The sequence below is a fragment of the Burkholderia sp. FW306-1C-G01B genome (assembly GCF_058781685.1).
In genome coordinates this window covers 113,362-168,538 of sequence record NZ_JBYSWZ010000010.1, presented here as the reverse complement: position 1 = coordinate 168,538, position 55,177 = coordinate 113,362, and the positions used below count along the sequence as shown (strand labels likewise).

The window sequence follows — 55,177 nt, the reverse complement described above, 5'->3', positions numbered from 1 at the left end:
CGATGCGAACCTGTCGCTGCGCGAAGGCGAGATCGTCGGGCTGCTCGGCCGCTCCGGCTCGGGCAAGTCGACGCTGCTGCGAATCATCGCCGGGCTGATCGAGCCGACCGGCGGTGAAGTGACCTACCTCGGCCAGCCGCTGCGCGGCCCGGCCGAAGGCGTCGCGATGGTGTTCCAGACCTTTGCGCTGTTCCCGTGGCTCACCGTGCTGCAGAACGTCGAGGCCGGTCTCGAAGCGCTCGGCGTCGGCGCGCGCGAGCGGCGCGAGCGCGCGCTGGCCGCGATCGACCTGATCGGTCTCGACGGTTTCGAGAACGCGTACCCGCGCGAGCTGTCGGGCGGCATGCGCCAGCGCGTCGGCTTTGCGCGCGCGCTCGTCGTCGATCCGACGATCCTGCTGATGGACGAGCCGTTCTCGGCGCTCGACGTGCTGACGGCCGAGACGCTGCGTACCGACCTGCTCGACCTGTGGACGCAAGGGCGGATGCCGATCAAGTCGGTGTTGATCGTCACGCACAACATCGAGGAGGCCGTGTTCATGTGCGACCGGATTCTCGTGCTGTCGTCGAATCCGGGCCGCGTGATCGCCGAGATCAAGGTGCCGTTCAAGCACCCGCGCAACCGTCTCGATCCGGCGTTCCGCAAGCTCGTCGACGATATCTACGCGAAGATGACGGCCCGCCAGACCGGCGAGGCGACGAAGAAGGGGCTCGAGCTCGGCAGCTGGCTGCCGCAGGTGTCGACCAACCTGATGGCCGGCCTGATCGAAACGCTCGCGATGGCGCCGTACCACGGCCGCGCCGACATGCCGGAAATCGCGCGCACGCTGCATCTGGAAGTCGACGATCTGTTCCCGATCGCCGAAGTGCTGCAGTACCTCGGTTTCGCGGACGTGCGGGAAGGCGACGTGTTCCTGACGCCGCCGGGGCGCGTGTTCGCCGAGTTCGGCACGCAGGAGCGCAAGCTGATGTTCGCGGATCACCTGCTGAAGCACGTGCCGCTCGCCGCACGGATCAAGAAGGTGCTGAACGAGCGTCCGGGCCATCGTGCGCCGCGTGTGCGCTTCGAGCAGGAGCTCGAGGATTCCCTGTCGGACGGCGCGGCCGAGGAAACGCTCGACGCGGTGATCGACTGGGGCCGTTACGGCGAGATCTTCTCGTACAACGACCAGACCGAGATCTTCAGCCTCGAGGACGTCGAGTCCTGATCGATCGCGCCGGGCCGTGCGGCCCGGCAGCCGCGTGCGGCGCGCGTCATGCAGCGCATCGCCCCGTTACTGCAAATTGCCCCAGCGGTCGACGGCCGGTTCGGCCGACGCCCACTTCCAGTGCGCGCCTTGCTGGCACGCATTCGCGAAATACCAGTCGGCCTTGTCGCCGTCCTTCACCGAGAACGCGAATTCCTTGCACAGCGCGAGCGCCGACGAGTACGCGCGCGTGACGCGCACCTCGCCTTCGCCGTTTTCCAGCGGCAGCGTGTTCTTCACCTTCCACGGTTTCACTTCGCCGACGGCCAGGCTGCCGGCCGCCTTCGCGATCGCGTCCTGCTGGTTCTGATGGAGCTGCTTCATCGTGCGGTTGACGGCCTCGTCGGTCGCGGCCTGCACGGCAATCCCGACGCCGACGCCGACCGCCGGATTCGCGGTGACGAGGCCCGTCGCCGCGCCGGCGAGCGCGCCGCTCGCCGCGCCGACCGACCCGCAGCCCGATAGCGTGGCCGCCGCCGCGCAAAGCGCGCCGATCGCCGCGATACGGATCGCGACGCTCATTGCAGCGCGCCCCAGCGTTCGGTTGCCGGTTCGGCCGACGCCCATTTCCACACGGGACCGTCGCGGCAGATGGTGGCGACGTAGAACGCCGATTGCGCAGCCTTGTCGGGCTTCGCGGGCGTGTCGACCGCGAACACGATTTCCTTGCAGTCGAGCGGACCGACGCTGATCGTCCGGCTGACCGTCACGCGGCCCTGCTCGTCGTCCTCGATCGGGAACGAGTGGTGCGTCGACCACGGCGCGACGCCGCCCACGTCGAGCGGGCCGGCCGCCTTCGCGATCTGTTCCTGCGTGTAGCGGTGCGCGACGCGCTGCGAGTACTGGACGCCCGCACGCGCGCCGGCCACGGCGCCGAGGCCGATGCCCGTCGCGACGGCGGCGTTGTTGGTGACCTTGGAAGCGATCGCGGCGCCCGCGATACCGGCACCGGCTGTCGCGCCTTCGCTATATAGCGAGTTGCAGCCGGACAGCAGCGCGGCCGTGGCGAGTGCGGCCAGCACGACGCGCGCCGGCACGGTCCGGCGCGACGATTCGAAACGAATGTTCATCCCTGAATGCAAGTCCTGTCTGGGTGAGCGGCGACGCATGCGCGCCCCATGCCGCGTCATTGTTTCGCAATTGTCATAGGAAAAATGCAAAGCTTTGACAAATCGCCGGACGGCATGTCGCGCGTGCGCGCGGCGCTATTTTCGGACAGGTGGCTGACGAGGGGTCGAAACGTTACAAATTGAAGGTAATTGTTACCTTGGCGTGCGAGGAACCGACCTAGACTGTTTTGTTATGGAATGTTTCTACGACGGCTTCGAGCCGCACCGCATATGAGACACCCAGCCATGCGTCGTTCGAAACGGTTTTCGCACCGGCCATCCGACGCGGGGGCAGACCACCCGCGTCCGCAGACCGACGCACCACCCGCACCGCCTGCCGGCGCGCCCGGCGAGACGCCGTCCGACGGCGATCACAACCAGGGCGGCGCCCGCCCGGAAGGGCTCGACTATCAACGCGACCTCGGCCAGGAACAGGACGCTTGATCCCGTCGTCGCATTCCGCTGCCGCATTTCATTGCATTTCTCGGAACTGAATCGCCGCGCGGCCGCCTTCGGGCCGCCGCGTCCGCCTTGGCGCGCGCGCCGCGCCAGCCAATCGAATCGAGGAGGGGAAGCCGCATGAGCAGATTGATCGTGGTATCGAACCGTGTCGCCGCCGGCGAGGACACGCGCCCGAGCGCGGGTGGCCTCGCCGTCGGCGTGATGGACGCGCTGAAGGAAACGGGCGGCGTCTGGTTCGGCTGGAACGGCGAGATCGTCGGTGCGCCGGACGCCGAGCCCGCGATCCAGCGGGACGGCAACGTGACCTACGCGACGGTCGGGCTGACCCGGCGCGACTACGACCAGTACTACCGCGGTTTCTCGAACGCGACGCTGTGGCCGGTGTTCCATTACCGCGGCGATCTCGCGCGCTTCGACCGGCAGGAGTACGCAGGGTATCTGCGCGTGAACGCGATGCTCGCGAAGCAGCTCGCCGCGCTGCTGCGGCCCGACGACCTGATCTGGGTGCACGACTATCATCTGCTGCCGTTCGCGCATTTCCTGCGCGAGCTCGGCGTGAAGAACCCGATCGGCTTCTTCCTGCACATCCCGTTTCCGTCGCCCGACATGCTGCGCCTCGTGCCGCCGCACGAGGAGCTCGTGAAGTTCATGTGCGCGTACGACGTCGCGGGCTTCCAGACCGATGCCGACAAGCAGGCGTTCACCGACTACATCGAGCGGCGCGGGATCGGCGCGGCGAGCGAGGACGGGATGCTGCACGCGCACGGCCGCGTCGTGAAGGTCGCCGCCTATCCGATCGGCGTGCATCCGGACGCGATCGCGCAGGCGGCCGTCCAGTACGGCGCGCGCAAGCCGGTGAAGATGCTGCGCGAGGCGCTCGACGGCCGCAAGCTCGTGATGAGCGTCGACCGCCTCGATTATTCGAAGGGGCTCGTCGAGCGCTTCCAGTCGTTCGAGCGGATGCTCGCGAACGCTCCGGGCTGGCAGGGGCGCGTGTCGCTCGTGCAGATCGCTCCGCCGACGCGCTCCGACGTGCAGACCTACCAGGACATCCGCGAAACGCTCGAAGGCGAAGCCGGCCGAATCAATGGCCGTTTTTCGCAGCTCGACTGGACGCCGATCCAGTACCTGAACCGCAAGTACGAGCGCAACCTGCTGATGGCGTTCTTCCGGATGTCGCAGGTCGGCTACGTGACGCCGCTGCGCGACGGGATGAATCTCGTCGCGAAGGAATACGTCGCGTCGCAGGATCCGGCCGATCCGGGCGTGCTCGTGCTGTCGGAGTTCGCGGGGGCGGCGGCCGAGCTGACCGGCGCGCTTCTCGTCAATCCGTACGACCTGTCGCAGATGGCCGAGGCGCTCGAGCGCGCGCTGTCGATGCCGCTCGCGGAGCGGCAGGCGCGTCACGAGGAGAACCTCGCGCGGTTGCGCGAGAACGACCTGTCGGTCTGGCGCGATACGTTCGTCGCCGACTTGCGCAGTGTCGCGGCGGCCGTATCGGTCACGCAGCGCGCGGGCCGGCGGGTCGCGCATGCGTGAGTTCGTGCACGGAGCCGGGGCCGGGGGCGATGACGCGACCGGCGATGCCACCGGCCGTTTCTTCGTCGTGACGGGCGGCCCGGGCTCGGGCAAGAGCACGTTGCTCGACGCGCTCGAGCGCGCCGGTTTCGCGCGCTCGCAGGAGGCCGGACGAGGCGTGATCCGCGACCAGGTGGCCGTTGACGGCCACGCGCTGCCGTGGCGCGACCCGGCCGCGTTCGCCGAGCTGATGCTGAGCTGGGAGATGCGCTCGTACCATCTCGCGCGGCACGCACGCGGGCCCGTGTTCTTCGACCGCGGCGTGCCGGACGTGGTCGGCTACCTGCGGCTGACGGGGCTGGCCGTGCCCGCGCACGCGGAAGCCGCGGCGCGCCGTTTCCGTTATCACCGGCGCGTGTTCATCGCGCCGCCCTGGCCGGACATCTATGTGCAGGACACCGAGCGCCGGCAGGATTTTGCGGAAGCCGTGCGCACCTACGACGCGATGGTCGATTGCTATACGGCGTACGGGTACCGGCTGATCGAGTTGCCGCGCGTGAGCGTGAAGGCGCGCGTGCGCTTCGTGATGGACGCGCTCGACGCCGCATGACGCGCGTGTGCGTCCGTGTGTGCGGTGCGCGTTGGTGTCAGGCCGCCGCGTCCGGCCGCGGCGACGCGATACGCAGCATGCTCACGACCGCGGCCACCGCCGCGAAGGCCGTGGCGACATAGAGCGCGACCGTCGGCCCGCGATCGGGCGCGAGCCCGAAAATCAGCGCGACGAGTGCGGCGCCGAACGTCTGGCCGGTGAGCCGTGCGGTGCTCAGCATGCCGCCGGCGCCGCCGCTGCGCTCGCGCGGCGCCGACGACAGCATCGCGCGGTTGTTCGGCGACTGGAACAGCCCGAAGCCCGCGCCGCACAGCGCCATCCGCCATACGATGTCGACGGTGCCCGGGTGCGCGCCGATCGTCGCGAGCGACAGCAGCCCGGCCGCGAACAGTGCGAGCCCGATCCCGCCGAGGATGCCGGCCGAATAGCGGTCGGACAGCACGCCCGCGAGCGGCGCGGCGAACACGATCACGAGCGGCCACGGCGTCATGTACAGGCCGGTCTCGACCTGCGAGAAGCCGAGCGAATTCTGCAGCCAGAACGGCAGCGCGACGAACGCGAGCATCTGCGACGTGAACGACGCCGTCGACGTATAGACCGACAGCGCGAACATCGGGATGCGCATCAGGTCGACGGGCAAAAGCGGCGCCGGCTGCGACAGCTGGCGTTTCACGAAGAAGTAGCCGACGACGAACGCGACGATCAGCTCGGCCGCGACGTACGCATGGCGTTCGCCGTGGCCGAGCCCGTCGACGGCCGTGATCAGCAGGCCGAACACGCACGCGTTCATCAGCGCGCTCGGGAAATCGTACGGCGCATCGTGCAGCGGGTTGGCCGGCAGCGCGCGCAGGCTGCCGAGTACCGCGGCGATGCCGATCGGCACGTTGACCGCGAACAGCCACGGCCACGACGCGAACGACAGGATCGCGGACGCGACCGTCGGCCCGATCGCGGACGACAGCGCGACCACCATCGCATTGATCGACAGCCCGCGCCCAAGCATCGACGACGGGTAGATCATCCGCACGAGCGCCGCGTTGACGCTCATGATGCCGGCCGCGCCGAAACCCTGGATCACGCGCATCACGGCCAGCATCGGCAGCGAGCCGGCGAGTGCGCAGCCGAGCGACGCCGCGGTGAACAGCGCGAGCCCCGCGATGTAGATGCGGCGATAGCCGATGCGCTCGCCGAGCGACGCGAGCGGCAGCAGCGTGATCGTGACCGCGAGCTGGTACGCGTTGACGATCCAGATCGACGCGGCGTCGGATGCGTGCAGGTCGCGCGCGATCGTCGGCAGTGCGACGTTCGCGATCGCGCCGTCGAGCACGGCGAGCGTGATGCCCAGTGCGACGCAGACGATCGCCCAGTAGCGTTGCGGAAGCGGCAGGCCGGTATCGGCGTTCATGACGGGAGCGAAAGGGCGGTTGTCCGCGCGCCCGGTTGCCGGTTGCGTGCGCAACCATGCGAAAGGGCGGAGGCGGCGATGAACGGCCCGGCCCGCGCGGCTGCGCCGGACCGGGGCCGGTCGAGTGTATCACCGGGCCGCATTGCGCGACGCCGGCCTGCGCGGCTGCCGGCCGGCGCGGGCACTCAGCCTTCGAAGTCGAGGCCGCCGAGCCGCACGAGCGGGTCGGCCTGCGTGCGCGACGCGAGATCGATGTCGCGTGCGCCCTGCCACGCGCCCAGCTTTTTCGGCAGTGCGGCCAGGTAGTGTTCGAAGCGCTGCGGGCCGTCCGGCTCCATCAGCCGCTCGATTTCGTCGGTGTCCCAGGTCAGTTCGAGATTCAGCGGATGCACGAAGCCGCTCACATGCTCGTGCGGCGCGCTGCGGATCTGTACGCGCGTCGGGTGCCCGTGCCCGCCGTACGGGACGACGTCGGTCAGCACGTGATCGGCGAAGAAGGCGGCGATTGCCTGCGCGATGCGCGGCGCGAATTCGGTATCGAAACGGCGGGCGGTTTCGGGCTGCATGAAGGCGTCTCCTGTGTGCCGAAAATCGTAGCACGGCGGTGACGCGTTTCGGCGTGCGCGATACGCGTAATGGCGCGTTACCACTTGCTGCATCTATTACGGCCGCGTGCCGCCACAATGCATCGCATCCAGTACCACTTCGCGTGGGAGTCCATCATGAAAAAGATTGCCGCAGTGTGTGTCCTCGCCGGTTCGCTCGCCGTGGCGGGCCCGGCGTCAGCGCATGGCCGCGACGGCGGCGCCGTCATCGGCGCGTTGATCGGCGGCGCGGTGCTGGGCGCGATCGTGACGTCCGCGATGAATCCGCCCGTCGCGTACCAGGCGCCCGTGTACCAGGCACCGGCCTATCAGCCGCCGACGTACTATCAGGCGCCTGCGTACCAGCAGCCTGCCTATCCGACCTACCAGCAGGCGGAGTACCAGGACGACGGCCCGAACTATTGCTACGACCGCTACCAGCGCGCGTATGTGTGCGGTGCGCCGGTGTCGCGCGGCTACGCGCAACCGGCCGGCTGGTAGGCAGGCGGGGCAGGCGGATGTGCGACGCGTGATCGGGTTCGGTGCCGGCTGGCCGGCACCCACTGAAATTTGCTTTGCCGGACCGGACGACAAAAGGCCCTCGCTTTTACGCGAGGGCCTTGGTTTTTCCGCGCCCGTCCGTTCGTCCGCGTGACGTGCCGGCCGTCGGCGGGCCGTGCGCGGATACAAACGGTTGCAAATGTGCGTCAGTGGCGATGGCCGCCGCCGCCTTCGCCGCGCCCCCAGCCGTCGTTCCAGTCGCCGCGGCGTCCGCCGCCGCGCCCCCAGCCGTTGCCGCGATCGCCGCGATCGCCGTCCCAGCGATGGTAGTCGCGCCGGCCGCGATCCCAGTCGCGCCCGCCGCCACCGCCCCAGATGTTGACCGTGCCGTACACGGGGGAAGGGCCGTACGCGTAGCCGGGATCGGAATAGTAGGGCTGTCCGTAGCCGTATCCGTATCCGGCGTCGGGAGCGACGACGCAGCCGGCCAGCAGGGTCGCGACGCCGGCGGCAGCAATGAGCTTCAGCATGATGTTCTCCGTTGGTTGCTCTATAAGTACCGCGCGCGGGGATTGCCGGCTGTTCGGAATTGTGTCGTCAAATTACAGCGCCGTAAGGTCTCGCGACGAAAGTGTTAGCATCCGGGGCTCATTTGTTTTTCAGGAGCACATCGATGAAATTCGCGATCCGGGCCGCGCTGGCCGCTTTTTGCGTCACGACTGCCGCCGCGTGCGTGGCCGGCCCCGCATCGGCGCCCGCCGTGCCGGCCGAGTCGATCAAGATGTTTCCGCAAGCAGCGGCCGGCCAGCAGCGCGTCGTGATCGCGCTGCCCGCGCTCGAGAACGAGGGCGATGCGCGCGTCGAGCTGATGATCGGCAAGACGCTGCAGACCGACTGCAACCAGCAGTGGTTCGGCGGCGAGCTGACCGCCGAGGACGTGAAGGGCTGGGGTTATACGTACTACCGGCTTACCGACGTGAAGGGGCCGGCATCGACGCTGATGGCGTGCCCGGGCCAGGCGCCGCAGCAGCGGTTCGTGCAGGTGCGCGGCGACGGCCAGCTGCTGCGCTACAACAGCCGCCTGCCGCTCGTCGTGTATGTGCCGGACGGCTTCGAGGTGCGCTATCGCGTGTGGCATGCGTCGAAGGACGTGCAGCACGCGGCGAAGCAGTAACGTGCCGGCTCGCGCGGCTTCGGCGTCCTGCGGCTAGACGCCGCTCGCGCCGACGAGCGCCGGCCACGCGGCCAGCGCGGCCTGCGCGATCGCCTCCAGATCGCGACGGCTCGCGCCGTCGCGCGCCTGGATCGACATCCCCTGTTGAACCGTCACGTAGTACCGCGCGATTGCGTCGAGGTTCGCGTGCGCCGCGATCTCGCCGGTCGCGACACCTTGCCTGAGGCGCTCGCGCAGCGCTTCGACCGTGCTTTCGCGCATCGCGATCAGCGTTTGCCGGACGGTGTCGGAACGCTCGGCCGGGTGCAGCGCCGACAGCACGATCAGGCAGCCGGCCGGCTTCGACCGCCGCGTGAACACGCGCGCGGTATCCATCAGGTAGTTCCGCATGGCGTCGTGCGCGCTGCCGGCCTGTTCGACGCCGTCCCAGATTTCCCGTCCCTCCGTTGCGCGGTAATGCTCGAGCGCCTGCCGGAACAACGCTTCCTTGCTGCCGAACGCCGCATACAGGCTCGGTGACGCAATGCCCATCGCGGCCGTCAGGTCCGCCATCGACGCACCCTCGTAGCCGAGCCGCCAGAACACCTCCATTGCGCGATCCAGCGCCGCCTCCTTGTCGAAGCTTCTCGGTCGGCCCCGTTCAGCCATTGCATCCATCCCTTCGTCGATATCTGTATCGATCGATAAAATAATTCAATTGACAGCGCCGCGCAACTTGCCACATTCTGTATCGACCGTTACATAAATGAGGAAAGGAACGAACATGAATCGACTTCAGGGCAAGCGTGCACTTATCACGGGCGGCAGCCGCGGCATCGGCGCGGCCATCGCGAAACGGCTGGCGGCCGATGGCGCGGACGTCGCGATCACTTACGAAAAATCGGCCGAGCGGGCGCAGGCCGTCGTCGCCGGCATCGAGGCGCTGGGCCGTCGCGCCGTCGCGATCCAGGCCGACAGTGCCGATCCGGTCGCAGTCCGCAACGCGGTCGATCGTGCCGCGGAAGCGTTCGGCGGTCTCGACATCCTCGTGAACAACGCAGGGATCTTCCGTGCAGGCGCGCTGGACGACCTCACGCTCGACGATATCGACGCGACGCTGAACGTGAACGTGCGCGCGGTGATCGTCGCTTCGCAGGCGGCGGCGCGGCATCTCGGGGAGGGCGGGCGCATCGTGTCGACCGGCAGTTGCCTCGCGACGCGCGTGCCCGATGCGGGGATGAGCCTCTATGCGGCGAGCAAGGCCGCGCTGATCGGCTGGACGCAGGGGCTCGCGCGCGATCTCGGGCCGCGCGGCGTCACGGTCAACATCGTGCATCCGGGGTCGACGGATACCGACATGAATCCGGCCGACGGCGAACATGCCGGTGCGCAGCGTTCGCGGATGGCGATTCCGCAGTACGGCAAGGCCGATGACGTGGCGGCGCTCGTTGCGTTCGTCGTCGGGCCGGAAGGGCGGTCGATCAACGGAACCGGGTTGACGATCGATGGCGGCGCGAACGCGTAAATGCCGATGCCCGGCGTGATTTGGCCGGGCGGCGTTGCGTTCGTTATCGGCAGCCGAGCCGTCGATGCTCGGTTTCCAGGTCGGCCCGCTTGTCGTAAGCCAGCAGTTCGTTGCGCGGCTTGCCGTCCGGGCCGATTCTGCGCACGATTTTCTGGCCGCGGTCGGGTGCATGCGTTACAGCATCGATGCCGGCGGCCAGTTCCCTGCAGCGTGCGTCGGGGGAAGCGTTTTCCGGGCGCGGTGCTGCTGCGCCGGTGATGTTGGCGATGCCCGGGCTGACGTAGCGCTGCTTCGCGTGCGCGGTGCCGGATGTGGTGCCGGTATCGGCGGCGTTCGCCGTGCAGGTCAGGGTCGAAAGCGCGGCCAGTGCCGCGATCGTTCGAATCATGGTCCGGTCCTTGGGTCCGTTGTACATGCAAAGGTTCGGGATTCTACGCAATGCCCGGTGCGTGTCCGTGGCGATCGGGAAAAGTGCGATCGCATGTCGCATGTCATGGAGATGAATCGAAGAGGACCGCCAACGGTGTGCACGTGAGGCGCACAGCGCCGCCGGTCGGACGAAGGCGTTCATTTACAAAAACGCCGGGCGTACTTACGATGAGGGCACCTCGGGCTCGCAAGAAATCGTATGCGTACAGTCGATCGAGTGATGCTTGCCGCGCTTTGCCTTGGCGTCACCGCGTGCGGCGGCGACAACAACAGTGCCGCGCCGGCAACGCAGACGGTTGCGAGCACACCTGCATCCGCCGCCGAGCCTGCCAGCGCGGCATCCAGCACGACGCCCTCGTCGACGAATCCCGTCAGCCCGGCGCCGGCGGCCAGTCCGGCCGGCACGACGCCCGGCGCGACGCTTTCACCCACCCCCGGCGCAAATCCTGTTCTCGTCGCGGACGTAACGGTCTTTCCGGCCGCCGACAGCAGCGACCAGGCCGACGCGCTGCAAAAGGCATTCGACAGCCTGAAGGCGGGCCAGCGCCTGGTCATCGCGCCGGGCCGCTACGTCGTCGGGCATTCGCTCGCGGTGACCGTGCCCCGGGTGGTGATCTCCGGATACGGCGCGACGCTGGCCGCCACGAATCCGGCCGACCAGACCATCGTGATGAGCGGCACCGGTTCGACGCTCGTGGGCGTGACGCTGGCCGGCACCGGCACGACGCGGCTCACGACGCCGGCGTCGACCAAGGTCGAGGTGACGGGGGCGGGCGTCCAGGTGCTTCGCGTGACGATAGACGGCGGCGCCAGTGGCGGGATCTTCGTGTTCGGCGGCAGCGGCGTCGCGATCGTCGGCAATACGGTTCGTGCGACGCTTGCCGACGGCATCCATACGACCTACGGTTCGACCAACGTGCTCGTGCAGAACAATACGGTGACGGGCACCGGCGACGACCTGATCGCCGTCGTCAGCTATGTCGGCGACGGCCGCGTCAACAGCAATGTGCTGATCGACCATAACGCGGTGTCCGGCAACGCGTGGGGGCGCGGCATTTCGGTGGTCGGCGGCCAGGCCGTGACGATCTCGAACAACACGGTCGACGGCGTGCAGAAGGCGGCGGGCATCCTCGTTGCACAGGAGGACAGCTGGAAGACCTACGGCGTGTCGAACGTGGTGATCACCGGCAATGCCGTGACCAACATCCAGAATTCGAATGTGAACAACGGGTTGCAGCCGACGCAGCAGGCGGCGATCGAGCTCGACACGTGGACGGGAACGGTCGCGGACGTCGCGGTGACCGGCAACCGCGTGTCGGGTTCCGGTTATGCGGGTTTCCGGGCGTATGGAAACGTGTGCTCGTTCAGCGTGACGGGCAACACGTTCTCGTCGATCGCAGGCTTGCCGGTGTCGCTGTTGTCGCGCAGTTGTGCGGCGAGCCAGATCGTCGTCGACGCGAACCGGCTGGGCGACGGCAGCGTGCTGGCACGACCGTCAGGTGCGTCGGCGACGGGGGCGTTTACCGTGACGGGGGCGAATGCGAGTCTTATGCCGCAGGTGCGGACGGGAGTGATGTGAGGAGCGGGGCCGGGATTCGGCGTGGGGACGGGTACGGTCGCCTGATGGCGTTCTGCGTGCGCGGTTCCGGCAGATCTCTCGGCTGTAAAGGGTCTTGCGGCGATATCCGACCATGGATGCCAACACAAATGCCAACCGGCGACAGAGCATGGGCAGGGTAGGTCGAACGACAGCGACCGGTCCGTTCCCGTGGTCATGGATTCATCATCAAAGGTAGGCTTGTAGAGGTAACTACAACGAAGTAGCATTTAATACATGAATGCTATCTCTGCCTGGTCGATCCTCGTTCTGACCCTTCCCACCCAGAACGCTACGGCCCGCATGCGGGTCTGGCGCGCGCTCAAGGCGAAGGGTTGCGCCGTGCTGCGCGACGGCATCTACCTTCTGCCCTGCACGGAAGAGCATGAAGGGGCGTTGCGCGAACTCGCGGGCGTGATTGCCGAAAGCGGCGGCACCGCTCACCTGTTACGCGCGCCGAGTCTTGACGCGTCGCAGGAGCTGGAATTCCGAATGCTCTTCGATCGCGGAGAGGATTACGCCGCCTTCATCCAGACACTGACCGAAGCCCGCAAGACGCTCGCCGGACAGTCCGCCACGGAACTCACGCGCCTGCTTCGCCGCGTACGCAAGGATTTCGACGCTATCAGGGCGATCGACTACTTCCCGGACGACGCGGCCACACGTGCCGAAGTCGCGCTGCAGGATTTCGTCGCTCTTGTCGACACCGTGCTGTCGCCGGGCGAGCCGCACGCTGCAGAGCGCGCCATCCGCCTGCTCGCGATCGACGAATACCAGGGGCGCAAGTGGGCGACGCGACAGCGCGTGTGGGTCGATCGCGTCGCCAGCGCGTGGCTGATCCGCCGCTTCATCGACCCGCGTGCGCACTTCATCTGGCTCGCGTCGTCTTCCGATTGCCCGGCTGACGCGCTGGGCTTCGATTTCGATGGTGCTGCATTCACCCATGTCGGCGAACGCGTCACGTTCGAGGTTCTGCTCGCGAGTTTCGGGCTCGATCAGGATTCGGCACTGCTGCGGCTCGGGGAGATCGTGCATGCGCTCGATGTAGGCGGTCCCGCCGTGCCCGAGGCGATCGGCTTCGAGGCCGTGATGGCCGGCACGCGTCAACGCACGGAAAACGACGATCAGCTGCTGGAACAGATGAGTGCGGTGCTTGACTCGCTCCATGCGCACTTCGCGTCGAACGGAAAGAACGAAACCGGGGGACGGCCATGACCGCGACGGTGACGACAAACGCGCCGGGTTACTCGCTGGGCCAGCTGGTCGGATACATGTTGCGACTCGGTGCGCTGGGCTTCGGCGGCCCCGTCGCGCTCGCCGGATACATGCGCCGCGATCTCGTCGAGCGGCGAGGGTGGATCACGGAAGCGGACTACAAGGAAGGCATCACACTCGCGCAGCTCGCGCCCGGGCCGATGGCTGCCCAGCTCGCGATCTATCTGGGGTTCGTCCACTATCGCCTCCGTGGCGCGACGCTCGTCGGATTCGCGTTCGTGCTGCCGTCGTTCCTGATGGTGCTCGCGCTCGGGTTTGCCTACTCGCACTTCGGCGGGCTGTCGTGGATGCAGGCGGTTTTCTATGGCGTCGGGGCTGCGGTGGTCGGCATCATCGCGATGAGCGCGTACAAGCTCACGACGAAAACCGTCGGCAACGACAAGCTGCTTTGGGCGATCTTCATCACTCTGGCTGCCGTGACCTTCATCACGGAATCGGAAATCGCGTGGCTCTTCATCGCCGCCGGGTTGATCGGCTGGCTGTGGCGTGCTCCGCCCAAATGGCTGAACAAGAGCGGGTTGAATGCGCTCGCCGGCGCCAATCTACCGGCGGCCAGCGACATGCTGAGCGGCATCGATTTCCCGCAACTCGTACAGATCGGCGCGTTCTTCGCGAAAGCGGGTGCGTTCGTGTTCGGCTCCGGGCTCGCGATCGTGCCGTTCCTGTACGGCGGCGTCGTGACCGAGCATCACTGGCTCAACGACAAGCAGTTCGTCGACGCGGTCGCGGTCGCGATGATCACGCCCGGCCCGGTCGTGATCACGGTCGGCTTCATCGGATATCTGGTGGCGGGGCTGCCCGGCGCGATCGTCGCAGCGCTCGGTACGTTCCTGCCGTGCTATCTGTTCACGGTCATTCCCGCACCCTACGTGAAGAAGTACGGCCATCTGCCGAGCGTCAAGGCGTTCGTCGACGGCATCACGGCGGCTGCCGTCGGTGCGATTACGGGCTCCGTCCTCGTCATCGCGAAGCGCTCGATCGTCGACATTCCAACCGCTGTTCTCGCCATTGCAACCGTTCTGCTGTTGTGGCGTTTCAAGAAGCTGCAGGAACCGGTAATCGTCACTGCGGCGGCACTCTTCGGGCTGGTGGCCTACCCGTTGCTGCACCATTGATTTGCATGGTGCGGCGGCGATCAAGACGCACCGGACGACATGCGTTCGGTGGTGAGCGAGGAAGACGACGGCCGACCGTGCGGTGGTGTCGGCGTACCCACTTCGCTAGACAGGAGAAGCGCCATGAAGTGGATTACGCGTGAACGACCGAAGATCGATCGCATCGCATGCCCATGGTTGATCGCCCGGTTTATCGACGACGCTCCGGAATTTCTCTACGTCCCGGGCGCGGACGTACTGCGATTGGCGGACGAAACGGGCGCGGTTCCCTACGACGTGCCCGGCGTCGAGCTTGGCCACCACGGCGAGCGTTGCAGCTTCGATGCGTTTCTCGACAAGTATCGACTGAATGACCCGGCGCTGCTCGAACTCGCCGGGATCGTGCGCGGCGCGGATACCGGACGGCTCGATCTCGCGCCGGAAGCCACCGGCCTGTACGCGATCTCGATTGGCCTTTCCACGAACTTCGCAGACGATCACGAGCAACTGCGGCACGGCATGGTGATGTACGACGCGCTCTACGCGTGGTGCCAGCGTGAGGCACGTGCCTAGCAGCCGGTTCGCGTCGTCGCTTGCCGGTCGGATGCTGCCGGCGGGCGCGGACCGGGCCGCATCGCTCGTCCTCGCAAGCCGCGGCATGCGCGGTTTCTGCGATGGATTCATTGCCGTGCTGCTGCCTGCGTATCTGCTGTCGCTCGGGTTTTCGCAACTGGACGTCGGCTTGATCAGCACCACGACGCTGATGGGCTCCGCGATCGCGACGATCGCAGTCGGCATGCTGGCGAGCCGCTTCACGCAGCGGCGCATGTTGACGCTCGCGGCGGCGTTGATGGCCGCAACGGGCATCGGCTTCGTGAGCTTCGCCACGTTGTGGCCGCTGCTCGTCGTCGCCTTCGTCGGCACGCTCAATCCGAGTTCGGGCGATGTCAGCCTGTTTCTGCCGCTCGAACAGTCGCGTCTGGCGGAAGCCGCCGGCGGCGACGTTCGCACTGCACTGTTTGCACGATACAGCCTCGTCGGGGCCGTATCGGCGGCGGTCGGCTCCCTGACGGCAGGACTGCCGATCTGGGTTGCGTCGCATACCGCAATCACGGCGCTCGGCGCGATGCGCGGCATGTTTCTCGTCTACGCGGTGACGGGCGTCATCGTCTTCATGCTGTATCGGCGATTGCCGCGCGCCGATGCCCGCGCGTCGAAGGCGGTGCCCCCGCTCGGCCCGTCGCGCCCCATCGTCATGCGGCTTGCGATGCTGTTCAGCGTCGATGCGTTCGCGGGCGGTCTCGTCGTCAACTCGCTGTTGTCGCTGTGGTTGATGCAGCGCTTCGGACTCTCGATCGCCGCTGCTGGCCAATTCTTCTTCTGGGCAGGCCTGCTCTCGGCCGGCTCGCAGCTTGCGGCCGCGCCGCTATCGCGCAGGATCGGCCTGCTGAACACCATGGTGTTCACGCATATCCCGTCGAGCGTCTGCCTGATTGGCGCCGCTTTCGCGCCGTCGCTGCCGCTTGCGTTAGCGCTGCTGCTGATGCGCAGCGCACTTTCGCAAATGGATGTGCCGACGCGAACCGCCTACGTGATGGCGGTCGTCACGCCTTCGGAGCGCCCGGCAGCAGCCAGCTTTACGTCTGTTCCGCGTAGCCTCGCAGCCGCTGTCGCGCCGACGTTGGCCGGCGGCTTGTTCGGTCTTGGCTGGCTCGGTGCCCCGCTGGTCGTATGCGGCGCATTGAAGATCGCGTATGACCTGTCGCTGCTGGCAGCTTTTCGACAGGTCAAACCAGACGACGACCGGGCGCGGTAATGCTGCCACGGTCGAACGACAAAGAAACGAGGATCCATGCGAAGCGACGCATCGATGCGAAACCTGCGCGCTTCCGGTCAACTCATGTCGATGGAAGGCTCACGATGTTCGTGCTGCGGGCGACGACGTCTCGATACAAGCCGCAATCTGCTCTTTATCGTTCGCCTCGGCGACGGGGAAGTGATTGCTTTCGATACGTATGCGCTACGCGCGATCGCACGGATCGCAGACGTATCGTCGGTGCATGGCGTGCTTGCCGCTCCGGAACTATCGCGCATATGTGCATCTGCAACCGGTACCGACGAGATCGTCGCGATCGACGCCGCGATACCGAAAATCGGCGCGCGCATGTCGGGCGGGCAGTACCCGGACGGTATGCCTATGCGCCCGACGCGCGCAAGCTGTACGTACCAGCAAAAATTCCAACACTTTTTCCGGTTGCCGCTGAGCAACCTTGGGTAACGCTGGGAGCTAGCGCGCCGCCGGACAGGCCTGAGGGGGATTTCTCGTGAGTCTTGGGGATGGTCGGAAGCTTGACTGGTCCCCCCGACAGGAATCGAACCTGTATCTAGCGCTTAGGAGGCGCTTGTTCTATCCATTGAACTACGGGGAGAGCCATGTCCGGGCGATCGCGCGAAAAACGCGAACCGGACGGCGATGTGGACAGCGCGCAGAGTATAGCAAACGCGCGGCGCATCGGCGGGCGGATTGCACACCGACGCGCGTATCGTGCGGTCAGCCGCGATCAGAAATCGACGACGACGAAATCTTCCTTGCCCACGTCGCACAGCGGGCACCGCCAGTCGGCGGGAATGTCGGCAAAACGGGTGCCGGGCGCGATGCCCTCGTCGGGCAGCCCTTCCGCTTCGTTGTAGACCCACCCGCAAATCAGGCAGACCCAGCTCTGGTATTCGGTTATTTCGCTCATGTAGCGCTCGGGATAATGAAAGCTCGGTAATGCCGTCCGCAGCCTCGCCGGCGGACGAAAGGCGCAATGTTACCGGAATTTCGCCGAACGCCTGCGCAACGTCGTTTTAAACGTACGCATCGCGAACAATGGGTGTCATCACGTGCGGCGGGCTTGCAGTGTATGCTTCGTGGGCCTGTCAATCTGAAGGAGGTAACGATGCTCAACAGAAAGTGGATCGCGGGTGCGGTTTGTGTCGCGGCGCTGGCCGTGTCGACGCTCGCGCGCGCCGAAGCACGCGTGTTCTTTGTCGAGCCGCAGGACGGCGCGACGGTGCCCAGCCCCGTGCATGTGAAGTTCGGTCTCGAAGGCGTGGCGCTCAAGCCGGCCGGCGACATGACGCCGAATACGGGCCACCATCACCTGCTGATCGACGGCAAGCCGGTGCCGAAGGGCGACGTGATCCCGGCGTCCGACCATTCTCTGCATTTCGGCAAGGGCCAGACCGAAACCGATGTGAAGCTGCCGCCCGGCCCGCACACGCTGACGCTGCAGCTCGGCGACGGTGCGCACCGTTCGTACGGTCCCGAAATGAGTTCGACGACCACGGTCACCGTGAAGTAACCGCAGCATCCCGCGCGGGCGCCCGATGCGCCATGCGCGGGATGGCCGGTCGACCGGCCGCGGGCATCGGGCCGGCATTTGCCCGTTCACCCGGTCGCGCGCAATCCGCGGCCGGCATCCGGCACCGGAAACCGGCCGCAAGCCATACATGGCGACGCTCCATCGCACCGCGTCGACGCGGTTCGAGTGCCGCTTGCAGGGCTAGTCCGTCCGGCCATACCGGTGGCGGCGTCCGCGACCGGTACAATGGGCGCTTCCGATTCCTCTCTCTCCGCCGTCTCCCCATGTCGCTCTATTCCATTACCGGCGCGCAGCTCGCGTTCGGTCACGTCGCGTTGCTCGATCACGCGGATTTCTCGCTGGAAGCCGGCGAGCGCGTCGGCCTGATCGGCCGCAACGGCGCGGGCAAGTCGTCGCTGCTGAAGATCGTCGCCGGCCTCGCGAAGCCCGACGACGGGCTGGTCACGCGCCAGCAGGAACTGGTGACCGTCTACGTGCCGCAGGAGCCCGAATTCGAGCCGGGCGCGACGGTGTTCGATGCGGTCGCGTCGGGGCTCGCGCACACGCGCGAACTGCTCGAAGAATACGATTCGATCGCGCACCGCCTCGCGGATATACCGGAAGGCGCCGAGCACGATGCGCTGCTCGCGCGGATGAACGCGCTGCAATCGTCGCTCGACGCGCACGACGCATGGAGCTGGCGCACGCGCGTGTCGATGACGCTCGCGCAGATCGGCCTGCCGGACGGCGACGCGAGCGTCGACGCGCTGTCGGGCGGGATGCAGAAGCGCGTCGCGCTGGCGCGCGCGCTGGTGCTGCAGCCCGACGTGCTGCTGCTCGACGAACCGACCAACCACCTCGACTTCGACGGCATCCGCTGGCTGGAAGAGCTGCTCGTCGCGCAGCGCGCGGGCCTGCTGTTCATCACGCACGATCGCGCGTTCCTCGACCGCGTCGCGACGCGCATCGTCGAGCTCGACCGCGGCCGGCTGCTGTCGTACCCGGGCAATTTCTCCGCGTACCAGACCCGCAAGGCGCAGCAGCTCGAAGTCGAGCGCGTGGAAAACGAGAAGTTCGACAAGCTGCTCGCGCAGGAAGAGGTGTGGATCCGCAAGGGCGTCGAGGCGCGCCGCACGCGCAGCGTGGGCCGCATCGCGCGGCTCGAGCAGATGCGTCACGAGCGCGCGGAGCGCCGCAATTCGCAGGGCAACGTAAGGCTCGACGTCGCGCAGGGCGAGAAGTCCGGCAAGATCGTCGCGGAGCTGACCGACGTGACGAAGCGCTACGGCGGCCGTACGGTCGTCGACCGCTTCTCGACGACGGTCATGCGCGGCGACAAGATCGGCTTCGTCGGCCCGAACGGCGCGGGCAAGACTACGCTGCTCAAGCTGATCCTCGGCGAGCTGAAGCCCGACGAAGGCACGGTGCGCACCGGCACGAACCTTCAGGTCGCGTATTTCGACCAGATGCGCGCGCAGCTCGACCAGGAGAAGAGCCTCGCGGATACCATCAGCCCCGGCAGCGAATGGGTCGAGATCGGCGGCGTGCGCAAGCACGTGATGAGCTATCTCGGCGACTTCCTGTTCGCGCCGGAGCGCGCGCGTTCGCCGGTGAAGTCGCTGTCGGGCGGCGAGCGCAACCGGCTGCTGCTCGCGCGCCTGTTCGCGCGTCCGGCCAACGTGCTGGTGCTCGACGAACCGACCAACGACCTCGACATCCCGACGCTCGAACTGCTCGAAGAGTTGCTGGCCGACTACGACGGCACGGTGCTGCTCGTCAGCCACGATCGCGCGTTCCTCGACAACGTCGTGACGTCGGTGATCGCGGCCGAAGGCGACGGCAAGTGGCGCGAATACGTCGGCGGCTTCACCGACTGGCAGATCCAGAGCGAGCGCTCGGAGCAGCTCGCGCAGCAGGAAGCCGCGAAGCGCGCGGTCAAGGAAGCGGCGCCCGTCAAGGACGAGCCGGCGAAGAGCGCCGCGGGCCGCAATGCGCAGCGCACGGTGAAGCTGTCGTTCAACGAGCAGCGCGAACTCGATTCGCTGCCGGAGAAGATCGCCGCGCTCGAAGAGGAGCAGAAGACGATCAATGCGCAACTCGAGGACGGCTCGATTTTCGCGAAGGATCCGCAGGAAGGCACGCGCCTGACCGAGCGGTTCGCGGCGATCGACGACGAATTGCTCGCCGCGCTCGAACGGTGGGAAACGCTCGAGGCGAAGCGCAAGCCGGCATAACGCGCGTCGCGCGCCGCGCGGCCGGCGATGGCCGCACGATGATCTCGCGATTGGCGTGCCACGCGAAACCAGTAAAATACCGCGCGTCCCGGGTAGCGCAGCACGCCGCGCGCCCGCTTTCGGAGCAGTCCAAGCACACCGTTGTTTCGATTCGCTTTTTTACGGAACTCAACGTTTTGTCCACGACGTTATCCACACGAGGTGTGGACAACGTCCCGATGAATGACGAAATTCAGCGCCTATGTCAACGAAGAAACCCAGCGCGGCCTATAGCGAAGCATCGATCAAGGTGCTCAAGGGTCTCGAGCCGGTCAAGCAGCGGCCCGGCATGTACACCCGTACCGAGAATCCGCTGCACATCATCCAGGAAGTCATCGACAACGCGTCCGACGAGGCACTCGGCGGCTACGGCAAGCAGATCACGGTCACGCTGCACACCGACCAGTCGGTGTCGGTCGAGGACGACGGCCGCGGCATCCCGTTCGGCATGCACCCCGAAGAAGGCGTGCCGGTCGTCGAGATCGTGTTCACGCGCCTGCATGCGGGCGGCAAGTTCGACAAGGCCGCGGGCGGCGCGTATACGTTCTCGGGCGGCCTGCACGGCGTCGGCGTGTCGGTGACGAACGCGCTCGCGACGCGCCTCGACGTGACGGTCTGGCGCGACGGCAAGATCGCCGAGCTCGGCTTTGCCGACGGCGACGTCGTGAAGCCGCTGGCGACGCAGGGCGCGGGCCGGGGCGAGAAGAAATCCGGCACGCGCGTGCAGGTGTGGCCGAATCCGAAGTACTTCGATTCGCCGAACCTGCCGCTCGGCGAACTGCAGCGCCTGCTGCGCTCGAAGGCCGTGCTGCTGCCGGGCGTCGAGGTCGTGCTCGTCAACGAAAAGACCGGCGAGCGCCAGACGTGGAAGTACGAGGACGGCCTGCGCGGCTACCTGCTCGACGAGATGAACGGCAGCGAGCTGCTGATCCCGCTGTTCGAAGGCGAGCGTTTCGCCGATTCGCGTTCGGGCGACGATACGTTCGCCGAGGGCGAGGGCGCATCGTGGGTCGTCGCCTGGAGCGAGGAAGGCTCGCTCGTGCGCGAGTCGTACGTGAACCTGATCCCGACGCCGGCAGGCGGCACCCACGAATCGGGCCTGCGCGACGGTCTCTATCAGGCGGTGAAAAGCTTCGTCGAGCTGCACAACCTGCAGCCGAAGGGCGTGAAGCTGCTCGCGGAAGACGTGTTCGCGCGCGTGTCGTTCGTGCTGTCCGCGAAGGTGCTCGATCCGCAGTTCCAGGGGCAGATCAAGGAACGCCTGAACAGCCGCGACGCGGTGAAGCTCGTGTCGTCGTTCTCGCGCCCCGCGCTCGAACTGTGGCTGAACCAGCACGTCGAGCACGGCAAGAAGCTTGCCGAACTCGTGATCAAGCAGGCGCAGGCGCGCACGCGCGCGGGCCAGAAGGTCGAGAAGCGCAAGAGCTCGGGCGTCGCGGTGCTGCCCGGCAAGCTGACCGACTGCGAGACCGAGGATATCGAGCGCAACGAGCTGTTCCTCGTCGAGGGCGATTCGGCGGGCGGCTCCGCGAAGATGGGCCGCGACAAGGAGTACCAGGCAATCCTGCCGCTGCGCGGCAAGGTGCTGAATACCTGGGAAACCGAGCGCGACCGCCTGTTCGCGAACAACGAAGTGCACGACATCTCGGTTGCGATCGGCGTCGATCCGCACAGCCCGGACGACACCATCGACCTGTCGAACCTGCGCTACGGCAAGATCTGCATCCTGTCGGACGCGGACGTCGACGGCTCGCACATCCAGGTGCTGCTGCTCACGCTGTTCTTCAAGCATTTCCCGCAACTGATCGAGCGCGGCCACGTGTATGTCGCACGGCCGCCGCTGTTCCGCGTCGACGCGCCCGCGCGCGGCAAGAAGCCCGCGCAGAAGCTCTATGCGCTCGACGACGGCGAGCTGGAAGCGATCCTCGACAAGCTGCGCAAGGACGGTGCGCGCGAGACGCAGTGGAGCATCAGCCGCTTCAAGGGTCTCGGCGAAATGAGCGCCGAGCAGCTTTGGGACACGACGATGAATCCCGACACGCGCCGCCTGATGCCGATCAAGCTCGGCGAGCTCGACTTCGACGCGACCGTCGCGCGGATGACGATGCTGATGGGCAAGGGCGAGGCAGCCGCGCGGCGCGGCTGGCTCGAGGAAAAGGGCAACGACGTCGAAGCGGATATCTAAGCCCCCTGCGCGCGGCCGGGCATGACGCCCGGCCCGGCCTCACGCCACTTACGAATACGGAATTCAGATGGACGACAACACTTCCGATCTCTTTGCCAGCCCCGACGCGCCCGAGAGCGACGCGCTGACGCTCGGCAACTACGCGGAGCAGGCGTATCTCAGCTACGCGGTCAGCGTCGTGAAGAGCCGCGCGCTGCCCGACGTGTGCGACGGCCAGAAGCCGGTGCAGCGCCGGATTCTGTTCGCGATGAACGAAATGGGCCTCGGCCCGGACGCGAAGCCGGTGAAGTCGGCGCGCGTGGTCGGCGACGTGCTCGGTAAATACCACCCGCACGGCGACCAGTCGGCATACGACGCGCTCGTGCGTCTCGCGCAGGATTTCTCGCTGCGCTACCCGCTGATCGACGGGCAGGGCAACTTCGGCTCGCGCGACGGCGACGGCGCGGCGGCAATGCGTTACACCGAAGCGCGGCTCACGCCGATCGCGAAGCTGCTGCTCGACGAGATCGACCAGGGCACGGTCGACTTCATGCCGAACTACGACGGCTCGTTCGACGAACCGAAGACGCTGCCGAGCCGCATGCCGTTCGTGCTGCTGAACGGCGCGTCGGGCATCGCGGTCGGCCTCGCGACGGAAATCCCGTCGCACAACCTGCGCGAAGTGGCGGCCGCGGCGGTTGCACTGATCCGCAATCCGAAGCTTTCGCACGCGGAGCTGATGAACCTGATCCCCGGCCCGGACTTCCCGGGCGGCGGCCAGATCATTTCGAGCGACACGGAAATCGCGGCGGCCTACGAAACGGGCCGCGGCAGCCTGAAGGTGCGCGCGCGCTGGAAGATCGAGGATCTCGCGCGCGGCCAGTGGCAGCTCGTCGTCACCGAGCTGCCGCCGAGCACGTCGGGCCAGAAGGTGCTCGAGGAAATCGAGGAACTGACCAACCCGAAGCTCAAGCTCGGCAAGAAGACGCTGACGCCCGAACAGCTCAACACGAAGAAGGCGATGCTCGACCTGCTCGACGCGGTGCGCGACGAGTCGGGCAAGGAAGCGGCGGTACGGCTCGTGTTCGAGCCGAAGTCGCGCACGATCGACCAGACGGAATTCGTGAACACGCTGCTCGCGTACACGAGCCTCGAATCGAACGCGACGCTGAACCTCGTGATGATCGGCGCCGACGGCCGGCCGGGCCAGAAGGGCCTGCTGACGATCCTCGACGAATGGGTGAAGTTCCGCCAGCTGACGATGACGCGGCGCACGCGCCATCGTCTCGCGAAGGTCGACGACCGCATCCATATCCTCGAAGGGCGGATGATCGTCTTCCTGAACATCGACGAGGTGATCCGCATCATCCGCGAGTCGGACGAGCCGAAGGCTGCGCTGATGAGCACGTTCGGCCTCTCCGAGCGGCAGGCCGAGGACATTCTCGAAATCCGGCTGCGCCAGCTCGCGCGGCTCGAGAAGATCAAGATCGAGAAGGAACTCGAAGCGCTGCGCGACGAGAAGGCGAAGCTCGAGGAACTGCTCGCGAACGAAAGCGCGATGAAGCGGCTGATGATCAAGGAGATCGAGGCCGACGCGAAGCAGTACGGCGACGAGCGCCGCACGCTGATCCAGCAGGAAAAGCGCGCGACGTTCGAGGCGAAGGTGGTCGACGAGCCGGTGACGGTCGTCGTGTCGCAGAAGGGCTGGGTACGCGCGCTGAAGGGCCACGGGCTCGACCCGGCAGGCTTCACGTTCAAGGCCGGCGACCATCTGTATGCGGCGTTCCAGTGCCGCACGCCCGATCGCCTGATCGCATGGGGCAGCAGCGGCCGCGTGTATTCGGTCGACGTGTCGGTGCTGCCGGGCGGGCGCGGTGACGGCGTGCCGGTCACGTCGCTGATCGAGCTCGAATCGGGTTCGCACCTGATGCACTACTATGCGGCGCCGGCCGACCAGCAACTGCTGCTCGCATCGAGCAACGGCTTCGGCTTCCTGGCGAAGGTCGGCGACATGGTGAGCCGCGTGAAGGCCGGCAAGTCGTTCATGACGATCGATACGGGCGTAGCAGCGGGCGCGGTGCCGCTCGTGCCGATGCCCGTGCTGCCGAACGCGACGCAAGTCGCGTGCCTGTCGAGCGGCGGCCGCCTGCTCGTGTTCGGGATGGACGAGATGAAGACGCTGTCCGGCGGTGGCCGCGGCGTGATCCTGATGGCGCTCGACGACAAGGAAACGCTCGTGCAGGCGCTCGCGATCGATCCGGCGGGTGTCGTGCTGATCGGCACCGGCCGCGGCGGCAAGGCGCAGGACGACACGCTGTCGTATGCGGGGCTCGCGCCGCATATCGGCAAGCGCGCACGCAAGGGCCGCGCGCCGGACACGAAGCTCAAGGTCGTCAACGAGCTGCGTCCGCTGCTCGGCTGACGCCGCGCGCGATCGTCCGGTTCGGCCGCGATCGAAGGCCGCACTTCCGCTTCGGCGGACGTGCGGCCTTTTCTTTGGGACCGCGGATTCGGGTGATTCGGGTAAGCAAGCGTGGCGCTGTCACGCGGAACTTGCAAAATATTGTGAAATCGCGCCTGGGGCCTGAACCGCGCGGCGACAGGCCGGTCGAACGACGTTCGATGCCGCGTGCGACGCGGCCGTTCGCAGCACCCACCCCATCACAGGATTGCCGCCATGTCCCACGCTGTTGCCGTCGCGCTGTTTCTTCATCTGCTGGCCGTTGCCGTGTGGGTGGGCGGGATGGTCTTCGCGAACTTCTGCCTGCGTCCGGCATTGTCCGACCTGTCGCCGCAGCTCCGGTTGCCGCTGATCGAAGGCGTGTTCGGCCGCTTCTTCAACTGGGTGGCGGGTTCCGTGATCGTGATCCTGCTGTCCGGCGGCTTCCTGCTCGTGGAGTTCGGCGGCGCGCACGCGACGTGGTCGCTGCACGCGATGGCCGGGCTCGGCGTCGTGATGATGCTGATCTTCGGGCACATCCGCTTCGCGCTGTTTCCGCGCATCCGCCGCGCGGTGCAGGCGCAGAACTGGCCGGACGGCGCGCGCGCGGTGAACGCGGTGCGCCTGCTCGTCGTCGTCAATCTCGTGCTCGGTGTCGTCACAGTCGGTGCGGCCGTGCTGTCGCGCGGCTTCTGATCTTCAGGCGCATGCCGGCGCCAACCGCGGGCGCGCCGGCATGCGCCGCTACGCGGCGAGCATCGCGTCGAGCAGCCAGGAGCCGGCCGGGCCGAGCGGGCGGTTGCGCGACCATACCGCATCCACCCGCACACGGCGCGGCCAGCCGCGTGCGCGCAGTTCGCACAGGCGATCGCGCGCGAAGTGGTCGACCATCCAGCGCGGCAGCTCGGCCCAGCCGAACCCCAGCACCGCCATCTCCAGCAGCATCAGGTAGCTCGGCGCCAGCCAGTGCTGCGTGCCGACGACGATCCGGTCGTCGGCGCTGCGGCCTTCCGTTTTCACATAGGTGTTGAGGCGCAGTTCGCGCACGTCGCGCAGCGCCGCGTGCGGCACTTCCGTATCGCCGTATTCCGCAAGCGCATGCGTGCGCCCGACGAACAGCCCGATCTCCGATTCCTCCGCCACCGTCGCCGCGCCGATATCGGCCGGGTAGGCAGCGCGCGCGGCCATCAGCCCGAGCTGCGCGCGACCCTGCTGGATCAGGTCGAGCACGTCTTCGTGCTCGGCGATCTGGCATTCGAGCTCGAGCGCCGGAAAGCGCCGTTCGAGCGCCATCAACGTTTCCTCGTAGCGCTTCGACTGGTACGTATCGGACACGACGAGCGTCAGCCGTGCTTCTTCGCCCTGTGCGAGCCGCGCGGCCGTGCGGTCGATCGCCGCGCCGGCCTCGAGTGTGCGCTGCACCTGCGGCAGCAGCGCGCGCCCGGCGTCGGTCAGCGTCGGTGCGCGCGTCGAGCGGTCGAACAACTGCACGCCGAGATCGATCTCGAGGTTCGCGATCGCCTCCGACACGGTCGACTGGCGCTTGCCGAGCTTGCGCGCGGCGGCCGTGAACGAGCCGAGCAGCGCGGCTTCGGCGAATGCGAGCAGGGCTTCGGGGGCGTGGCGCATGTGGCGCTCCAGGCTTTGTTGTATCGGTAAAACCGATGATATCAAACTGGATTCATACGGTTACGCCGATCAAAATGACCGATATGAATGACGTAACGAATCGGAGGGAACCATGAAACAGATGAACAAAACGGTGACGGAACGGCTGCTGCATGCGCTGACGTTCGAGCTGGTCGCGATCGCGCTGTGCGCGCCGATCGGCGCGTGGCTGCTCGATATGCCGGTATCGCACGTCGGTGTGCTGACGGTGATGGTGTCGCTGATCGCGATGGCGTGGAACATGACCTTCAACACGCTGTTCGACCGCTTCGAACGGCGCGCGGGGCTGTCGCGCACGCTCGGCATGCGGATCGCGCACGCGGTCGTCTTCGAGCTCGGCCTCGTCGCGATGGTGGTGCCGGTTGCCGCGTGGTGGCTGAACGTGAGCCTCGTCGAGGCGCTGCTGCTCGACCTCGGCATCGTGCTGTTCTTCCTGCCGTACACGTTCTGCTTCAACCTCGCGTACGACGCGCTGCGCGCCCGCTGGATGGCACGCCGGGTCGCGGTGCAGGCGGGGTGAAGTCGCCTGGTGCCGGTGAGTGCCGGTCGAGTCCGGTAGCGTGACGGCCGCCCGTCAGCGCACGGCCCACAACCACACGCCGCAGACAACCGCGACCGCGCCGTAGACGGCATAGACGGGCACCCTGAGGCGCGTGAAGCACAGCGTCGCGAACGCGCCCGTCAGCCAGTAAATCGGGTCGGCCGGCTCGCGATGCAGAATCTTCACGACGGCGACGACGAGAAAGCCCGTCGTCGCCGCGCGCAGCAGGCGCATCCCGTGCTCGAAGCGCGAATGGCGCTTGAGCCGGGACAGGTGGTTCTGAGCAAACACGACGAGACAACCCGACGGAATGAACAGCGCGGCCGTGGCGAGCAGCGCGCCGACCCAGCCGTCGGTCAGGTAGCCGAGAAACGGCACGACGTTCAGCAGCGGCCCCGGCGCCACGGGGGACAGCGCGAACGCCAGCGTGAAGTCGTGATCGGAGATGCCCGTGGCCGGCGAGACGAACAGCGTCTTGAGCACCGGCAGCGCGGAGAAGCCGCCGCCGAACAGCGTCATGCCGGCGCCCGCGAGGCGCGGCCACAGCAGTTGCTCCTGGTAATCGCCTGGCAGCGGCACGGCGAACAACGCGACGAGCACGCCGAGCAGCACGAGCAGGTTGCGGTCGCGTTTCGACAGCGTGAAATCGACCGCGTCGCGTTGCGTCGGCCCGGTCAGCCAGCCCGCTGCAAACGCAGCGAAAAGAATCCCGACGAAAGCGGCCGGACTATGCGCGAACGCGAGCAGAATCGTCGACAGCGCGGCGATCGCCTGTTCGAGCCGCGTGCGCGCGAGCATGCGCAACTGCTTGACCCACGTGATGCCGATCAGCGCGGCGAGCACCATCCCGAAGTGATTGATCAGCATCGGCGCGGCAAGCGAGCGCACGAGCGGCGTGCGATAGAAGATCGCGAACAGCGTCATCAGGATGGAAAACGGCAGCACGCTCGCGAGGCCGGCGACCCATGCGCCGGCGCGACCGTGCAGCGTCTGGCCGACCTGCACCGCAACGTTGCAGCCGACGGGGCCCGGCACGAGCCACGCGAGCGCGACGAGATCGCCGAATACGTGCGGTTCGATGCGCTGCAGCCGTTCCACGTAGTGGCGTTCGAGTTGCGCCATCATCGAAAGCCCGCCCCACGAGATCGCCGAAATGCCGGCGACGACCTTGAACAAGGTCCATAGGGATGCCGGCGCCTCTTCGACACGAGCGGTCACTTCGACTTCGACGGTTGTCATGGTTGTGGTGTTGGCGCAGGCCAGATCTCGCGCGTATAGACGCTGACGGCGGCCCGCCGATACGTTGGCCCTCCCGATTGTCCGCCGCGCATCGCGACACTGCCATGCGCGGAAACGCTAATTAATAAACTGAAGAATAAGATCGGAAAACGAAATAATTGTGGCAGCGCGCAACGAGTGCCACGGCTGTGCAGCCGCAGCCGCGGTGCACTCAGGCGCCGGTGCTGCCCGTCGCGCGGTGCGCGATGACGTTCGGATGGTCGCCGCGCACGCCGAAGCGCGCGATCAGCGCGGGAATCGCGTCGGCCGGCACCGGGCGGGAGAACAGGAAGCCCTGCGCCTCGATCTCGCCGAGCGCGGACAGCCACGTGATCTGCTCCTCGGTTTCCGTGCCTTCGACGACGACGGTCAGGCCGAGCGAGCGCGCGAGATGCACGATCGACGACACCATTACGCACACGCTGCGATCGTTCGGGATCGCCTGCACGAACGAGCGGTCGACCTTCAGCGTGTCGACGGAGAAGCGGTGCAGGTACGACAGCGACGAATAGCCGGTGCCGAAATCGTCGAGTGCGATCCGGATGCCGAGCTTCTTCAGCGCGACGATCTTCTCGGACACGAGTTCCGGATATTCCATCATCGCGGTTTCGGTGATCTCGAGTTCGAGCCGGTTCGCGTCGATGCCGGTTTCCTGCAGCGTGCTCGAGATCGTCTCGATCAGGTCGCCGCGCCAGAACTGCACGGGCGAGATGTTGACCGCGAGCGTCAGCGTGTCGTGGCCCTCGTCGCGCCAGCGCGCGATCTGCTCGCACGCGGTGCGGATCACGAAGTCGCCGATCGGCACGATCAGGCCCGTCGATTCGGCGATCGAAATGAATTCGTTCGCGGAAATGATCCCGTGCTCGGGGTGGTCCCAGCGCGCGAGCGCCTCGAAGCCGGTGATGTAGCGGTGCGTGAGGTCGATTTTCGGCTGGTATGCGAGGAACAGTTGCCCTTCGGCGAGCGCGACGCGCAATTGCTGTTCCCAGCGCATCAGGTGGTCGGCACGGTGCGACAGGTGCGGCGCATAGAACTGGTAGCAGTTCTTGCCGGCGTCCTTCGCGCTGTACATCGCGAGGTCGGCCTTCTTCAGCAGATCGATCTCGCTCTCGTTCGCGACGGAGTGCAGCGCGATGCCGATGCTCGCATGCAGCACGAACGAACTGCCGCGCACGTCGAACGGTTCGCCGAACATCCGGATGATCGCTTCCGCGAGCCTCACCGCGCGCCGCTCGACGTCGTCGCCCTTCATCACGACGACGAACTCGTCGCCGCCGATGCGCGCGAGCGAGCCTTCGTCGCCGACCGCATCGGACAGGCGCGCCGCGGTCATCTGCAGCACGATGTCGCCGGCGTTGTGGCCGAGCGTGTCGTTGACGGTCTTGAAGTTGTCGAGATCGATGAACAGCAGGCCGAGCCGCGACAGGCTCGTCGGCATCGACACGTCGTTGCGCAGCCCGCGCAGCGTCGCATAGCGGTTCGCGAGGCCGGTGAGCAGGTCGAATTCCGCGAGCTGCGTCATCTCGCGCTCGCGGCCGAGCAGCTTGCCGATCAGGCCCGTCGCGACGCCGAAGAACGCGAGCATCGCGAGCGTGATGAAGCTCGTCATCAGCAGGTAGACGTTGCGCGTGTGGTAGTAATCCGCGAATTCCTCGGTCTGCGACAGCCCGACCATCACCGCGAGCGGGTAGCCGTCGAGGTGGCGGTACGACACGATGCGCGTCACGCCGTCGATCGGGTCGATGATCGTGCCCGTCACGCGCTCGGCGATCGGGTAGACGCCCGATGCCGAAAACGCGCCCGGCGCGTTGCTGAGCGAGCCCGTGCGCCGCGCGAGCACGCCGCCCGTGTCGGACACGACCGCGATCACGCCTTCCTTGCCGATCGCCGCGTTGTTGTAGAAGTCGTTCGTGAAATAGCTCGGGTCTTCCGACACGACGACGATGCCCGCGAAGCTGCCGTCCGGGTTGTTCAGGCGCCGCGTCATCTGCAGCGTCCAGTGGCTCGACACGCGGCCGAGCACGGGCTTGCTGATATAGAGGCGGTCGTCGTTGTGCGCGAGGTGGACCTTGAAGTGCTCGCGATCGGACAGGTTGATCGGCTGCGGATGGATTTCGGCGGTGTTCGCGAACAGGATGCCCCTGGCATTGACGAGCGACACCTGGATCAGCGTGTCGCTCGGCACGACGCCTTTCTCGACGGTGCTCGCGAGATTGAAGCGCGCGGGCGACTTCTCGAACTCGAACTTGACGAAGCGGGTGATCTGGTCGACCTGGTGGATCGCCTTGACCGTATGCTGCTCGAGCGCGGAGGACAGGATCGCCGCGGACGCCGCGGCTTCCTTGTACGCGCTGTCCTTCTCGACCGACAGACGCGCGATGATCACGGCCCACAGCAGCGCAAGCGCCAGCATCCCGAGCAGCGGGATCGCGAATAGCGCACGCCGGCGCGATTTGCGCGGCGCGCGCAGCGGCCGGGTAGGCGGCGTAGGGTTGGACCGGGCGGAGCTCATCGAAGAGGGTGGCGTCCTGCTCGCGTGCGCCATCCGTCGGGATGGCCGGCTATGGTTCGGGTCGCCCCGGCGTCTGTTCGTTCGCGGGATACGCAACCATCGACAGACCTCCGAAACAACGGATTAGGCCCGATATTACTGGCTGGAGGGTTTTTGCGATAGCTGGGCGAATCGGAGGGGCGCCGGACGGGCCGGCGCCATCGCACATCGCGAAATGTCAGTCAGGCGACCGGAACGTGCCGTCGACGACCGTGACGGTGTGGCCGCCGATCCACGTCGTGCCGTCCTCGTCGTAGCTGACGAAGATGCGGCCGTCGCGGCCGATCGCCGTGCCCTGGCGGGCCGTATACGACCTGCCGGGGCGGCGTTCCTGCCGCGTCAGCAGCCCGGCCAGCGCGGCGTTGGCGCTGCCCGTGACGGGATCCTCGCCGACGCCGAAGCCGCCGCCCGTCATCAGGCAGCGGATTTCGAACGTGGCGGGGCCGCCGTCGGCGTGCGGCGCATAGACCGCGAGGCCGTGCGTGCCGTAGCGGTGCGTGATCGCTTCCAGCGCGGCCGGATCGGGCGACAGGCCGATGCATGCGTCGGCCGACGTCAGCCGCACGACCAGCCACGGCGCGCCGTTGTCGACCGCGCACGGCTGCGCATCCAGGTCGATCGCGTCGCTGCGCAACGCGGCAGCCAGCGCCGCGTAGTCCGAACGGTCGAGCGGCGTGACGCGTGCCGGCGGCGCGGCGAACGCCCAGCCGTCGGCCTGCTCGCGCAGCGCGACCGGGCCGACCCCGCACTGCTGGATCAGCCGGCCCGGCGTGCGCGGCCGCGCGCCGCTTTCGAGGAACGCGTGCGCGGTGCCGAGCGTCGGGTGGCCGGCGAACGGCAGTTCGCCGCCCGGCGTGAAGATCCGTACGCGGTAGTCGGCTTCCGGATCGGTCGGCGTGCAGACGAACGTCGTCTCCGACAGGTTGGTCCAGCGGGCGATCGCGAGCATGTCGTCGTCGCCGAGCGAATCGGCGTCGAACACCACGGCGAGCGGGTTGCCCTTGAACGGCACCGACGTGAAGACGTCGACCTGCTTGAAGCGGACGAGATGACCGGGCATCGCGCTGCGCCCGTTACGCGACTTCGGCGATCAGCTCGATCTCGACGCACGCGCCGAGCGGGATCTGCGCGACGCCGAAGGCCGAGCGTGCGTGCTTGCCCGCATCGCCGAACACTTCGGCGATCAGCTCCGACGCGCCGTTCGTCACGATGTGCTGTTCGGTGAAGTCGAGCGTCGAGTTGACGAGGCTCATCAGCTTGACGATGCGCGTGACCTTGTTCAGGTCGCCGGTGTGCGCGTGCAGCGTCGCGAGCAGGTCGATCGCGATCGAGCGTGCGGCCGCCTTGCCGTCTTCCGTCTGCAGATCCGCGCCGAGCTTGCCGGCCCAGACCTTGCCGTCCTTCTTCGCGATGTGGCCCGACAGGTAGACCGTGTTGCCGCTTTGCGCGCTCATCACGTAGGCGGCGGCCGGTGCGCCGGCGGTCGGGAGCTCGATGCCGAGCGACTTCAGTTTGTCGTAGACGTTAGCCATGCGTTCGATTCCTCGTAGAGAGTCGTGACAGGAAAAGGGTGGGATCAGAGGCGCTCGCGCAGCAGCTTGCCGAGGCGCGCTACGCCTTCCTCGATCTTCTCGGGCGGCACCGTGACGAACGACAGGCGCAGCGTGTTCTGCTGCGCGTCGTTCGCGAAGAACGGCGCGCCCGGCACGAAGGCGACATGGTTGTCGACGGCCGCGGCGAGCAGCTTCATGCTGTCGATCTGCGCGGGCAGGTTCACCCAGATGAACATCCCGCCTTCCGGGCGGTTCCACGTGACGCCTTCCGGCATGTGGCGCGCGAGCGCGCCGAGCATCGCGTCGCATTGCGCGCTGTACAGTTCGCGGATCGTCGGGATGTGTTCGTCGAGGAAGCCGTCCTTGATCACTTCGTGCGCGATGCGCTGCGTCAGGGTCGGCGTGTGCAGGTCGGTGGCCTGCTTGGCTTGCACCAGCTTGAAGTGGAGTTCCTCGGGGGCAATGATGTAGCCGATCCGCAGGCCCGGTGCGAGCACCTTCGAGAACGTGCCGAGATGCACGACGTGGTCGGGCGCCATCGACAGCATCGTCGGCAGCGGCTCGCCGCGGTAGTTCAGCGCGCCGTACGGATCGTCTTCCAGCACCGGGAACGGGCTCGACTGCGCGAACGCGGCGAGCGCGCGGCGGCGCTCGACGGGCAGGCGGCGGCCGGTCGGGTTCTGGAAGTTCGGCTGCGCGTACAGGAGGCGCGCGCCTTGCGTGAGTTCGGGCGTGAGGCCTTCCGGCAGCAGGCCCTGCTCGTCGGTCGGCACCTGCACGTAGCGCGGCTCGTACAGCGAGAACGATTGCAGCGCGCCGAGGTAGGTCGGCGTTTCGACGAGGATCGGGCTGCCCGGATCGACGAGCGCCTTGCCGAGCAGGTCGAGCGCCTGCTGCGAGCCGGTCGTGATCAGCACCTGCGACACGCGCACGCTGTAGCGCTCGGCGATCCACTCGCGCAGCGGCAGGTAGCCTTCGGTCGCGCTGTACTGGAGCGCGGCGGCCGGCGCGTCGCGCAGCACGCGGTCGGCGGCGGCGCGCATGCGCTCGGCCGGGAACGTCGCGGGGGCGGGCAGGCCGCCGGCGAACGAGATGACCTCGGGGCGTTCCGTGACCTTCAGGATCTCGCGGATCGCAGAGCTCGTCAGCTTGCGGGCGCGTTCGGAAAGCTGCCAGTGCGGCGGATGCAGGTCGCTCGGATTCATAGTCTCCTCGTTCGGATATCGTGGTCAGTCAAGAAAGGTCGTTCGGGCGGATCGCTTCGACGCTTCCGGGTAGGCATGCGCGAGCGCGGTCGAGCCTTCGCGGCTGGGTGGGCAAAACCGATCAGGCAAAACAGCCATTATGGCGCACCTGTTCAGCCGGCGCGAGCCGGTTGCGCGGCGGTGGCGACCGCCGAGCGGCGCCCGAGCACCACGGTGGCGATCACGGCGGCCGCGAACAGCCACGTCGACGGCGTGACCGTTTCGCCGAACAGCAGCGCGGAAAATGCGATCGTGAAGAAAATCTGCAGCAGCTGCACCTGGCCGACGCGCGCGATGCCGCCCATCGCGAGCCCCGCGTACCACGCGAAGAAGCCGATGAACTGCGAAAAAAGGGTCACGTAGCCGAACGCGAGCCACGTGCGCAGCGCGAGCGGGCCCGGATGCGCGGCATGCTGCAGCCACGCGAGCCAGCCGACCGGCAGCACGAGGAACGGCGCGGACACGACGAGCGCCCAGCAGATCACCTGCCAGCCGCCGATCTGGCGCGCGAGGCGCGCGCCTTCCGCATAGCCGAGCGCGCCGATGCCGACCGCGACGAGCATCAGCGCGTCGCCGGCCTGCACGGTGCCGCCGCCGTCGCGCAGCGCGAACGCGATCACGAGCGCGCTGCCGGCCACCGCGCTGGCCCAGAACGCCTTCGACGGCCGCTCGTGCGACAGCCATGCGGCATACAACGCGACGAACAGCGGCTGCAGCCCGTTGACGACCGCGCCGTGCGAGGCCGGCACGGATTTCATCGCCCACGCGGAGAACACCGGATACGCGATGATCACGCCGGCCGACGTGATCGCGAGGCTTTTCAGCTGCGCGCGCGTCGGCAGCGGCTCGCGGCGCCACCACAGCAGCAGGCCAGCCGGCACGGCGGCGGCGAGCGCGCGGCCGAGCCCGTTGAGCAGCGGATTGAGTTCGGACACGACGATGCGCGTCATCGGCAGCGTCAGGCTGAAGATCATCACGCCGATCAGGCCGAGCAGCATGCCCCGGGTTTCGCGCGAATTCATGTCGAAGGTGTCTCCGAATTGCAGGGTGGTTGTAATGGACGGGCTTTCAGCGCAGCGTGCGTGCGCCCTGCGGCGTATCGAATTCGGCGACCAGCGCGGGCGGGCCGTCGCCGGTTTCCAGGTCGAGCAGGTGGGCGGCGCCGAGCCAGTCGAGCTGCTCGCGGATCGCGTCCGCACGCGGGTGGATACCCTTGAGCGCCTTCAGCGCGACGCCGTCGTCCGGCAGCGATTCGGCCGGGTGGTGCGGGCTGTCCCACTGGATCAGCGACGGCACGAGGCCGTCGCCCGCACCCTGCCATGCGGGAAACGCGCCGTCGTCGGGCACCGTGAGGCCCCAGCTCAGGTCGCCGCGCCGCATCGCGACGACGGGTGGGATGCGGGCCGGGTACTGGCTCTGCCACAGCACGAGCTGGCGCGGGCGGTCGACGCGCGCAACCCAGTGCGCGAGAAACGGGCCCTGCGCGAGCCGGGCGTGTATCGCCGGATCGTCGAGCCCGAACAGCCGCGCGCGCGGCGGCCCTGCACCGTCGCCCGGGGCGGGCGCATCGGGGTCGATCGCGATCACTTCGAGGTAGAGCCCGCCCCATGCGCCGAACAGCGCATTGTGGGTCCGCATCAGCGGGTGGCGGCCGCCGCCGGCCGGTTCGATGCCGAGCGCGTCGGCGACATGGCGCACGCCTTCGTCGAGCGTGCGCGCGGCGATCACGAGATGGTCGAGTGTCAGGGAACGGGCTGGCATGAACGTCGGTCGGGGAGCGAAAGTGTCATGGTAGGCGGGCGTTGCGCCGGGCGGTTGCCGGACCGGCCGGCGCACCGGCCGCGGATCAGGCCGGCCGGCGCGGCTCCAGGTGCGGCGGGGCCGGAACGGCGGCCGCACGGTCGCCATCGCGGTCAACTGTAATCGTCGGCACCGGCACAGTAACGGTACAATCGGCGCGATAGCCTTCGGTACAGTTGGAGTTGCCGCCCCATGTCCACCGTTCCACTCGCCCAGATTCCCGTGCCGCACGATACGGCCACGCTCACGCTCGTCGACCAGCTGGTCCAGTGGGCCCGGCGGCGCATCGACGAACGCGTGTTCCGTCCCGGCATGCGGATGCCGTCGATCCGCAAGCTCGCGCTCGACAAGAGCGTGTCGCGCTTTACCGTCGTCGAGGCGTACGAGCGCCTCGTCGCACAGGGTTACCTCGACTCGCGGCGCGGCTCCGGCTTCTACGTGCGCGAGCGCACGGCCGGCCCGCAGCCGGGCGACAACGTGGCGCGCGTATCCGAAGCCGCGCCCGTGCACAACACGATCGATGTCGTCTGGCTGCTGCGCAACATGCTGCACACCGTCAGCCCGGAAAAGGGGCCCGGTCTCGGCTACCTGCCGGGCCGCTGGCTCGACGGCGAGCTGATCACCGGCGCGCTGCGCGCGCTCGGGCGCCAGTCCGGCGCGCAGATGCTCGGCTTCGGCACCGCGCAGGGTTTCCTGCCGCTGCGCCAGCAACTGCAGACGCGCCTTGCCGAGGTCGAGATCGGCGCGACGCCCGACCAGCTCGTGCTGGTATCGGGGATCACCCAGGCGATCGACCTGATTTCGCGGATCTACGTGCGGCCGGGCGACGCGGTGATCGTCGGCGATCCCGCGTGGTTCCAGATGTTCGGCCGCTTCGCGTCGCAGGGCGCACAGCTCGTCGGGATGCCGTACACGCCGGACGGCCCCGATCTCGACGCGCTCGAGACGCTCGTGCAGATGTGGCGGCCGAAGATGCTCGTGATCAACTCGGTGCTGCAGAACCCGACCGGCACGTCGCTATCGGCCGCGCAGGCATTCCGGATCCTGAAGCTCGCGGAGGCGTACGACTTCCTCGTCGTCGAGGACGACGTGTACGGCGACCTGTGCCCGCCGAGCTATCCGGCCACGCGGCTCGCGAGCCTCGACCAGCTGAAGCGCGTGATCTACCTCGGCAGCTATTCGAAGACGCTCGCGGCGAACCTGCGGGTCGGCTACGTCGCGTGCGCGCCGGAAATCGCGAAGGCGGTCACCGACCAGAAGATGCTGGTCGGGATGACGACGCCCGAGCTCAACGAGCGCGTGCTTTACAAGATCCTGACCGAGGGGCATTACCGGCGCCATGTCGAACGGCTGCGCGCGCGGCTCGACGGCGTGCGCGACAAGACCGCGCGGATGCTCGAGCGCACCGGGCTGGGGCTCTTCGCGATGCCGGCGGCCGGGATGTTCCTATGGGCCGACACGGGGGTCGATTCGGACGCGCTCGCGGCCGCCGCGCACGAAGAGGGGTTCCTGCTGACGCCCGGCAGCCTGTTTTCGCCGCAGCAGTCGCCGTCGACGTGGACACGCTTCAACGTCGCGAACTGCGGCGATCCGGCGTTGCCGGGGTTTCTCGCGCGCTACATCGATTCGGCGGTGCGGCGCGCGTCGTGACGCGGCGCGGCACGCCGGCCCTTGAAATCGGGTGCGCCGGCCCCAGATAGGCGCGCGAACCGCCGGCGCCGGGCGGTCGTCCGTGCGCGGGCCTCGCGGCATCGCGCGCCGGCCGCCTGCGCCACACCATTCAAGTTCAAGTAAGAGGAAACAATATCCATGGCACATGAAACGATGAGCTTTCAGGCAGAGGTCAAGCAACTCCTCCACCTGATGATCCATTCGCTTTACAGCAACAAGGAAATCTTCCTGCGCGAACTGGTGTCGAACGCGTCCGACGCGGCCGACAAGCTGCGTTTCGAGGGGCTCGCGGACAACGCGCTGTACGAGAACGATCCGAACCTGCGCATCCGCATCGGCTACGACAAGGCCGCGCGCACGATCACGATCGACGACAACGGCATCGGCATGAGCCGCGACGAGGCGATCGCGAACCTCGGCACGATCGCGCGTTCGGGCACCAAGGAATTCTTCACGAAACTGTCCGGCGACCAGCAGAAGGACGCGGCGCTGATCGGCCAGTTCGGCGTCGGCTTCTACTCGGGCTTCATCGTCGCGGACAAGATCACCGTCGAGACGCGCCGCGCGGGCCTGCCGGCGAACGAAGCCGTGCGCTGGGAAAGCGCGGGCGAGGGCGATTTCACGATCGACGCGATCGAGCGCGCGCAGCGCGGCACGACGATCACGCTGCATCTGCGCGAAGGCGAGGACGAGCTGCTGTCGTCGCACCGCCTGAAGTCGATCATCCAGAAGTACTCCGACCACATCGCGCTGCCGATCCTGATGCAGAAGGAAGAATGGGATCAGGAAAAGGGCGGGATGGTCCTGAAGGACGAGGACGAGACCGTCAACCAGGCGAGCGCGCTGTGGACGCGTTCGAAGAGCGACATCACCGACGAGCAGTACACGCAGTTCTACCAGCACGTCGCGCACGACCACCAGGATCCGCTCGCGTGGACGCACAACCGCGTCGAGGGCCGCAGCGAATACACGCAACTGCTGTTCGTGCCGTCGCACGCGCCGTTCGACCTGTGGAACCGCGACTATCGCGGCGGCCTGAAGCTGTACGTGAAGCGCGTGTTCATCATGGACGACGCCGAGCAACTGCTGCCGCAATACCTGCGCTTCGTGAAGGGCGTCGTCGATTCGGCCGACCTGCCGCTGAACGTGTCGCGCGAGATCCTGCAGGAAAGCCGCGACGTGAAGGCGATCCGCGAAGGCGTGACGAAGCGCGCGCTGTCGATGCTCGAAGAGCTCGCGAACGCGGAAGAGGATGCCGGCAAGGAAAAGTACAAGACGTTCTGGGGCGCGTTCGGCCAGGTGCTGAAGGAAGGCCTCGGCGAGGATCACGCGAACCGCGAGCGCATCGCGAAGCTGCTGCGCTTCGCGTCGACGCACGGCGACACCGATGCGCAGGACGTGTCGCTCGCCGACTACGTGTCGCGCATGAAGCCCGAGCAGAGCAAGATCTACTACGTGACGGCCGATACGTGGCAGGCCGCGAAGAACAGCCCGCATCTCGAGGTGTTCCGCAAGAAGGGCGTCGAGGTGCTGCTGCTGACCGACCGCGTCGACGAATGGATGCTGTCGTTCCTCAACGAGTTCGACGGCAAGCCGCTCGCGAGCGTCGCGCGCGGCGACCTCGATCTCGGCGAACTGAACGACGAAGAGAAGAAGGCGCAGGAACAAGCGGGCGAGGCGATCAAGCCCGTCGTCGAGAAGATGAAGGAAGCGCTCGGCGACAGGGTGAAGGAAGTACGCGTCACGTTCCGCCTGACCGATTCGCCGTCGTGCCTCGTCGCGGACGACAACGACATGAGCGGCTACCTGCAGCGGATGCTGAAGGCGGCCGGCCAGAACGCGCCGGCGATGCAGCCGATCCTCGAGATCAACCCCGAGCATGCGCTCGTGAAGCAGTTGAACGCCGACAGCGCCGATTTCGGCGACTGGTGCCATCTGCTGTTCGACCAGGCGCTGCTGGCAGAAGGCGGCATGCTCGACGATCCGGCGAGCTTCGTGAAGCGGACCAACGCGCTGCTGCTGTCGCGCGCCGCGTGAACGCTCGTATGCGATTCGACGGCGGTCAGGCCGGCTGGCGCGAGACGCCGCGGCCTGGCTGCACGCTCGACCAGCGCGACTGGCTGACGCGCGGCGGATCGCTGACCGCGCATCTCGCGCGGCTCGGCCGCGTGAACGTGCGCGTGACGCGCGAGGCCGTCGACTGTCCGTGGTTCGACGAGCCCGACGCGCTCGCCAGTTCGCCGCGCGCGCCGATGTGGGTGCGCGAGGTGCTCCTGTCGGTCGACGGTACGCCGTACGTCGCCGCGCACAGCATCGCGCCGCTCGCCGCAAGCAAGGGCGTATGGCAGGCGATGCGGCGGCTGCGCACGCGGCCGCTGGCGGAGCTGCTGTACAGCGATCCGCAGGTCGAGCGCTCGGCGCTCGTCAGCCGGCGCGTGATCGCCGGCCATCCGCTGTATGCGCTCGCGAGCCATGCGCTTGGCGCAGGCGCGCGAGCGCCGCACGCGTTCGTGGCGCGGCGCTCGGTGTTCCAGCGTCACGGCAAACCGTTGATGGTCACCGAGTGCATGCTGCCGGCGCTGTGGCGTCATCTCGACGCGCATGGCGACGGGCCGCGCTCGGGCGGCCAGGGCGGAGGCGCGTGATGCTGCAGGGCTTCGGGCCGGTGGTCGGGCCGAATACGCATACGATGATCCTCGGCAGCTTTCCGGGCGAGGCATCGCTCGATGCCGCGCAGTATTACGCGCATCCGCGCAACCAGTTCTGGCGGCTTTTGGGGGCGGTTCTGCGTGAGCCGGAACTGCACGCGCTCGATTACGATGCGCGGCTCGAACGCGTGCTGAAGCACGGCATCGGCATCTGGGACGTGCTCGCCGCGTGCCATCGCGAAGGCAGTCTCGATTCGGCGATTCGGAATGCGAAGCCGAACGACTTCGACTCGTTGCGTGAGCATGCGCCGTTGCTGAAGAAGGTCTGCTTCAACGGCAAGACGGCGGGGCGGTTTGCTGAATTGATCGGCGCCGCCGGTTACGAAACGCTCGTTCTGCCGTCTTCGAGCCCGGCAAATGCTTCGCTTTCGTTCGAGCAAAAGCTGCTGCGTTGGCGCGAAGTCGAATCCTGATTGCATGGGTGGTCTCCGAGCGTCAAATCAGCCCAAACCTCAACCAGTTCGAATGACTTCGATGCGCTGCGCGAGCATGCGCGCTTCGCTGAAGCGTGAAGCTAGAAACGCTCGACGCGTACCTCGACCGAGTCCTTGGGCACGGTCAGCCGCGTGCGGTCGAGCAGGGCATCCGCGGGCGCGGTGCCGTCCGGGTTCAACGGCCTCACTTTGTTGAACACCACGGAAAAACGCTCCGGCGTGACGGTGGCCGACGCATAACCCTGTGCGTCGTGGTCGGCGTAGCGCAGGTCGGGGTTGTTCGTCATCAGGAAGGTGTCGAGTTTGGCCGGGGTGGCGGCTAGCGACGCAAGCGGCGTGCCGCTCCATGCGGCTTTCAGGTAGGAATAGAAGGACGCGCTGCTGATGCCTGCGCAGACGAAATCGACGGCCACGGGCGTACCTTTTTCCGCGTCGGGGTCGTCCCGCACGACGCCACACTGAAACGCATGCAGGTCCCCGCTGATCGCGACGACGTTGCGGATCTCCTGTTCGTTCAAGTATGAGAGCAGTTCGTGTTCGTGCGCCGGATAGCCGTCCCATGCGTCGCAATCGACCACGAGGCGTGCTGCCGGTGTCTTCGGCGCGCCTGGCATCACGGCCCACAGACGGTTCAACATCACCTCGTTGCCCCACACCTTCCAGGTCGCAGGCGAACCCTTTAGCGTGGCCTTCCACCATTGCGTCTGCTCCGGGCCGAGCATCGACGGCGCGCGACCAAGCTGCGCGGTATCCCGCGCCTCGAAGCGCTGCAGCACATTCTGGTTGACGAAGTAGCGCGAGCCGGCTGCGTCATCGCCATTGACCGGGTCGTGCCCGTGTGCGCGCGCGACAGCCGCCTCGCTTACGACATGGTCGTCGCGATACAGCCGCTCGTCCGTCATCACGAGATGCATCAGCATGCCGAAGCGAAATTCGCGATAGATACGAATGTTGGTGTACGACGGATTGTCCGGTTCGAAGCGCACGTCGCTCCAGTCCACCGGCATGTACTCCGCCCATGCGCGACTGGCGTTGCGGCGACGCTGCGTCTCCTGCCTTTCCTCGTTGGTGTAGACCTGATGATCCTGCCAGCAGTCGTCGGAAAATTCGTGGTCGTCCCATATCGCGATCATCGGCAGGCGCCGGTGCAGCGTCTGCAAGCGCGGGTCGGTACGATAGGTGCGGTAGAGCGTCCGATAGTCTTCGAGTGTATCGGCATACACGCGACCATCGGCGAGAGGCTTTCCGTCAGGCAGGCGCAGCGGAGGATGCGCCGCCTCGACCGAGCCTGGTCTCGAGGCCCCAACCGTTTCATAGATGTAATCGCCCACATGCACGACGAAATCGAGATCGCTTTCGGCTGCCAGCAGGCTCATGGCTTGCCAGTGATTGATGCTCCAGTCCTGGCAGGTGAGCCATGCGAAGCGAACGCGGTCGTTGGCCTCATAGGCATCCGGAGCCGTGCGCGCGACGCCGCTGGCACTCACGTCGTCGCCGGCGACGAACCGGTAGTGGTACGTGATATTCGGTGAGAGCTCCGTGAGCTTCGCGCGCACGGTGAAGTCATAGGTGGCGCGTGCCCTCAACGGTACGCTGGCGACGAGAGCCGAGAAATCCGGCCGCGTCGATACCTCGAGCCGTAACGGTACCGTGTGCGCGACGCCTTTTGCGCGGTGCCGCGCGCCCTCGAAGACGGGCACGCATCGCGTCCAGAACACGACGGAGCGATCGCGCGGATCACCGCTGGCGACGCCCTGCGGGAACCGATACCGGCCTTTGCGCACTGTGCCGGCAGACAGGACCGACCGCGGAACGCCAAGCGTACCGGTGGCTGCCGCAATCGTGAAAAAGGTCGACGACTTGAGGAAATGGCGTCGATCCATCGATCCTCCCGATCGACATACTATGGATGCCAGGAGAGGCGCGTCGCGATGCAGCAGTACGCGATCGTGCCTCGCGAACCTTCAGTGCCGTTCGACTGCTCCGCGCCGAACGGCCGGTTGCGAAATCGAAAGGAGCGGCAACAGACAAACCCAACCCGAAGCTGCCGCGCCACGACTCGACTCCACGGGTCAGGGCTTCGCATCGCCTCGCTTGGCGCCGATGGCCGCGGCAATGCGACTTTGTGCAGCGACGAGTTGGTCATCGGTGGTCGCCACCAGCCACAGACGTGCGTGCTCCTCGATCCGACGGTTGTGGTCCTTCAATGGACCCATCGCGGCAGCGGCCTTCCAGACCACCGGGCCGACTCGGCTACTCCTGCCCGACGGCGCGCCTACCAGCAGGCAGTAAGGTCCCAGCGGAAGCGATACGAACGGAAGTGCCGGACTGGCGATCACGCGCCAGTCGATGAAGGGTGTATCGCTGATCAGCAGCGGCGTGGGCAAGCCGTAGAGCACACTGAAATCGTACAGCGCCAGCTGCTCTCTCATGCCGACGTAAATTCGCCGAATGTCGTCGACAACCGCCGCGCGGATCTCGTCCTCGAACATGGGTTCCTGCGCGTAGCGGGCAAATGCCTTTCGAGCCTCCCATTGATACGCGCTGAACATGCCGATCTCCACGCAGTCCTGCACTGCGCGCTGAACCTCCGCTACGGAACCGGCTTCCTCTGGCGTGCCCAACTGCGCAGCCCGCAAAAAGCGGGCGAGTCCCGACTCGTGGATCGCAGGACCATCCGCAGATGCATCGTCGTCAGCGTTCTTACCCAGGGGCACGTAGATATATTTCTCGGCAGCGAAATGCGATTTCTTGCCTTCATCGAACTTGATTTCGCCATCGACGCAGTCCAGATAGCGAGTCCCGATTCGACCGTGCTCCCAAACCCAGTTTTTCAGGAACGGGCGTAGTGGATGTTGTCTGTCGTGATCGGCCATTGAAACCTCCAGGTTTTCCAGTATGAGCCATTCCAGCAACTCTTCTTGTCGTTCGAGGCCATGTGGTCCCTCGTCGTAGCAGCGAGCCGTTGCGGCTCGACGTGGACGGGCGGAAAGGTGGCGGTCTTCATCAGGCAACTTCCTCTGACGCCGATGCGATGCATTATCGTTCACGCCGAGCGCGGTTGCACGTCGGTCGGTCGACGGAGCGCAAGGGGCGATCCGTCTCGGCGGCCGCCACCCCGCACCAATGCTATCCTCTCGTCCGCTCATCCGGCATCACCCAAAGAGATTCAATCATGACCCGACTGATCAAGCGCGCGTCCGCCGAGGCGCGTGCGTTCAAGCAAGGCAAGCCGTCCTCCTACAACGGCTCCGAAAAACTCCAGCCGCCGCGTGTGAAGCGCCGCCCGGAAATCGACGAACACGACGACGTGCCCGTGCTCGAAGCGCCGCGCAAGCCGCGCTTCGCGCCCGTCACGTTCTCCGAAGAGGGCGGCGTGCGCTTCCTGCACTTCGGCACCGAATGGGTGCAGGGTGCGATGCGGATTTCGAAGCCGCTGCATATCGAACTCGAATACGCACAGCAGATGATGGCGTGGCTGCTGTTCCTCGAAACGCCCGAGCGGATCGTCCAGCTCGGGCTCGGCACCGGCGCGCTGACCAAGTTCTCGCACCGCTTCCTGCCGCATGCGAAAGTCGAGGCCGTCGAGCTGAACCCGGCCGTGATCGTCGCCGCGCGCACGATGTTCGCGATGCCGCCCGACGACGCGCGCCTTGCCGTGCACGAAGCCGACGCCTGGGATTTCGTCAACGATCCGGCCAATCGCGGCACGACGGGCGCGATCCAGATCGACCTGTACGACGCGACCGCGCGCGGCCCCGTGCTCGACAGCGTCGCGTTCTACCGCGCGGTGCGCGGCTGCCTCGCCGGCGCGGGCATCGCGACGATCAACCTGTTCGGCGATCATCCGAGCTTCGTGCGCAACATGAAGCACCTGAACGCGGCGTTCGATCATCGCGTGATCGCGCTGCCCGAAGTGCACGACGGCAACCGGATCGCGATCGCGTTCTCGGGCCCCGCGCTCGACGTGCCGTTCGCGCAGCTCGACGCACGCGCGAAGCTGATCGAGGACACGCTGAAGCTGCCCGCGCGCAAGTGGGTGAAAGCTTTGAAAGAAACGATCGGCGCACGCGACACCTCGTTCGCGATCTGACGCTTCATGCGCCGGCGGCATGCCGGTGCAGCCGCGCGACAAGGGGCGGATCACCTCGGGTTCGCCCCCGCTTGACCGCGTGCTCGCGGCTCCTATACTGGCGCGAAGCCAGCGGAGCCGCAGCCTACCCGTTTTGCCGCTCCTCTCGCCGCCGTACCCGCTCAACAAGATCGATAACCGGGAAAGATGAGGAGACGTCATGGCTCACGATGCCGACGCCAATCGAGCCGCCAAGCGCTGGCTCTGGCTGCTGGTGCTGCCGCTGATCGCGATGGTCTGGGTGCCGTCGTACAACAAGATCGAACCGCAATGGCTCGGTTTTCCGTTCTTCTACTGGTACCAGTTGCTGTGGGTCTTCATTAGCGCGGCGATCACCGCGTTCGTGTACTTCAAGACCAAGAACGCGTGGAAGGCGAGCGGCCCGCAAGGAGGTGCGCGATGAATCTCGGCGCAACCTTCGTCTTCGTCCTGCTATTCATCGGCGTCACGATCATCGGTTTCCTGGCCGCGAACTGGCGGCGCGGCGATCTCGCCCATCTCGACGAATGGGGCCTCGGCGGACGCCGCTTCGGCACGATCGTCACATGGTTCCTGCTCGGCGGCGACCTCTACACGGCATATACGTTCGTCGCGGTGCCCGCGCTCGTGTTCGGCGCCGGCGCGATGGGCTTCTTCGCGCTGCCTTATACGATCCTGATCTATCCGTTCGCGTTCGTCGTGTTTCCGAAGCTGTGGAGCATCGCGAAGCGGCACGGCTACGTGACGGCCGCCGACTTCGTCAATGCGCGCTACGGCAGCCGGATGCTCGCACTCGCGATCGCGGTGACGGGCATCCTCGCGACAATGCCGTACATCGCGCTGCAGCTCGTCGGCATCGAAGTGGTGATCGGCGCGCTCGGTTTCGACACGACCGGCTTCGTCGGCGACCTGCCGCTGATCATCGCGTTCGCGATCCTCGCCGCGTACACGTACACGTCGGGGCTGCGCGCGCCCGCGATGATCGCGATCGTGAAGGACGTCCTGATCTACATCACGATCGCCGCGGCGGTCATCGTGATTCCCGCGAAGCTCGGCGGCTTCGGACAGATCTTCGCTCACGTGCCGCCCGCGAAGCTGCTGCTGAAGGCGCCGGACGCGGCGAGCCTGAACGGCTACAGCGCGTACGTGACGCTCGCGATCGGCTCGGCGCTCGCGCTGTTCCTGTATCCGCACTCGGTCACGGCCATCCTGTCGTCGTCGTCGGGCAACTCGATCCGCCGCAACATGGCGATGCTGCCCGCTTACTCGTTCGTGCTCGGCCTGCTCGCGCTGCTCGGCTACATGGCGCTTGCGGCGGGCGTGAAGGACATGCCGCAATACGCGCCGTACTTCAAGGCGTTCGGCCCGAACTTCGCGGTGCCCGCGCTGTTCCTCGAGTATTTTCCGTCGTGGTTCGTCGGCGTCGCGTTCGCGGCTATCGGCATCGGCGCGCTGGTGCCGGCGGCGATCATGTCGATCGCGGCCGCGAACCTGTACACGCGCAACATCCACCGCGAGTTCATCAACCGCAACATGACGCACGACCAGGAGACGCACGTCGCGAAGCTCACTTCGCTGATCGTGAAGGTCGGCGCGGTCGCGTTCATCCTCGGGCTGCCGCTGACCTACGCGATCCAGTTGCAGCTGCTCGGCGGGATCTGGATCATCCAGACGCTGCCCGCGATCGTGCTCGGCCTGTACACGCGCCTGCTCGACCATCGCGGCCTGCTGATCGGCTGGGCGGCCGGCATCGTGTGCGGCACGTGGATGGCGGTGTCGCTGAAGCTCGCGAGCTCGATCTTCACGATCCACCTGTTCGGCCTCGCGATTCCCGGCTACGCGGCCGTGTGGTCGCTGATCGTGAACCTCGTGGTGTCGATCGTGGTGAGCGTGCTGGTGCGCGTGATGGGCATGGCGCATGCGGAGGATCGCACGCGGCCGGAGGATTATCTCGACGTCGTCGAAGGCTGACGCGGGCGGCGCGGTGGCCGCCTGCCGCGGCTCGCGCGACGCAACAACGAACACGCCCGCCACCGTGAGGCGGCGGGCGTTTTTTTACGTCAGCCCTGCGCGCGTTTCGCGAGTTCCTCGCGCTGCGACAGATCCTCGACGTTGACCATCCAGTGCACGCCGAAACGGTCCTTCGCCATCCCGAAGCCGAGCGCCCAGAACGTCTTGCCGAACGGCATCGTCACTTCGCCGCCGTCGGCGAGCGCATCGAACAGCTTCCTGCCTTCCTCGACCGTCGCCGGGTTCAGCGACAGCGAATATCCGGCGTGCGTGCCGGCCGGCTGGCTGCAGTCGCCGTCCGAGCACATGATCATCGAGTCGCCGATCGTGAAGCTCGCATGCATCACCTTGTCGGCCATCTCGGGCGTGATCGCGTGTTCGGGATTCGGCGGCGCATCCTTGAAATGCATCTTGAACATCGTCTTCGCGCCGAGCGCCTTTTCGTAGAATCGAAGGGCTTCGTCGGCGCGACCATAGAACGTCAGGTACGGTTGAACTTGCATCGTTGTCTCCTGTAATGAGCCCGGGCCCGCGCGTCGGCGCGGGTTCGGCGTCGTGCAAGATTGACTGGGAAGGGGCACGTCGAGAGGCGGCCGGCGCACCCGTGACGTGGATTGTAGTGCGCGTGCTTGACGATGGAATGAAAAATAAAACGGCCGCGAACATCACGTTCGCGGCCGTTTGCGGCGCGCTTGCTGACGGCTGTTGTCAGTATTGCTGACAGCCGCTGACGCGCGGCACGCTTCAGCGCAGCGCGTCGATCAGCTTCTCGAGCTTCACCGCATCGGCGGCGAACACGCGGATGCCTTCGGCGAGCTTTTCGGTTGCCATCGCTTCGTCGTTCAGCTGGAAGCGGAACGATGCCTCGTCGATCGCCACGCGTTCGGCCGGCTTGTCCTGCAGCGCTTCCGGCGACAGCTTGCGCGAAACCGTCTCGTTGCTGTCCTGCAGCTTCTGCAGCAAATCGGGACTGATCGTCAGCAGGTCGCAGCCGGCGAGTTCGATGATCTGGCTGGTCGTGCGGAAGCTCGCGCCCATCACTTCGGTGTGGTAGCCGAACGTCTTGTAGTACGTGTAGATGCGGCGCACCGACTGCACGCCCGGGTCGTTCGCACCGCCGTCCTTCGCTTCATCCCATTCCGCGCCGGCCTGCTTCTTGTACCAGTCGTAGATGCGGCCGACGAACGGCGAGATCAGTTGCGCGCCGGCTTCCGCGCACGCGGCGGCCTGCACGAGCGAGAAAAGCAGGGTCATGTTGCACTTGATCCCTTCCTTCTGCAGCACCTCGGCCGCGCGGATGCCTTCCCACGTCGACGCGAGCTTGATCAGGATGCGCTCGCGGCCGATGCCTGCTGCTTCGTACAGCTTGATCAGTTCGTGCGCCTTGTCGATCGAGCGCTTCGCGTCGAACGACAGGCGCGCGTCGACCTCGGTCGACACGCGGCCCGGGATCAGCTTCAGGATCTCGGTGCCGAACGCGATCAGCAGGCGGTCGATGATGAAGTCGGCGCTTTCGTTGCGATGATCGCGGACGGTTTTCTCGAGGATCGGCTTGTACGCATCCTTCTGGACGGCCTTCAGGATCAGCGACGGGTTCGTGGTCGCGTCCTGCGGCTTGTATTGCGCAAGCTGCTGGAAGTCGCCCGTGTCGGCGACGACGGTCGTGTACTGCTTCAGCTGGTCGAGTGCGGTAGTCATGGCGATTCGGAAGAAGGGCGCGGGGCGCCGGGTTCTCACGGGCCGCGCGAGCGCGGCGGCGAAGCGAAGCGGCACCGGGCGCCGCTTTCGATCCATCATTTTAGGCCCGATTCGTGTCGGGCACGTTTTGGGGTGCCCCGGAGTGGGCACGGCAACCGCCGCAGCGGGCGGCGAGCCGCGTCACGCCGCCGGGCGCCGGGCGTTCAGGATCACCTGCGTGACGATCCCCGCGACGAGCCCCCAGAACGCCGGGCCGATCGACAGCAGCGTGAGGCCCGACGCGGTGACCATGAACGTGACGAGCGCGGCTTCGCGCTGCTTCACGTCCTGCATCGCGTTCGCGAGCCCGCTCATGATCGAGCCGAACAGCGCGAGCGCGGCGACCGACACGACGAGCGCCTTCGGCAGCGCCGCGAACAGCGCGGCGATCGTCGCGCCGAAGACTCCGGCGACCAGGTAGAACGTGCCGCACCACACGGCGGCCGTGTAGCGCTTCGCGTGATCTTCATGCGCTTCGGGGCCTGTGCAGATCGCGGCGGTGATCGCCGCGAGGTTCACGCCGTGCGAGCCGAACGGCGCGAGCAGCAATGACGCGAGGCCGGTCGTCGCGATCAGCGGCGACGACGGCGTCCGATAGCCGTCCGCGCGCAGCACCGCGATGCCCGGCACGTTCTGCGACGCCATCGCGACGACGAACAGCGGAATGCCGATGCTGACGATCGACGCGATCGAAAACGCGGGCATCGTGAACACGGGCTGCGCGAGCGCGACGTGGAAGCGGCTGAAGTCGAGCAGGCCGAGGCCGCCGGCCACCGCCGTGCCGACGATCAGCGTCGTCGGAATCGCATAGCGCGGCGCGAGCCGCTTGACGATCAGGTACGTGAAGAACATTGCGAGCACGAGCGCGGTCTGGAACTGCGCGGCGCGGAAGATCTCGATGCCGATCTCGAACAGGATGCCCGCGAGCAAGGCGGCTGCGATGCCGGCCGGAATCCGGCGCATCAGCGTGTCGAACAGGCCGCTCACGCCGATGGCCGTCAGCAGCAGCGCGCACACGACGAACGCGCCGATCGCGTCGGCGTAGGGCACGCCGGGCAGCGACGCGATCAACAGCGCGGCGCCGGGCGTCGACCACGCGACGACGACCGGCGCGCGAAAGCGCAGCGACAGGCCGATCGTCGTCAGCGCCATGCCGATCGACAGCGCCCAGATCCACGACGAGATCTGCGCATCGCTGAGGTGCGCGGCGCGGCCGGCCTGGAACATCAGCACGAGCGAACTCGTGTAGCCGGTCATCATCGCGACGAAGCCGGCGACGAGCGCCGAGACGGACGTGTCGGCGAAAAAGCGGCGGCCGCCGGCGCGGCCCGCGCTCGCGGTGGGCGAGGGGTTCATGCTATCTCCGGGAGGAGGCCGCCTGGACGCGGCCTTCGTGTCTGCTGGTTGGATGCGTTACTTGCTGAGTGCGCGCATCGCGGTTTCGAGGCCCGCGAGCGTGAGCGGATACATGCGATGGCCGAGCAGGTCGCGGATGACCGCGACCGACTGCCGGTATTCCCATAGCCGCTCGGGCTCGGGGTTCAGCCATGCATGATGGGGGAACTGGTCGGCGAGGCGGCGCAGCCATACGGCGCCGGCTTCCGGGTTGTTGTATTCGACCGAGCCGCCGGGCTGCAGCACTTCGTACGGGCTCATCGTCGCGTCGCCGACGAAGATCAGCTTGTAGTCGGGCGTGAACTTGTGCAGCACGTCCCACGTCGCGGTGCGCTCCGAGTGGCGGCGGCGGTTGTTCTTCCACAGGTGGTCGTACACGCAGTTGTGGAAGTAGAAGAATTCCAGGTGCTTGAATTCGGCCTTCGCGGCCGAGAACAGCTCTTCGGTGCGCTTGATGTGGTCGTCCATCGAGCCGCCGACGTCGAGCAGCATCAGCACCTTCACGTTGTTGTGGCGCTCGGGCACCATCCGCAGGTCGAGCCAGCCCGCGTTCGCGGCCGTGCTGCGGATCGTGCCGGGCAGGTCGAGCTCCTCGGCCGCGCCTTCGCGCGCGAAGCGGCGCAGCCGCCGCAGCGCGACCTTGATGTTGCGCGTGCCGATCTCGACGGAATCGTCGTAGTCGCGGTACGCGCGCGCTTCCCACACCTTCACCGCGGTGCGGTTGCCGTTCGACGGGCCGCCGATGCGCACGCCTTCCGGGTTGTAGCCGCCATGCCCGAACGGCGACGTGCCGCCCGTGCCGATCCACTTGTTGCCGCCTTCGTGGCGTTCCTTCTGCTCGTCGAGCAGCGCCTTCAGACGCTCCATCAGCTTGTCGAGCCCGCCCATCGCTTCGATCTGCGCCTTTTCCTCCGGCGACAGCTCGCGCTCGAGGCGCTTCTCGAGCCAGTCGAGCGGAATGTCGAACGCTTCGGACGGCAGCGCGGACACGCCGTGGAAATACGCGCCGAACGCCTGGTCGAACTTGTCGAAGTACTGCTCGTCCTTGACGAGCGTCATCCGCGCGAGGAAGTAGAACGCGTCGATCGACGGCGAGATCAGTCCGGCCTTCAGCGATTCGAGCAGCGTCAGGTATTCCTTCACCGAGACTGGCAGCTTGGCTGCGCGCAGCGCGTAGAAGAAATTGAGCAGCATGGCCGGGCCTTCGCGGGTGGGGACGATTACCGGTTGTGCCGGTTCATGTAGACGAGCCGTTCGAGCAGGCTCAGGTCCTGCTCGTTCTTCAGCAGCGCGCCCGCGAGCGGCGGCACGATCTGCTTCGCGTCCGTGCCGCGCAGCGCATCGGCCGGGAGGTTCTCGGCGAGCAGCAGCTTCAGCCAGTCGAGCAGCTCGGACGTCGACGGTTTCTTCTTCAGGCCCGACACGCCGCGCAATTCGAAGAAACTCTCGAGCGCCGCGCGCAGCAGCTCCTCGCGGATGTCGGGGAAGTGGACCGCGACGATCTTCTGCATCGTCGACGGGTCGGGAAACTGGATGTAGTGGAAGAAGCAGCGGCGCAGGAACGCGTCGGGCAGCTCCTTCTCGTTGTTCGACGTGATGATGACGAGCGGGCGGTGCTTCGCGCGTACCGTCTCGCGCGTCTCGTACACGTGGAATTCCATCCGGTCGAGCTCGCGCAGCAGGTCGTTCGGGAATTCGATGTCGGCCTTGTCGATCTCGTCGATCAGCAGCACGCTCGGGTGCTCGGCGTCGAACGCCTGCCACAGCACGCCCTTGACGATGTAGTTCGAGATGTCCTTCACGCGCTCGTCGCCGAGCTGCGAGTCGCGCAGCCGCGACACCGCGTCGTATTCGTACAGGCCCTGCTGCGCCTTCGTCGTCGACTTGATGTGCCACTGCAACAGCGGCATGTCGAGCGCGGCGGCCACTTCCTCGGCGAGCATGGTCTTGCCGGTGCCGGGCTCGCCCTTGATCAGCAGCGGGCGTTGCAGCGTCAGCGCGGCATTGACCGCGAGCTTCAGATCGTCGGTGGCGACGTAGTGCGAGGACCCTTCGAAACGCATGGCGGCGCTCTTCTTTCTCGGGAAAAAAACCCAGTATAAGTCAGAAGGGCTGTGCGGTTGGGCCGCGCCCGCGTATCGTAGCGGGGCTGTGGCGGGGCGGACCGGGGCGCCTGGTGGACGCGTTCCCCGCCGACGCGGTACAATCTGGCCGTTTTTTTTGGCCTGCGTGGCGATCCGATAAGCAAAACGGCGCGGGCCGTTGCCGCTTAGGCGCCAGTTTCCCCTCAAGCTAGGTTACAAGAGCTATGAACAAATTCGTCGGCAAACACGTCGTTGTCGCAGCGCTCGTGGCGCTCGCGGGCAGCGCGCAGGCGGCCGGTGTGGTCGGCAACCCGAAGGACGGGGCGAGCAAGGCCGCCACGTGCATCGGTTGCCACGGCATCCAGGACTACCGCGCGGCGTACCCGGAGGTCTACCGGGTGCCTGTCCTCGGCGGCCAGAACCAGCAATACCTCGAGAACGCGCTGAAGGCCTACCGCAAGAAGGATCGTCATTTCCCGTCGATGAACGCGGTCGCCGGTTCGCTGACGGACCAGGACATCGCGGATCTGGCGGCCTACTACGCCGCCCAGAAGGCCGACACGAAGGACAATCCCTACAAGTAAAGCGCGCGCCGCCGATCTCTCCGGCGGGACAGGAGCATTCATGAACAACGCATTCAAGACGGCGGCGGTTGCACTGGCGGCCGGCCTCGCGATCGGTACCGCGCACGCAGCGGACACCACGAAGGGCAAGGAACTGGTCGAATCGCACAACTGCGCGGCCTGCCACGGCGCGCAGATGAACAAGCCGATCAACGCCGAATATCCGCGCCTCGCCGGCCAGCATGCCGACTACCTCGTGTGGGCGATGCGCCAGTACCAGATGGGCCTGACGAACCCGCTGATCGGCCGCAACAACGCGATCATGCAGGCGCAGGTGCAGAGCCTGTCGGTCAGCGACATGAAGGACATCGCGGCCTACATCGAATCGCTGAAAGAGACCGATCTCGTGTTCAAGAAGTAAGCGCGACGGGCCTGCCGGGCCCGCGCAGCAAAAATACCCCGCCGAGGCGGGGTATTTTTTTGTCCGCGGCCCGGGGGCTGCGTGCCGGCGCCGCGGCGCTCAGTCGCGCGACGCGCGGCGCAGGATGCGCTGCAGGTACGCGTCGGTGTCGGGCGGCGTGTTGGTGCGCTGCGCTTCCCAGATCGTCTCGCCGAGGCATTCCATGATCGCGTGCTGCGCGTCGTGGGTCGAGTCGAGTTTCGCCGCCAGCTTGTCGTGCGCGGCGCGGATGCCGGGCGGCTGGTCGATCGACAACTGCTCGCTGATCGCGAGATGCATCGACAGATGCAGGAACGGGTTCGTGCGGCCTTCCTCGGGCGTGTAGTTGCGCGCGGCCGCGCCGTCGGCATCGTCGAGTTCGGCGTGGTACTCGGGATGCTCGACGATCCAGTCGGCCGCCATCGCTTCCAGCGGCGTCAGGATCTCGCCCGCGCGCTGCTTGCGCCAGGTCTCGGTGAAAAAGCGACGCACTTCGTCGCGGCTTGGATTGAACATGGTGGGGGAACGTCGTGATTCGGGCGGCGTCGTGCCGCGTCGCGCATTGTACGCCGGGTCGGCGGACGGCGCTGGAGACGGCCCGGCGGCGGGCTGGAGCGGTTGGCGCGGCAAGCGGCAGCGGGGCGGACTGCCTGGCGGTGCGGGCGGCGATGACCGGTTGAATCCGCAGCCGGTTGCGGCCGCTCCGTACCGGGTCGGCGAAACGGGTAAGCGTGAAGCGTGAACGGGCCCTAGGCTTGCCGCCGCCGCGCCGCTAAACTCCGACGATTCCCTTCACCGTGCCGTTCTCATCCGTTCCGTCATGACCGCCACCGCCCGCTCATCGTCCGCCGCCCTGCAGGGCACGCTCTACGTCGCGCTGTCCGCCGCCGCGTTCGGCGCGATGGCGATCTTCGGCCGGTACGCATACGCGGCCGGCGTCGACGTGCTCGGGCTGCTGATCGTGCGCTTCGCGATCGGCGGCGCGGTGCTTGCCGCGATCGCGCGGCACCGCCGTGTCGCGTGGCCGCGCACACGCGCGCTCGCGCCGCTCGTGGCGATGGGCGCGCTCGGCTACGTCGGCCAGTCGTTCTGCTATTTCAGCGCGCTGCAGCACGCGCAGGCGAGCCTCGTCGCGCTGCTGCTGTACCTGTATCCGGCGTTCGTCACGCTGCTGGCTGCGTGGTGGCTCGGCGAGCGCCTCACGCGCGCGAAGGCCGTCGCGCTCGTGCTGTGCGTCGCGGGTTCGGCGCTGATGGTCGGCGGCGGGCACGGCGAGCCGCTCGGGATCGCGCTCGCGCTGGCCGCCGCGGTAATCTATTCGCTGTACATCGTCGGCGGCACGAAGGCGACGCGCGGCGTCGATCCGCTCGCGACCACCGCGATCATCTGCCTGTCGGCGACCGCGACGCTCGTGGCGATCGCCGTCGTGCGGACCGCGGCGTTCGGCGCGCCGCCGCGCTGGCCCGCGACGGCCGGCGGCTGGGCGTCGATGCTCGCGATCGCGCTCGTCTCGACGGTCGCGGCAATGCTCGCGTTCTTCGCCGGGCTCGAGCGGCTCGGGGCCGCGCGCACGTCGATGCTGTCGACGCTCGAACCGGTCGTGACGGTCGCGCTCGCGGCGCTGCTGTTCGGTGAAGCGCTGTCGCCGCTGCAGTGGGCGGGCGGCGTCGCGATCCTTGCGGCCGTGCTGGCGCTCGTGCGCGCGGGCGGCGCGGCGGCCGACGATGCGACCGCGACGTCCAACGCGTAGTCGGGGAAGGGAAGGGCGTGTACGTCGTGACGGAGCCTGCGTGGCGGGCCGGCGCGATGCGCCTCTGTCGCGCCTGACGCTTATTCGTTGGGCGGCGGCGTCTTCGGCCTGAATTCGCACAGCGGCTCGATCGCGCAGTGCCAGCATTCGGGCTTGCGCGCCTTGCACACATAGCGCCCGTGCAGGATCAGCCAGTGATGCGCGTCCTGCAGGAATTCCTTCGGCGTGAACTTCTCCAGCGCGGCCTCGACGGCGCGCACGTCCTTGCCCGGCGCGAGCCCCGTGCGATTCGCGACGCGGAAGATATGCGTGTCGACCGCGATCGTCGGCTGGCCGAACGCGGTGTTCAGCACGACGTTCGCGGTCTTGCGGCCGACGCCCGGCAGGCTTTCGAGCGCTTCGCGATCGGCCGGCACCTCGCCGTCGTAGTGCTCGAGCAGGATCCGGCACGTCGCGACCACGTTCTTCGCCTTGGTTCGGTAAAGACCGATCGTCTTGATGTACTCGGTGACGCCTTCCTCGCCAAGCGCGACGATTTGTCGCGGGGTGTTCGCGACCGGAAACATCTTCCGCATCGCTTTGTTGACCGACACGTCGGTCGCCTGCGCGGACAGCATCACGGCGATCAGCAACTCGAACGGCGTCGTGTATTCGAGCTCGGTGGTCGGATGCGGATTGAGGCTCTGCAGCGTTTCGTAGATCGCGTGTCTTTTGCTGGCGTTCATGGAGCGTTCTGGTCGGGCGGTGCGGACGGGCTGCCTTGGTCGTCGTTGCCTGCGTCGTGGTCGTCGCCGTCCGCCGCGGCGGCTTCGGCGTCGCGCTGCGCCTGCTGTTCGGCGAGCCGTTTGCGGCGGGCCTCGGCCGCGTCGATCTGCGCCTGGACGGCCGCGCTCACGCCTTCGGTGTTC

Annotated in this window: 54 protein-coding genes, 1 tRNA gene and 1 pseudogene (2 of these 56 running past the window's edge); 29 read left to right on the top strand and 27 right to left on the bottom strand. The window is 67.0% G+C overall.

Annotated features, from left to right (window positions below; genetic code table 11):
- Window positions 1-1,207 carry the 3' portion of an ABC transporter ATP-binding protein gene (locus AC3WLY_RS21115; protein ID WP_034184771.1) on the top strand. 131 nt of this gene lie to the left of the window's left edge, so only the last 1,207 of its 1,338 coding nucleotides appear in the window; the start codon falls outside the window, past its left edge; the stop codon is at window positions 1,205-1,207.
- A 66-nt stretch (window positions 1,208-1,273) separates the two neighbouring features.
- On the opposite strand, the gene AC3WLY_RS21110 is transcribed toward AC3WLY_RS21115, so the two are convergent.
- Window positions 1,274-1,768, bottom strand: coding sequence for a hypothetical protein (locus tag AC3WLY_RS21110; RefSeq protein WP_492309856.1), 495 nt, complete (start codon window positions 1,766-1,768; stop codon window positions 1,274-1,276).
- On the bottom strand, window positions 1,765-2,355 hold the full coding sequence (locus AC3WLY_RS21105) for a hypothetical protein (RefSeq protein WP_083534159.1): 591 nt from the start codon (window positions 2,353-2,355) through the stop codon (window positions 1,765-1,767). Before AC3WLY_RS21105 ends, AC3WLY_RS21110 begins: the two co-directional genes overlap by 4 nt.
- A gap of 246 nt (window positions 2,356-2,601) precedes the next feature.
- On the opposite strand from AC3WLY_RS21105, the gene AC3WLY_RS21100 reads away from it, so the two are divergent.
- The 3 genes from AC3WLY_RS21100 (at window position 2,602) to AC3WLY_RS21090 (ending at window position 4,945) form a co-directional block, all read left to right on the top strand.
- Window positions 2,602-2,799 carry a hypothetical protein gene (locus tag AC3WLY_RS21100; protein WP_175962816.1) on the top strand — a complete coding sequence of 66 codons (198 nt, stop codon included), beginning with the start codon at window positions 2,602-2,604 and terminating at the stop codon, window positions 2,797-2,799.
- A 135-nt stretch (window positions 2,800-2,934) separates the two neighbouring features.
- The gene (gene otsA / locus AC3WLY_RS21095) at window positions 2,935-4,356 is read left to right on the top strand and encodes an alpha,alpha-trehalose-phosphate synthase (UDP-forming) (protein ID WP_034184775.1); all 1,422 of its coding nucleotides are present in this window, start codon (window positions 2,935-2,937) and stop codon (window positions 4,354-4,356) included.
- The gene (locus AC3WLY_RS21090) at window positions 4,349-4,945 is read left to right on the top strand and encodes an AAA family ATPase (RefSeq protein ID WP_175962817.1); all 597 of its coding nucleotides are present in this window, start codon (window positions 4,349-4,351) and stop codon (window positions 4,943-4,945) included. Before otsA ends, AC3WLY_RS21090 begins: the two co-directional genes overlap by 8 nt.
- A gap of 37 nt (window positions 4,946-4,982) precedes the next feature.
- Here the strand turns inward: AC3WLY_RS21090 and AC3WLY_RS21085 are convergent, their stop codons facing one another.
- Both AC3WLY_RS21085 and AC3WLY_RS21080 read right to left on the bottom strand, forming a co-directional pair.
- Complete coding sequence (locus AC3WLY_RS21085; RefSeq protein WP_175962818.1) at window positions 4,983-6,350, bottom strand: MFS transporter; 1,368 nt, start codon at window positions 6,348-6,350, stop codon at window positions 4,983-4,985.
- Window positions 6,351-6,535: 185 nt separating this feature from the next.
- Window positions 6,536-6,916, bottom strand: coding sequence for a DUF5594 family protein (locus AC3WLY_RS21080; protein ID WP_047898717.1), 381 nt, complete (start codon window positions 6,914-6,916; stop codon window positions 6,536-6,538).
- A 117-nt stretch (window positions 6,917-7,033) separates the two neighbouring features.
- On the opposite strand from AC3WLY_RS21080, the gene AC3WLY_RS21075 reads away from it, so the two are divergent.
- Window positions 7,034-7,435 carry a hypothetical protein gene (locus tag AC3WLY_RS21075; RefSeq protein WP_034184779.1) on the top strand — a complete coding sequence of 134 codons (402 nt, stop codon included), beginning with the start codon at window positions 7,034-7,036 and terminating at the stop codon, window positions 7,433-7,435.
- A 206-nt stretch (window positions 7,436-7,641) separates the two neighbouring features.
- On the opposite strand, the gene AC3WLY_RS21070 is transcribed toward AC3WLY_RS21075, so the two are convergent.
- Window positions 7,642-7,965, bottom strand: coding sequence for a hypothetical protein (locus AC3WLY_RS21070; RefSeq protein WP_175962820.1), 324 nt, complete (start codon window positions 7,963-7,965; stop codon window positions 7,642-7,644).
- Between the two features lie 143 nt (window positions 7,966-8,108).
- Here AC3WLY_RS21070 and eco point away from each other — a divergent pair, with 143 nt between their 5' ends.
- The gene (gene eco, locus AC3WLY_RS21065; protein ID WP_174418134.1) at window positions 8,109-8,609 is read left to right on the top strand and encodes a serine protease inhibitor ecotin; all 501 of its coding nucleotides are present in this window, start codon (window positions 8,109-8,111) and stop codon (window positions 8,607-8,609) included.
- A 33-nt stretch (window positions 8,610-8,642) separates the two neighbouring features.
- Here eco and AC3WLY_RS21060 read toward each other — a convergent pair whose 3' ends face one another.
- A complete protein-coding gene (locus AC3WLY_RS21060) occupies window positions 8,643-9,257 on the bottom strand; it encodes a TetR/AcrR family transcriptional regulator (RefSeq protein WP_072440861.1) in 615 nt (204 codons plus the stop codon).
- Window positions 9,258-9,372: 115 nt separating this feature from the next.
- Here AC3WLY_RS21060 and AC3WLY_RS21055 point away from each other — a divergent pair, with 115 nt between their 5' ends.
- Window positions 9,373-10,113 (top strand): SDR family NAD(P)-dependent oxidoreductase, encoded by a 741-nt coding sequence (locus AC3WLY_RS21055; RefSeq protein ID WP_492309855.1) that lies wholly within the window; start codon window positions 9,373-9,375, stop codon window positions 10,111-10,113.
- Between the two features lie 43 nt (window positions 10,114-10,156).
- Here AC3WLY_RS21055 and AC3WLY_RS21050 read toward each other — a convergent pair whose 3' ends face one another.
- A complete protein-coding gene (locus AC3WLY_RS21050; protein WP_492332714.1) occupies window positions 10,157-10,501 on the bottom strand; it encodes a hypothetical protein in 345 nt (114 codons plus the stop codon).
- Between the two features lie 261 nt (window positions 10,502-10,762).
- On the opposite strand from AC3WLY_RS21050, the gene AC3WLY_RS21045 reads away from it, so the two are divergent.
- The 6 genes and pseudogenes from AC3WLY_RS21045 to AC3WLY_RS21020 all read left to right on the top strand — a co-directional run.
- Entirely contained in the window at window positions 10,763-12,121 is a 1,359-nt protein-coding gene (locus tag AC3WLY_RS21045) for a right-handed parallel beta-helix repeat-containing protein (protein WP_492309853.1), read from the top strand.
- A 255-nt stretch (window positions 12,122-12,376) separates the two neighbouring features.
- Window positions 12,377-13,354 (top strand): chromate resistance protein ChrB domain-containing protein, encoded by a 978-nt coding sequence (locus tag AC3WLY_RS21040; protein WP_492309852.1) that lies wholly within the window; start codon window positions 12,377-12,379, stop codon window positions 13,352-13,354.
- Window positions 13,351-14,529 (top strand): chromate transporter, encoded by a 1,179-nt coding sequence (locus AC3WLY_RS21035; RefSeq protein ID WP_492309851.1) that lies wholly within the window; start codon window positions 13,351-13,353, stop codon window positions 14,527-14,529. The genes AC3WLY_RS21040 and AC3WLY_RS21035 overlap by 4 nt, the downstream gene beginning before the upstream one ends.
- Before the next feature lie 123 nt (window positions 14,530-14,652).
- On the top strand, window positions 14,653-15,081 hold the full coding sequence (locus tag AC3WLY_RS21030) for a chromate resistance protein ChrB domain-containing protein (protein WP_175962914.1): 429 nt from the start codon (window positions 14,653-14,655) through the stop codon (window positions 15,079-15,081).
- Between the two features lie 31 nt (window positions 15,082-15,112).
- Entirely contained in the window at window positions 15,113-16,324 is a 1,212-nt protein-coding gene (locus AC3WLY_RS21025; protein ID WP_492309850.1) for an MFS transporter, read from the top strand.
- Between the two features lie 129 nt (window positions 16,325-16,453).
- A pseudogene (locus AC3WLY_RS21020) lies at window positions 16,454-16,734 on the top strand (YncE family protein); the annotation flags it as partial.
- Window positions 16,735-16,862: 128 nt separating this feature from the next.
- On the opposite strand, the gene AC3WLY_RS21015 reads toward AC3WLY_RS21020, so the two are convergent.
- Window positions 16,863-16,937, bottom strand: a tRNA-Arg gene (locus tag AC3WLY_RS21015).
- A gap of 132 nt (window positions 16,938-17,069) precedes the next feature.
- A complete protein-coding gene (locus tag AC3WLY_RS21010; RefSeq protein ID WP_175962825.1) occupies window positions 17,070-17,252 on the bottom strand; it encodes a rubredoxin in 183 nt (60 codons plus the stop codon).
- Window positions 17,253-17,450: 198 nt separating this feature from the next.
- Here AC3WLY_RS21010 and AC3WLY_RS21005 point away from each other — a divergent pair, with 198 nt between their 5' ends.
- The 5 genes from AC3WLY_RS21005 (at window position 17,451) to AC3WLY_RS20985 (ending at window position 25,428) form a co-directional block, all read left to right on the top strand.
- Window positions 17,451-17,855: a DUF4399 domain-containing protein gene (locus AC3WLY_RS21005; protein WP_492309849.1), complete on the top strand. Its 405-nt coding sequence runs from the start codon at window positions 17,451-17,453 to the stop codon at window positions 17,853-17,855.
- A 284-nt stretch (window positions 17,856-18,139) separates the two neighbouring features.
- Window positions 18,140-20,089, top strand: a complete 1,950-nt coding sequence (locus AC3WLY_RS21000; RefSeq protein ID WP_492309848.1) for an ATP-binding cassette domain-containing protein — start codon at window positions 18,140-18,142, stop codon at window positions 20,087-20,089.
- Between the two features lie 241 nt (window positions 20,090-20,330).
- Window positions 20,331-22,313 carry a DNA topoisomerase IV subunit B gene (gene parE, locus AC3WLY_RS20995; RefSeq protein WP_034184787.1) on the top strand — a complete coding sequence of 661 codons (1,983 nt, stop codon included), beginning with the start codon at window positions 20,331-20,333 and terminating at the stop codon, window positions 22,311-22,313.
- Window positions 22,314-22,380: 67 nt separating this feature from the next.
- On the top strand, window positions 22,381-24,714 hold the full coding sequence (gene parC, locus AC3WLY_RS20990; RefSeq protein ID WP_492309847.1) for a DNA topoisomerase IV subunit A: 2,334 nt from the start codon (window positions 22,381-22,383) through the stop codon (window positions 24,712-24,714).
- A gap of 255 nt (window positions 24,715-24,969) precedes the next feature.
- Window positions 24,970-25,428, top strand: coding sequence for a CopD family protein (locus AC3WLY_RS20985; protein WP_047898700.1), 459 nt, complete (start codon window positions 24,970-24,972; stop codon window positions 25,426-25,428).
- Between the two features lie 48 nt (window positions 25,429-25,476).
- On the opposite strand, the gene AC3WLY_RS20980 is transcribed toward AC3WLY_RS20985, so the two are convergent.
- Window positions 25,477-26,361, bottom strand: coding sequence for a LysR family transcriptional regulator (locus AC3WLY_RS20980; RefSeq protein WP_175962830.1), 885 nt, complete (start codon window positions 26,359-26,361; stop codon window positions 25,477-25,479).
- 112 nt (window positions 26,362-26,473) lie between these two features.
- Here AC3WLY_RS20980 and AC3WLY_RS20975 point away from each other — a divergent pair, with 112 nt between their 5' ends.
- A complete protein-coding gene (locus tag AC3WLY_RS20975; protein ID WP_072440835.1) occupies window positions 26,474-26,920 on the top strand; it encodes a multidrug/biocide efflux PACE transporter in 447 nt (148 codons plus the stop codon).
- A 54-nt stretch (window positions 26,921-26,974) separates the two neighbouring features.
- Here AC3WLY_RS20975 and AC3WLY_RS20970 read toward each other — a convergent pair whose 3' ends face one another.
- From AC3WLY_RS20970 to AC3WLY_RS20940, 7 genes are all read right to left on the bottom strand, one after another.
- A complete protein-coding gene (locus tag AC3WLY_RS20970; protein ID WP_425132606.1) occupies window positions 26,975-28,180 on the bottom strand; it encodes a chromate transporter in 1,206 nt (401 codons plus the stop codon).
- 211 nt (window positions 28,181-28,391) lie between these two features.
- The gene (locus AC3WLY_RS20965) at window positions 28,392-30,731 is read right to left on the bottom strand and encodes a bifunctional diguanylate cyclase/phosphodiesterase (protein WP_175962832.1); all 2,340 of its coding nucleotides are present in this window, start codon (window positions 30,729-30,731) and stop codon (window positions 28,392-28,394) included.
- Window positions 30,732-30,948: 217 nt separating this feature from the next.
- Window positions 30,949-31,830 (bottom strand): PhzF family phenazine biosynthesis protein, encoded by an 882-nt coding sequence (locus AC3WLY_RS20960; RefSeq protein WP_175962833.1) that lies wholly within the window; start codon window positions 31,828-31,830, stop codon window positions 30,949-30,951.
- 13 nt (window positions 31,831-31,843) lie between these two features.
- Window positions 31,844-32,302 (bottom strand): RidA family protein, encoded by a 459-nt coding sequence (locus AC3WLY_RS20955; RefSeq protein WP_034208050.1) that lies wholly within the window; start codon window positions 32,300-32,302, stop codon window positions 31,844-31,846.
- 44 nt (window positions 32,303-32,346) lie between these two features.
- Entirely contained in the window at window positions 32,347-33,528 is a 1,182-nt protein-coding gene (locus tag AC3WLY_RS20950; protein WP_175962834.1) for an aminotransferase-like domain-containing protein, read from the bottom strand.
- Window positions 33,529-33,680: 152 nt separating this feature from the next.
- Window positions 33,681-34,589 carry a DMT family transporter gene (locus tag AC3WLY_RS20945; RefSeq protein WP_034184796.1) on the bottom strand — a complete coding sequence of 303 codons (909 nt, stop codon included), beginning with the start codon at window positions 34,587-34,589 and terminating at the stop codon, window positions 33,681-33,683.
- Window positions 34,590-34,635: 46 nt separating this feature from the next.
- Complete coding sequence (locus AC3WLY_RS20940; protein WP_492309846.1) at window positions 34,636-35,328, bottom strand: VOC family protein; 693 nt, start codon at window positions 35,326-35,328, stop codon at window positions 34,636-34,638.
- A gap of 231 nt (window positions 35,329-35,559) precedes the next feature.
- Between AC3WLY_RS20940 and AC3WLY_RS20935 the strand changes: the two genes are divergently transcribed.
- The 4 genes from AC3WLY_RS20935 to AC3WLY_RS20920 all read left to right on the top strand — a co-directional run bounded on the left by AC3WLY_RS20935 (window position 35,560) and on the right by AC3WLY_RS20920 (window position 40,159).
- Window positions 35,560-37,017, top strand: coding sequence for an aminotransferase-like domain-containing protein (locus tag AC3WLY_RS20935; RefSeq protein WP_492309845.1), 1,458 nt, complete (start codon window positions 35,560-35,562; stop codon window positions 37,015-37,017).
- A 159-nt stretch (window positions 37,018-37,176) separates the two neighbouring features.
- Window positions 37,177-39,075, top strand: a complete 1,899-nt coding sequence (gene htpG / locus AC3WLY_RS20930) for a molecular chaperone HtpG (RefSeq protein WP_175962837.1) — start codon at window positions 37,177-37,179, stop codon at window positions 39,073-39,075.
- An 8-nt stretch (window positions 39,076-39,083) separates the two neighbouring features.
- Entirely contained in the window at window positions 39,084-39,683 is a 600-nt protein-coding gene (locus AC3WLY_RS20925; RefSeq protein WP_072440946.1) for a chorismate--pyruvate lyase family protein, read from the top strand.
- On the top strand, window positions 39,683-40,159 hold the full coding sequence (locus AC3WLY_RS20920) for a DNA-deoxyinosine glycosylase (protein WP_492309844.1): 477 nt from the start codon (window positions 39,683-39,685) through the stop codon (window positions 40,157-40,159). The genes AC3WLY_RS20925 and AC3WLY_RS20920 overlap by 1 nt, the downstream gene beginning before the upstream one ends.
- Window positions 40,160-40,260: 101 nt before the next feature.
- Here the strand turns inward: AC3WLY_RS20920 and AC3WLY_RS20915 are convergent, their stop codons facing one another.
- Entirely contained in the window at window positions 40,261-42,063 is a 1,803-nt protein-coding gene (locus tag AC3WLY_RS20915) for an alkaline phosphatase D family protein (RefSeq protein WP_492309843.1), read from the bottom strand.
- A 189-nt stretch (window positions 42,064-42,252) separates the two neighbouring features.
- A complete protein-coding gene (locus AC3WLY_RS20910; RefSeq protein ID WP_425132615.1) occupies window positions 42,253-43,056 on the bottom strand; it encodes a hypothetical protein in 804 nt (267 codons plus the stop codon).
- Window positions 43,057-43,355: 299 nt separating this feature from the next.
- On the opposite strand from AC3WLY_RS20910, the gene AC3WLY_RS20905 reads away from it, so the two are divergent.
- From AC3WLY_RS20905 to mctP, 3 genes are all read left to right on the top strand, one after another.
- On the top strand, window positions 43,356-44,273 hold the full coding sequence (locus tag AC3WLY_RS20905) for a class I SAM-dependent methyltransferase (protein ID WP_492309842.1): 918 nt from the start codon (window positions 43,356-43,358) through the stop codon (window positions 44,271-44,273).
- A gap of 199 nt (window positions 44,274-44,472) precedes the next feature.
- The gene (locus AC3WLY_RS20900) at window positions 44,473-44,715 is read left to right on the top strand and encodes a DUF3311 domain-containing protein (RefSeq protein ID WP_310138769.1); all 243 of its coding nucleotides are present in this window, start codon (window positions 44,473-44,475) and stop codon (window positions 44,713-44,715) included.
- The gene (gene mctP, locus AC3WLY_RS20895; protein ID WP_072440813.1) at window positions 44,712-46,262 is read left to right on the top strand and encodes a monocarboxylate uptake permease MctP; all 1,551 of its coding nucleotides are present in this window, start codon (window positions 44,712-44,714) and stop codon (window positions 46,260-46,262) included. Before AC3WLY_RS20900 ends, mctP begins: the two co-directional genes overlap by 4 nt.
- Window positions 46,263-46,351: 89 nt before the next feature.
- Here the strand turns inward: mctP and AC3WLY_RS20890 are convergent, their stop codons facing one another.
- The 5 genes from AC3WLY_RS20890 to AC3WLY_RS20870 form a co-directional block, all read right to left on the bottom strand.
- Window positions 46,352-46,804, bottom strand: coding sequence for a VOC family protein (locus AC3WLY_RS20890; RefSeq protein WP_492309841.1), 453 nt, complete (start codon window positions 46,802-46,804; stop codon window positions 46,352-46,354).
- Between the two features lie 241 nt (window positions 46,805-47,045).
- Window positions 47,046-47,999, bottom strand: coding sequence for a transaldolase (gene tal, locus AC3WLY_RS20885; protein ID WP_492309840.1), 954 nt, complete (start codon window positions 47,997-47,999; stop codon window positions 47,046-47,048).
- Window positions 48,000-48,179: 180 nt separating this feature from the next.
- Window positions 48,180-49,394 (bottom strand): benzoate/H(+) symporter BenE family transporter, encoded by a 1,215-nt coding sequence (locus tag AC3WLY_RS20880; protein WP_175962841.1) that lies wholly within the window; start codon window positions 49,392-49,394, stop codon window positions 48,180-48,182.
- Between the two features lie 57 nt (window positions 49,395-49,451).
- On the bottom strand, window positions 49,452-50,627 hold the full coding sequence (locus tag AC3WLY_RS20875; protein ID WP_034190734.1) for a vWA domain-containing protein: 1,176 nt from the start codon (window positions 50,625-50,627) through the stop codon (window positions 49,452-49,454).
- A 26-nt stretch (window positions 50,628-50,653) separates the two neighbouring features.
- Window positions 50,654-51,496 (bottom strand): AAA family ATPase, encoded by an 843-nt coding sequence (locus tag AC3WLY_RS20870; RefSeq protein ID WP_034184811.1) that lies wholly within the window; start codon window positions 51,494-51,496, stop codon window positions 50,654-50,656.
- A gap of 245 nt (window positions 51,497-51,741) precedes the next feature.
- On the opposite strand from AC3WLY_RS20870, the gene AC3WLY_RS20865 reads away from it, so the two are divergent.
- Together AC3WLY_RS20865 and AC3WLY_RS20860 are read left to right on the top strand one after the other, a co-directional pair.
- Window positions 51,742-52,101, top strand: coding sequence for a c-type cytochrome (locus AC3WLY_RS20865; protein WP_175962842.1), 360 nt, complete (start codon window positions 51,742-51,744; stop codon window positions 52,099-52,101).
- A gap of 40 nt (window positions 52,102-52,141) precedes the next feature.
- On the top strand, window positions 52,142-52,501 hold the full coding sequence (locus tag AC3WLY_RS20860; RefSeq protein ID WP_034184812.1) for a c-type cytochrome: 360 nt from the start codon (window positions 52,142-52,144) through the stop codon (window positions 52,499-52,501).
- 99 nt (window positions 52,502-52,600) lie between these two features.
- Here AC3WLY_RS20860 and AC3WLY_RS20855 read toward each other — a convergent pair whose 3' ends face one another.
- Entirely contained in the window at window positions 52,601-53,035 is a 435-nt protein-coding gene (locus tag AC3WLY_RS20855) for a DUF1841 family protein (RefSeq protein ID WP_034184813.1), read from the bottom strand.
- Between the two features lie 304 nt (window positions 53,036-53,339).
- On the opposite strand from AC3WLY_RS20855, the gene AC3WLY_RS20850 reads away from it, so the two are divergent.
- Entirely contained in the window at window positions 53,340-54,269 is a 930-nt protein-coding gene (locus AC3WLY_RS20850) for a DMT family transporter (RefSeq protein WP_310138754.1), read from the top strand.
- An 80-nt stretch (window positions 54,270-54,349) separates the two neighbouring features.
- Here AC3WLY_RS20850 and nth read toward each other — a convergent pair whose 3' ends face one another.
- Window positions 54,350-54,994 (bottom strand): endonuclease III, encoded by a 645-nt coding sequence (nth, locus tag AC3WLY_RS20845; RefSeq protein ID WP_175962844.1) that lies wholly within the window; start codon window positions 54,992-54,994, stop codon window positions 54,350-54,352.
- Window positions 54,991-55,177, bottom strand: partial view of an electron transport complex subunit RsxB gene (gene rsxB, locus AC3WLY_RS20840; protein WP_492309839.1) — the end only. Its footprint extends 818 nt past the window's final position; only the last 187 of its 1,005 coding nucleotides appear in the window; its start codon lies beyond the right edge, outside the window; its stop codon occupies window positions 54,991-54,993. Before rsxB ends, nth begins: the two co-directional genes overlap by 4 nt.

Coding starts and splice junctions, on each gene's coding strand:
- parE (WP_034184787.1), top strand. CDS start 20,331: ATGTCAACGAAGAAACCCAGCGCGGCCTATAGCGAAGCATCGATCAAG.
- AC3WLY_RS21080 (WP_047898717.1), bottom strand. CDS start 6,916: ATGCAGCCCGAAACCGCCCGCCGTTTCGATACCGAATTCGCGCCGCGC.
- AC3WLY_RS20940 (WP_492309846.1), bottom strand. CDS start 35,328: ATGCCAGCCCGTTCCCTGACACTCGACCATCTCGTGATCGCCGCGCGC.
- AC3WLY_RS20985 (WP_047898700.1), top strand. CDS start 24,970: ATGTCCCACGCTGTTGCCGTCGCGCTGTTTCTTCATCTGCTGGCCGTT.
- AC3WLY_RS20860 (WP_034184812.1), top strand. CDS start 52,142: ATGAACAACGCATTCAAGACGGCGGCGGTTGCACTGGCGGCCGGCCTC.
- AC3WLY_RS21055 (WP_492309855.1), top strand. CDS start 9,373: ATGAATCGACTTCAGGGCAAGCGTGCACTTATCACGGGCGGCAGCCGC.
- AC3WLY_RS21085 (WP_175962818.1), bottom strand. CDS start 6,350: ATGAACGCCGATACCGGCCTGCCGCTTCCGCAACGCTACTGGGCGATC.
- AC3WLY_RS21090 (WP_175962817.1), top strand. CDS start 4,349: ATGCGTGAGTTCGTGCACGGAGCCGGGGCCGGGGGCGATGACGCGACC.
- AC3WLY_RS20855 (WP_034184813.1), bottom strand. CDS start 53,035: ATGTTCAATCCAAGCCGCGACGAAGTGCGTCGCTTTTTCACCGAGACC.
- tal (WP_492309840.1), bottom strand. CDS start 47,999: ATGACTACCGCACTCGACCAGCTGAAGCAGTACACGACCGTCGTCGCC.
- parC (WP_492309847.1), top strand. CDS start 22,381: ATGGACGACAACACTTCCGATCTCTTTGCCAGCCCCGACGCGCCCGAG.
- AC3WLY_RS20910 (WP_425132615.1), bottom strand. CDS start 43,056: ATGGCCGATCACGACAGACAACATCCACTACGCCCGTTCCTGAAAAAC.
- AC3WLY_RS21000 (WP_492309848.1), top strand. CDS start 18,140: ATGTCGCTCTATTCCATTACCGGCGCGCAGCTCGCGTTCGGTCACGTC.
- AC3WLY_RS21060 (WP_072440861.1), bottom strand. CDS start 9,257: ATGGCTGAACGGGGCCGACCGAGAAGCTTCGACAAGGAGGCGGCGCTG.
- otsA (WP_034184775.1), top strand. CDS start 2,935: ATGAGCAGATTGATCGTGGTATCGAACCGTGTCGCCGCCGGCGAGGAC.
- AC3WLY_RS20850 (WP_310138754.1), top strand. CDS start 53,340: ATGACCGCCACCGCCCGCTCATCGTCCGCCGCCCTGCAGGGCACGCTC.
- AC3WLY_RS20890 (WP_492309841.1), bottom strand. CDS start 46,804: ATGCAAGTTCAACCGTACCTGACGTTCTATGGTCGCGCCGACGAAGCC.
- mctP (WP_072440813.1), top strand. CDS start 44,712: ATGAATCTCGGCGCAACCTTCGTCTTCGTCCTGCTATTCATCGGCGTC.
- AC3WLY_RS20865 (WP_175962842.1), top strand. CDS start 51,742: ATGAACAAATTCGTCGGCAAACACGTCGTTGTCGCAGCGCTCGTGGCG.
- AC3WLY_RS21100 (WP_175962816.1), top strand. CDS start 2,602: ATGCGTCGTTCGAAACGGTTTTCGCACCGGCCATCCGACGCGGGGGCA.
- AC3WLY_RS21010 (WP_175962825.1), bottom strand. CDS start 17,252: ATGAGCGAAATAACCGAATACCAGAGCTGGGTCTGCCTGATTTGCGGG.
- AC3WLY_RS21110 (WP_492309856.1), bottom strand. CDS start 1,768: ATGAGCGTCGCGATCCGTATCGCGGCGATCGGCGCGCTTTGCGCGGCG.
- AC3WLY_RS21050 (WP_492332714.1), bottom strand. CDS start 10,501: ATGATTCGAACGATCGCGGCACTGGCCGCGCTTTCGACCCTGACCTGC.
- AC3WLY_RS20950 (WP_175962834.1), bottom strand. CDS start 33,528: ATGAATCCGAGCGACCTGCATCCGCCGCACTGGCAGCTTTCCGAACGC.
- AC3WLY_RS20965 (WP_175962832.1), bottom strand. CDS start 30,731: ATGAGCTCCGCCCGGTCCAACCCTACGCCGCCTACCCGGCCGCTGCGC.
- AC3WLY_RS21105 (WP_083534159.1), bottom strand. CDS start 2,355: ATGCGTCGCCGCTCACCCAGACAGGACTTGCATTCAGGGATGAACATT.
- AC3WLY_RS20900 (WP_310138769.1), top strand. CDS start 44,473: ATGGCTCACGATGCCGACGCCAATCGAGCCGCCAAGCGCTGGCTCTGG.
- AC3WLY_RS20960 (WP_175962833.1), bottom strand. CDS start 31,830: ATGCCCGGTCATCTCGTCCGCTTCAAGCAGGTCGACGTCTTCACGTCG.
- AC3WLY_RS20920 (WP_492309844.1), top strand. CDS start 39,683: ATGCTGCAGGGCTTCGGGCCGGTGGTCGGGCCGAATACGCATACGATG.
- AC3WLY_RS20980 (WP_175962830.1), bottom strand. CDS start 26,361: ATGCGCCACGCCCCCGAAGCCCTGCTCGCATTCGCCGAAGCCGCGCTG.
- htpG (WP_175962837.1), top strand. CDS start 37,177: ATGGCACATGAAACGATGAGCTTTCAGGCAGAGGTCAAGCAACTCCTC.
- AC3WLY_RS21045 (WP_492309853.1), top strand. CDS start 10,763: ATGCTTGCCGCGCTTTGCCTTGGCGTCACCGCGTGCGGCGGCGACAAC.
- nth (WP_175962844.1), bottom strand. CDS start 54,994: ATGAACGCCAGCAAAAGACACGCGATCTACGAAACGCTGCAGAGCCTC.
- AC3WLY_RS21035 (WP_492309851.1), top strand. CDS start 13,351: ATGACCGCGACGGTGACGACAAACGCGCCGGGTTACTCGCTGGGCCAG.
- AC3WLY_RS21040 (WP_492309852.1), top strand. CDS start 12,377: ATGAATGCTATCTCTGCCTGGTCGATCCTCGTTCTGACCCTTCCCACC.
- AC3WLY_RS21070 (WP_175962820.1), bottom strand. CDS start 7,965: ATGCTGAAGCTCATTGCTGCCGCCGGCGTCGCGACCCTGCTGGCCGGC.
- AC3WLY_RS20875 (WP_034190734.1), bottom strand. CDS start 50,627: ATGCTGCTCAATTTCTTCTACGCGCTGCGCGCAGCCAAGCTGCCAGTC.
- AC3WLY_RS20970 (WP_425132606.1), bottom strand. CDS start 28,180: ATGACAACCGTCGAAGTCGAAGTGACCGCTCGTGTCGAAGAGGCGCCG.
- AC3WLY_RS20915 (WP_492309843.1), bottom strand. CDS start 42,063: ATGGATCGACGCCATTTCCTCAAGTCGTCGACCTTTTTCACGATTGCG.
- AC3WLY_RS21030 (WP_175962914.1), top strand. CDS start 14,653: ATGAAGTGGATTACGCGTGAACGACCGAAGATCGATCGCATCGCATGC.
- AC3WLY_RS20870 (WP_034184811.1), bottom strand. CDS start 51,496: ATGCGTTTCGAAGGGTCCTCGCACTACGTCGCCACCGACGATCTGAAG.
- AC3WLY_RS20935 (WP_492309845.1), top strand. CDS start 35,560: ATGTCCACCGTTCCACTCGCCCAGATTCCCGTGCCGCACGATACGGCC.
- AC3WLY_RS21005 (WP_492309849.1), top strand. CDS start 17,451: ATGCTCAACAGAAAGTGGATCGCGGGTGCGGTTTGTGTCGCGGCGCTG.
- AC3WLY_RS20905 (WP_492309842.1), top strand. CDS start 43,356: ATGACCCGACTGATCAAGCGCGCGTCCGCCGAGGCGCGTGCGTTCAAG.
- AC3WLY_RS20925 (WP_072440946.1), top strand. CDS start 39,084: ATGCGATTCGACGGCGGTCAGGCCGGCTGGCGCGAGACGCCGCGGCCT.
- eco (WP_174418134.1), top strand. CDS start 8,109: ATGAAATTCGCGATCCGGGCCGCGCTGGCCGCTTTTTGCGTCACGACT.
- AC3WLY_RS20880 (WP_175962841.1), bottom strand. CDS start 49,394: ATGAACCCCTCGCCCACCGCGAGCGCGGGCCGCGCCGGCGGCCGCCGC.
- AC3WLY_RS21025 (WP_492309850.1), top strand. CDS start 15,113: ATGCTGCCGGCGGGCGCGGACCGGGCCGCATCGCTCGTCCTCGCAAGC.
- AC3WLY_RS20955 (WP_034208050.1), bottom strand. CDS start 32,302: ATGGCTAACGTCTACGACAAACTGAAGTCGCTCGGCATCGAGCTCCCG.
- AC3WLY_RS20975 (WP_072440835.1), top strand. CDS start 26,474: ATGAAACAGATGAACAAAACGGTGACGGAACGGCTGCTGCATGCGCTG.
- AC3WLY_RS20945 (WP_034184796.1), bottom strand. CDS start 34,589: ATGAATTCGCGCGAAACCCGGGGCATGCTGCTCGGCCTGATCGGCGTG.
- AC3WLY_RS21075 (WP_034184779.1), top strand. CDS start 7,034: ATGCATCGCATCCAGTACCACTTCGCGTGGGAGTCCATCATGAAAAAG.